The sequence below is a fragment of the Pseudomonas saliphila genome (genome assembly GCF_008638345.1).
Classification (GTDB): Bacteria; Pseudomonadota; Gammaproteobacteria; order Pseudomonadales; family Pseudomonadaceae; genus Halopseudomonas; species Halopseudomonas saliphila.
The window spans coordinates 1-57,671 of the sequence record NZ_VTVA01000013.1 but is presented as its reverse complement, the minus strand read 5'-3'; the positions used below and the strand labels follow the sequence as shown (position 1 = coordinate 57,671).

At 59.1% G+C, this 57,671-nt stretch carries 45 protein-coding genes, 1 pseudogene and 1 riboswitch (1 of these 47 running past the window's edge); of the genes and pseudogenes, 16 read left to right on the top strand and 30 right to left on the bottom strand.

All coding sequences use genetic code 11. The features are described from left to right. A protein-coding gene (locus FHK95_RS14190) for a hybrid sensor histidine kinase/response regulator (protein WP_150305286.1) crosses the window boundary here: on the bottom strand, positions 1-1,355 show its 5' portion. 625 nt of this gene lie to the left of the window's left edge; only the first 1,355 of its 1,980 coding nucleotides appear in the window; its start codon is at positions 1,353-1,355; its stop codon lies off the left edge, out of view. A gap of 361 nt (positions 1,356-1,716) precedes the next feature. Continuing rightward, on the bottom strand, positions 1,717-4,341 hold the full coding sequence (ligD, locus tag FHK95_RS14185; protein ID WP_150305285.1) for a DNA ligase D: 2,625 nt from the start codon (positions 4,339-4,341) through the stop codon (positions 1,717-1,719). Between the two features lie 94 nt (positions 4,342-4,435). On the opposite strand from ligD, the gene FHK95_RS14180 reads away from it, so the two are divergent. Continuing rightward, positions 4,436-5,332: an alpha/beta fold hydrolase gene (locus FHK95_RS14180; RefSeq protein ID WP_150305284.1), complete on the top strand. Its 897-nt coding sequence runs from the start codon at positions 4,436-4,438 to the stop codon at positions 5,330-5,332. 197 nt (positions 5,333-5,529) lie between these two features. Here FHK95_RS14180 and FHK95_RS14175 read toward each other — a convergent pair whose 3' ends face one another. Then, a complete protein-coding gene (locus FHK95_RS14175) occupies positions 5,530-7,986 on the bottom strand; it encodes a mechanosensitive ion channel family protein (protein ID WP_150305283.1) in 2,457 nt (818 codons plus the stop codon). A 218-nt stretch (positions 7,987-8,204) separates the two neighbouring features. Between FHK95_RS14175 and FHK95_RS14170 the strand changes: the two genes are divergently transcribed. From FHK95_RS14170 to FHK95_RS14145, 6 genes are all read left to right on the top strand, one after another. Then, complete coding sequence (locus tag FHK95_RS14170; RefSeq protein ID WP_150305282.1) at positions 8,205-9,047, top strand: acyl-CoA thioesterase family protein; 843 nt, start codon at positions 8,205-8,207, stop codon at positions 9,045-9,047. A 299-nt stretch (positions 9,048-9,346) separates the two neighbouring features. Continuing rightward, positions 9,347-11,230, top strand: a complete 1,884-nt coding sequence (locus FHK95_RS14165; protein ID WP_150305281.1) for a cellulose biosynthesis cyclic di-GMP-binding regulatory protein BcsB — start codon at positions 9,347-9,349, stop codon at positions 11,228-11,230. Continuing rightward, positions 11,227-12,117, top strand: a complete 891-nt coding sequence (locus FHK95_RS14160) for a transporter (protein ID WP_150305280.1) — start codon at positions 11,227-11,229, stop codon at positions 12,115-12,117. The genes FHK95_RS14165 and FHK95_RS14160 overlap by 4 nt, the downstream gene beginning before the upstream one ends. A gap of 2 nt (positions 12,118-12,119) precedes the next feature. Beyond that, entirely contained in the window at positions 12,120-14,024 is a 1,905-nt protein-coding gene (locus FHK95_RS14155; protein ID WP_150305279.1) for a glycosyltransferase family 2 protein, read from the top strand. Then, the gene (locus tag FHK95_RS14150) at positions 13,972-15,495 is read left to right on the top strand and encodes a hypothetical protein (protein ID WP_150305278.1); all 1,524 of its coding nucleotides are present in this window, start codon (positions 13,972-13,974) and stop codon (positions 15,493-15,495) included. The genes FHK95_RS14155 and FHK95_RS14150 overlap by 53 nt, the downstream gene beginning before the upstream one ends. Beyond that, complete coding sequence (locus FHK95_RS14145) at positions 15,462-16,427, top strand: glycoside hydrolase family 113 (protein WP_206668582.1); 966 nt, start codon at positions 15,462-15,464, stop codon at positions 16,425-16,427. Before FHK95_RS14150 ends, FHK95_RS14145 begins: the two co-directional genes overlap by 34 nt. Here the strand turns inward: FHK95_RS14145 and FHK95_RS14140 are convergent. Then, on the bottom strand, positions 16,417-18,543 hold the full coding sequence (locus FHK95_RS14140; RefSeq protein WP_150305277.1) for a putative bifunctional diguanylate cyclase/phosphodiesterase: 2,127 nt from the start codon (positions 18,541-18,543) through the stop codon (positions 16,417-16,419). The genes FHK95_RS14145 and FHK95_RS14140 overlap by 11 nt on opposite strands. A gap of 248 nt (positions 18,544-18,791) precedes the next feature. On the opposite strand from FHK95_RS14140, the gene FHK95_RS14135 reads away from it, so the two are divergent. Beyond that, on the top strand, positions 18,792-19,853 hold the full coding sequence (locus FHK95_RS14135; protein ID WP_150305276.1) for an NAD(P)H-dependent flavin oxidoreductase: 1,062 nt from the start codon (positions 18,792-18,794) through the stop codon (positions 19,851-19,853). 7 nt (positions 19,854-19,860) lie between these two features. On the opposite strand, the gene FHK95_RS14130 is transcribed toward FHK95_RS14135, so the two are convergent. The 15 genes from FHK95_RS14130 to puuE all read right to left on the bottom strand — a co-directional run bounded on the left by FHK95_RS14130 (position 19,861) and on the right by puuE (position 33,812). Beyond that, entirely contained in the window at positions 19,861-20,601 is a 741-nt protein-coding gene (locus FHK95_RS14130) for an adenosylcobinamide-GDP ribazoletransferase (protein ID WP_150305275.1), read from the bottom strand. Then, positions 20,598-21,170 carry a histidine phosphatase family protein gene (locus tag FHK95_RS14125; RefSeq protein ID WP_150305274.1) on the bottom strand — a complete coding sequence of 191 codons (573 nt, stop codon included), beginning with the start codon at positions 21,168-21,170 and terminating at the stop codon, positions 20,598-20,600. Before FHK95_RS14125 ends, FHK95_RS14130 begins: the two co-directional genes overlap by 4 nt. After that, the gene (cobT, locus tag FHK95_RS14120) at positions 21,167-22,228 is read right to left on the bottom strand and encodes a nicotinate-nucleotide--dimethylbenzimidazole phosphoribosyltransferase (protein WP_150305273.1); all 1,062 of its coding nucleotides are present in this window, start codon (positions 22,226-22,228) and stop codon (positions 21,167-21,169) included. The genes FHK95_RS14125 and cobT overlap by 4 nt, the downstream gene beginning before the upstream one ends. Then, a complete protein-coding gene (cobU, locus tag FHK95_RS14115) occupies positions 22,225-22,746 on the bottom strand; it encodes a bifunctional adenosylcobinamide kinase/adenosylcobinamide-phosphate guanylyltransferase (protein ID WP_150305272.1) in 522 nt (173 codons plus the stop codon). The genes cobT and cobU overlap by 4 nt, the downstream gene beginning before the upstream one ends. Beyond that, positions 22,743-24,200 (bottom strand): cobyric acid synthase, encoded by a 1,458-nt coding sequence (locus FHK95_RS14110; RefSeq protein WP_150305271.1) that lies wholly within the window; start codon positions 24,198-24,200, stop codon positions 22,743-22,745. The genes cobU and FHK95_RS14110 overlap by 4 nt, the downstream gene beginning before the upstream one ends. Continuing rightward, positions 24,188-25,189, bottom strand: coding sequence for a threonine-phosphate decarboxylase CobD (cobD, locus tag FHK95_RS14105; protein ID WP_150305270.1), 1,002 nt, complete (start codon positions 25,187-25,189; stop codon positions 24,188-24,190). The genes FHK95_RS14110 and cobD overlap by 13 nt, the downstream gene beginning before the upstream one ends. Then, positions 25,182-26,087, bottom strand: coding sequence for an adenosylcobinamide-phosphate synthase CbiB (gene cbiB / locus FHK95_RS14100; protein ID WP_150305269.1), 906 nt, complete (start codon positions 26,085-26,087; stop codon positions 25,182-25,184). Before cbiB ends, cobD begins: the two co-directional genes overlap by 8 nt. Positions 26,088-26,112: 25 nt before the next feature. Continuing rightward, positions 26,113-26,763, bottom strand: coding sequence for a 5,6-dimethylbenzimidazole synthase (gene bluB / locus FHK95_RS14095; protein ID WP_150305268.1), 651 nt, complete (start codon positions 26,761-26,763; stop codon positions 26,113-26,115). Beyond that, positions 26,760-28,052, bottom strand: coding sequence for a cobyrinate a,c-diamide synthase (locus FHK95_RS14090; protein ID WP_150305267.1), 1,293 nt, complete (start codon positions 28,050-28,052; stop codon positions 26,760-26,762). Before FHK95_RS14090 ends, bluB begins: the two co-directional genes overlap by 4 nt. Then, positions 28,049-28,660, bottom strand: a complete 612-nt coding sequence (cobO, locus tag FHK95_RS14085; protein WP_150305266.1) for a cob(I)yrinic acid a,c-diamide adenosyltransferase — start codon at positions 28,658-28,660, stop codon at positions 28,049-28,051. Before cobO ends, FHK95_RS14090 begins: the two co-directional genes overlap by 4 nt. Next, positions 28,657-29,232: a hypothetical protein gene (locus tag FHK95_RS14080; protein WP_150305265.1), complete on the bottom strand. Its 576-nt coding sequence runs from the start codon at positions 29,230-29,232 to the stop codon at positions 28,657-28,659. The genes cobO and FHK95_RS14080 overlap by 4 nt, the downstream gene beginning before the upstream one ends. Positions 29,233-29,294: 62 nt before the next feature. Then, positions 29,295-31,109: a TonB-dependent vitamin B12 receptor gene (btuB, locus tag FHK95_RS14075; protein ID WP_150305264.1), complete on the bottom strand. Its 1,815-nt coding sequence runs from the start codon at positions 31,107-31,109 to the stop codon at positions 29,295-29,297. A gap of 117 nt (positions 31,110-31,226) precedes the next feature. Next, positions 31,227-31,457: riboswitch (cobalamin riboswitch) on the bottom strand. A gap of 54 nt (positions 31,458-31,511) precedes the next feature. Beyond that, positions 31,512-32,000: an ureidoglycolate lyase gene (locus tag FHK95_RS14070; protein WP_150305337.1), complete on the bottom strand. Its 489-nt coding sequence runs from the start codon at positions 31,998-32,000 to the stop codon at positions 31,512-31,514. A 24-nt stretch (positions 32,001-32,024) separates the two neighbouring features. Then, positions 32,025-32,873: a bifunctional allantoicase/(S)-ureidoglycine aminohydrolase gene (locus FHK95_RS14065; protein WP_150305263.1), complete on the bottom strand. Its 849-nt coding sequence runs from the start codon at positions 32,871-32,873 to the stop codon at positions 32,025-32,027. A 9-nt stretch (positions 32,874-32,882) separates the two neighbouring features. After that, positions 32,883-33,812 carry an allantoinase PuuE gene (gene puuE, locus FHK95_RS14060; protein WP_235906791.1) on the bottom strand — a complete coding sequence of 310 codons (930 nt, stop codon included), beginning with the start codon at positions 33,810-33,812 and terminating at the stop codon, positions 32,883-32,885. A gap of 169 nt (positions 33,813-33,981) precedes the next feature. On the opposite strand from puuE, the gene FHK95_RS14055 reads away from it, so the two are divergent. Together FHK95_RS14055 and FHK95_RS14050 are read left to right on the top strand one after the other, a co-directional pair. Then, positions 33,982-34,725: an aspartate/glutamate racemase family protein gene (locus FHK95_RS14055; RefSeq protein WP_150305261.1), complete on the top strand. Its 744-nt coding sequence runs from the start codon at positions 33,982-33,984 to the stop codon at positions 34,723-34,725. Between the two features lie 72 nt (positions 34,726-34,797). Continuing rightward, positions 34,798-36,156, top strand: coding sequence for an NCS1 family transporter (locus tag FHK95_RS14050; protein WP_150305260.1), 1,359 nt, complete (start codon positions 34,798-34,800; stop codon positions 36,154-36,156). Positions 36,157-36,195: 39 nt separating this feature from the next. On the opposite strand, the gene FHK95_RS14045 is transcribed toward FHK95_RS14050, so the two are convergent. Beyond that, positions 36,196-36,939 carry a GntR family transcriptional regulator gene (locus FHK95_RS14045; RefSeq protein ID WP_408003624.1) on the bottom strand — a complete coding sequence of 248 codons (744 nt, stop codon included), beginning with the start codon at positions 36,937-36,939 and terminating at the stop codon, positions 36,196-36,198. Positions 36,940-37,033: 94 nt separating this feature from the next. Next, positions 37,034-37,660: a Crp/Fnr family transcriptional regulator gene (locus tag FHK95_RS14040; protein WP_206668580.1), complete on the bottom strand. Its 627-nt coding sequence runs from the start codon at positions 37,658-37,660 to the stop codon at positions 37,034-37,036. Positions 37,661-37,753: 93 nt separating this feature from the next. Here FHK95_RS14040 and FHK95_RS14035 point away from each other — a divergent pair, with 93 nt between their 5' ends. The 3 genes from FHK95_RS14035 to FHK95_RS14025 all read left to right on the top strand — a co-directional run bounded on the left by FHK95_RS14035 (position 37,754) and on the right by FHK95_RS14025 (position 41,013). Continuing rightward, positions 37,754-37,963: a YgaP family membrane protein gene (locus FHK95_RS14035; RefSeq protein WP_150305258.1), complete on the top strand. Its 210-nt coding sequence runs from the start codon at positions 37,754-37,756 to the stop codon at positions 37,961-37,963. 488 nt (positions 37,964-38,451) lie between these two features. Beyond that, positions 38,452-39,990, top strand: coding sequence for a sensor domain-containing diguanylate cyclase (locus tag FHK95_RS14030; protein ID WP_150305257.1), 1,539 nt, complete (start codon positions 38,452-38,454; stop codon positions 39,988-39,990). Between the two features lie 93 nt (positions 39,991-40,083). After that, positions 40,084-41,013: an SdiA-regulated domain-containing protein gene (locus FHK95_RS14025; RefSeq protein ID WP_150305256.1), complete on the top strand. Its 930-nt coding sequence runs from the start codon at positions 40,084-40,086 to the stop codon at positions 41,011-41,013. 43 nt (positions 41,014-41,056) lie between these two features. On the opposite strand, the gene FHK95_RS14020 is transcribed toward FHK95_RS14025, so the two are convergent. Then, positions 41,057-43,567 carry an AsmA family protein gene (locus FHK95_RS14020; RefSeq protein ID WP_178114799.1) on the bottom strand — a complete coding sequence of 837 codons (2,511 nt, stop codon included), beginning with the start codon at positions 43,565-43,567 and terminating at the stop codon, positions 41,057-41,059. Positions 43,568-43,800: 233 nt separating this feature from the next. On the opposite strand from FHK95_RS14020, the gene FHK95_RS20470 reads away from it, so the two are divergent. Beyond that, a complete protein-coding gene (locus FHK95_RS20470; RefSeq protein ID WP_150305254.1) occupies positions 43,801-43,905 on the top strand; it encodes an SdiA-regulated domain-containing protein in 105 nt (34 codons plus the stop codon). A 168-nt stretch (positions 43,906-44,073) separates the two neighbouring features. On the opposite strand, the gene FHK95_RS14010 is transcribed toward FHK95_RS20470, so the two are convergent. The 8 genes from FHK95_RS14010 to FHK95_RS13975 all read right to left on the bottom strand — a co-directional run bounded on the left by FHK95_RS14010 (position 44,074) and on the right by FHK95_RS13975 (position 54,452). Then, on the bottom strand, positions 44,074-45,453 hold the full coding sequence (locus FHK95_RS14010; protein WP_150305253.1) for a restriction endonuclease subunit S: 1,380 nt from the start codon (positions 45,451-45,453) through the stop codon (positions 44,074-44,076). Continuing rightward, positions 45,453-47,072, bottom strand: a complete 1,620-nt coding sequence (locus FHK95_RS14005) for a class I SAM-dependent DNA methyltransferase (RefSeq protein ID WP_150305252.1) — start codon at positions 47,070-47,072, stop codon at positions 45,453-45,455. The genes FHK95_RS14010 and FHK95_RS14005 overlap by 1 nt, the downstream gene beginning before the upstream one ends. Before the next feature lie 155 nt (positions 47,073-47,227). Next, positions 47,228-47,764, bottom strand: a complete 537-nt coding sequence (locus FHK95_RS14000; protein WP_150305251.1) for a hypothetical protein — start codon at positions 47,762-47,764, stop codon at positions 47,228-47,230. Positions 47,765-47,769: 5 nt separating this feature from the next. Continuing rightward, on the bottom strand, positions 47,770-48,954 hold the full coding sequence (locus tag FHK95_RS13995) for an AAA family ATPase (RefSeq protein ID WP_150305250.1): 1,185 nt from the start codon (positions 48,952-48,954) through the stop codon (positions 47,770-47,772). 65 nt (positions 48,955-49,019) lie between these two features. Next, entirely contained in the window at positions 49,020-52,529 is a 3,510-nt protein-coding gene (gene hsdR, locus FHK95_RS13990) for a type I restriction-modification system endonuclease (RefSeq protein ID WP_150305249.1), read from the bottom strand. A gap of 809 nt (positions 52,530-53,338) precedes the next feature. Next, the gene (locus tag FHK95_RS13985; protein WP_235906788.1) at positions 53,339-53,776 is read right to left on the bottom strand and encodes an SOS response-associated peptidase family protein; all 438 of its coding nucleotides are present in this window, start codon (positions 53,774-53,776) and stop codon (positions 53,339-53,341) included. A gap of 120 nt (positions 53,777-53,896) precedes the next feature. Further along, positions 53,897-54,202, bottom strand: coding sequence for a Txe/YoeB family addiction module toxin (locus tag FHK95_RS13980; RefSeq protein WP_150305248.1), 306 nt, complete (start codon positions 54,200-54,202; stop codon positions 53,897-53,899). Further along, complete coding sequence (locus tag FHK95_RS13975; RefSeq protein ID WP_150305247.1) at positions 54,174-54,452, bottom strand: type II toxin-antitoxin system Phd/YefM family antitoxin; 279 nt, start codon at positions 54,450-54,452, stop codon at positions 54,174-54,176. The genes FHK95_RS13980 and FHK95_RS13975 overlap by 29 nt, the downstream gene beginning before the upstream one ends. An 891-nt stretch (positions 54,453-55,343) precedes the next feature. On the opposite strand from FHK95_RS13975, the pseudogene FHK95_RS13970 reads away from it, so the two are divergent. Together FHK95_RS13970 and FHK95_RS20045 are read left to right on the top strand one after the other, a co-directional pair. After that, a pseudogene (locus FHK95_RS13970) lies at positions 55,344-56,270 on the top strand (IS3 family transposase); the annotation flags it as partial. A gap of 680 nt (positions 56,271-56,950) precedes the next feature. Next, positions 56,951-57,106, top strand: coding sequence for a hypothetical protein (locus FHK95_RS20045; protein ID WP_178114798.1), 156 nt, complete (start codon positions 56,951-56,953; stop codon positions 57,104-57,106). Positions 57,107-57,671 lie beyond the last annotated feature (565 nt).

The following is a 57,671-nucleotide window of genomic DNA, read 5'->3' as shown; positions in this document are numbered from 1 at the left end:
GTTGTCTCATCCATGCCCTCGCCGGTGTCGGTCACTTCAAGTCGAACGTACTCCCCGGGCTCCAGCTCACCTGTCTCGCCACCGCGGTAGTACTCGACGTTGGCAGAAATGGCGATGGTCCCACCGTCCGGCATGGCGTCGCGCGCGTTAACCACGAGATTGAGCAGACTGGTTTCGAGATGATGGGCATCCGCTTTGACTGCGGGTAGCGCGGAGGCAAATCGCGTCTCTATGGAAAACGAAGGCCCGATCGAACTGGTCAGCAGACGAGACATACCGCCTACCAGCTCGGGTACCGAGACGGCCTCAATGTGCAGCTCCTGTTTGCGGGCGAAGGCGAGCATACGTTGCGTCAGGGTCGCGCCGCGTTTCGCGCCTTCTATTGCGTTATCAATGAAATGCATCACCCGCGTATCAGCTGGAATCCGCTTGCGCGCCATTTCGAGGCTCATCAGCACCACGGTCAGAAGGTTATTAAAATCGTGGGCGATACCCCCGGTTAACTGGCCTACCGCTTCCATCTTCTGCGCCTGGAACAGCGCTCCACGGGCTTGCTCGAGTTCCTTTTCCCGCTCAACGCGTTCAGTGATATCCCGGGTGACCTTGGCAAAGCCAGTCAGTGTGCCATCAGGATCATAGATCGCATCGATGATCACATGGGCCACGAACCGGCTGCCGTCCTTGCGCATTCGCCAGCCTTCACTCTCAAAGCGGCCAACACGCGCGGCAGTTTCCAGACTGGCTGCGGGCATACCAGCGGCGCGATCCTCGGGTGTGTAGAAACGAGAGAAATGCTCACCGACTATCTCCTCGCGCTTATAGCCCTTGATATGCTCGGCGCCAGCATTCCAGTTGCTGACCAGGCCATCCGCGCTGAGCAGGTAAATCGCGTAGTCGGTCACCCCTTCAATCAGCAGTCGGAACTGCTGCTCACTTTCGCGCAGCGCCTCTTCGGCCAGCTTTCGTTCGGTAAGATCACGCGTGACCTTGGCGTACCCTAATATCCCGCCTGCGGAATCTCTGATTGGATCAATGATGACGTGTGCCCAGAAACGCGTGCCGTCCTTACGGATGCGCCACCCTTCTGTTTCGAAGCGTCCTTCGCGAGCGGCCGTGTCGAGACCGAGTTGCGGTCGTCCAGCGCGCTGATCACTCTCGGAATAAAAACGTGAGAAATGACACCCCATGATTTCGTCAGCGGTGTAACCCTTGAAGCGCTCAGCTCCAGGGTTCCAGCTGGAAACGATGCCATCTGGGTCCAACATGTAAATGGCGTAATCCGTTACCGCATCGATAAGCAAACGGTATCGCTGTTCATCGCCCAGTGACGCTTCCAGCCGCTCAACCTTATCCATTGCGTTCCCTTTTACGAACTCTATCCGTTAGTCATTTTATGATACAGATTGAAAGATTGTATACCGAACCAAAGCCGCAAGAATGCCGACATGCCAGCTTCACTACAGCGGTTCAGAAAAATACGCAGGGCGCGTCATTACTGGGCGGGCGATCCTGGCGACACGGATCGGGAACTCAAGAACATCAACCAACAACGATTCCAGCGAGGTGCGATTGTAGCAACTAATATTGTCGCGCTGGTTCCGGAATACGGGACGCTAACACTGGGGTTCCGGTACGGAATACGCCGCGCGGGACGGCTTATCCACCTGTTCGCTTGTCAATCAGACTGACTGTGTGACGCCCAGTTCAACTCCCGATCTATTTGATCCCAAGTCGCTTGCGCATGTCAGCGGTAATCGTCTGTTTCGTCTTCGCATAGTCCGCCCAGGGGTCCGCATCCAGCTCGCCCAGCCGCTCGTGCAGGTTATGGATAGTCCATAGGTTGGCGCCCTTGAGCTCACTGAGTTCATCGCGGTAGATCGGTACAGATACTGGCATGCCTTCCCGCGTGCGAGCGGCATAGGCGCAGATGGTGGTCGCGCCCTGACTGTTACGCAGATAATCAATAAAGATTCGCCCGATGCGATTCTTCGGGCCGGATACCGCCGAGAACCGATCAGGCAGCAGCTTGGCCATATGTTTGACGATGGCATGGCTAAAGGCTTTGACCTGCGCCCAATCGTCCTTCGGCTTCAATGGCACTACCAGGTGAATACCCTTGCCACCGCTGGTTTTGAGGAAGGCCGTCAGCCCCAACTCATCGAGTACCGTTAACGTGAGTTGGGTCGCCTCGATCATGGCTTTCCAGGGCAGCGCTGGATCGGGATCAAGGTCGAGAATGAAGCGGTCTGGCCGTTCAAGATCGGCCGATGTCGCATTCCAGGTATGGAATTCGATGGTGCTCATCTGCACCGCCCCGACCAGCGCTTCCACGCTGTTGATCATCATCACCGGTTGCCCGGAATATTCCTTGTCCATGGTTTGCAGGTCAGGGATCGACAACCGGTCCGGATTTTTCTGGAAAAACAGCTCGCCGGACAAGCCGTCCGGCGCGCGCACCAGCGCCACAGGCCGATTGGCCAGCTGCGGCAGAATCCAGTCCGCCGTGCGGGCGTAGTACTCAGCCAGCTGTCCCTTGGTTGTGCCGCTCGACGCATCAATCACGCGCTTGGGATGGGTAATGCGGAATTTGCCGCTGGCCGAGGATTTGCCGCTTTTAGCCGGCGCCGGCTTTTCCCTGGTTCCGGCCTTTGCCTTGGGGCCGGGCTTGTCCGCCGCGCTCTTCTCCGCCTTAGCCGGCAGTTCGCGGGTGATGTCCTCGGCCGGCTTGTCGCTGCGCAGCCCGTGGAACACCGCATGCCGCACACTGCCGTCCTTGGTCATTTCAGCGTAGGCGACTTCGGCCAGCAGTTGTGGTTTCAGCCAATGCACACCGCGGGCATCGGCGCCGGTTGGCGGGTTCACCACTGCCGTTTTCTTCACTTCCAGCGGTTTGAGTGCTTCGTGCACCCGGCGCAGGGTTGCTTCATTGAAACCGGTACCCACCTTACCGGCGTAACGCAGCTCACCGCTGTCTTCGTCATGCAAGCCGAGGAGCAACGCACCAAAGGCACTGCGGCTGCCCTTGGGATCGGTGAAACCGACAATCACGAACTCCTGACGATGACTGCATTTGAGCTTGATCCAGTCGTTGCTGCGTCGCGACACATAATGGCTGCCGGTACGCTTACCGATCAGCCCCTCCATCTTCATCTGGCAGGCGCTATTGAGCATCGCCTCGGGCGATTCCTCGAAGTCTTCAGAAAATCGCAGCATGTCATCTTCACTGCGCTCCAGCACCTGAGCCAATGCCGCGCGGCGCTCTTCAAGCGGTACCTTGCGCAGATCCATACCGTTGAGATAGGGCATGTCGAACAGGTAATAGACGATGGCGCCGCTCTTGTTGGTCTCGAACGCATTCTGCAGGGCCTGGAAATCCGGCAGGCCCTCCTCATTGGCAACAATGACTTCGCCGTCCAGCCAGGCCGATTCCAGCCCGAGTGCAGCCAAAGCCTCGGCCTGACGCGGCATCTTGCGCGTCCAGTCGTGGCCATTGCGGGTGAACAGGCGCACGTCGCCGTCGGCGATACGCGCCATGATGCGGTAACCATCGAATTTGAGTTCATAGCGCCAGTCGCCCTCCGGCACGCTGTCAACCAGAGTAGCCAGCTCGGGCTTCAGCGTGTCGGGCAGTGCTGTCTTTTTCGCCCCGTCAAGCTGGGCCGACGACTGCGTGCGCGCTGTCCTGGCTGGCTGCTTTTCCACCGGCCGAGGCTCCGCAGCCTTGCCGCCGCGTTTTTTTGGCGCATTTTTCGGGACAGTTTTTGGGACAATGGTGCGGTCACTGAGCACGCTGTGAGGCTGATCTTCAGCAATGTCGTACTCGGCTGCTGGGCGCGCCGCCGCATCCCTGGATTTGATCAGGAACCACTGTTCCTTCTTGCCATCCATGTTGGTACGCACCAGATTCCAGCTGCCGGCAAGCTTCTCGCCCTGCAGCTCAAACTTGAGTTTGCCCTTCTCATAACCCTCGCGTGGATCGCCCTCGGGAATCCACACGCCGCGATCCCAGACAATCACATCACCGGCGCCGTAGTGTCCCTGGGGAATGCTGCCTTCGAAGGTGGCGTAGTCCAGCGGGTGATCCTCAACATGCACGGCCAGACGGCGCGATGTCGGGTCCAGGCTTGGCCCCTTAGGCACGGCCCAGCTTTTCAGCGTACCGTCCAGCTCCAGGCGGAAGTCGTAATGCAGGCGGGTCGCGTCGTGCTTCTGGATGCAGAACTGCAGCGCCTGTTTGGCCTTGCCACGCTTGCCCTGCCGCTTCGATTTACGCGCACCGGAGGGCTCGGGCGTTGCAGCAAAATCCCGTTTGCGGTTGTATTCCTCGAGTGCCTCGGTCATGAATACACCTTTGCTTCGCTCTTTCCAATAAAGAACAGCGCCGGTCTGGAAGGTTCAGTAGCGACCCCGGCTGCCCCAACCTGGAACCCTGAGAATGCCCGATCCGAACAGCTCCGATTTCCCCGTAAGCCGGTTTTATTCCTCACGCGGCTTGCGTCTGCATTATCTGGATTGGGGCAACTCCGATGCCCCGTTGCTGGTCCTTTTGCATGGTGGGCTGGAACATGCGCACGTCTGGGATCAGGTCGCGCAGCAGCTGCGCGAGCACTGGCACGTCGTGGCTCCGGATCTGCGCGGGCATGGCGACAGCGACTGGAGCAGCGGGTGCGCCTACTCCATCCCGGATTACCTGCCGGACATTGCTGCGCTCATGGAGGAACTGGGAAATCCGCCGACCACGCTGGTCGCACACTCCCTGGGTGGCAACATCGCCATTCATTACACCGCAGCCTTCCCGGAGCTGGTCGAGCGGCTCTGCGTGATTGAAGGGCTGGGATCATCGCCCAAGGTACGCGCCGAGCGGGATCTGACCCCGCGCCACGGCCAGCTGCGCGCCTGGGTAGAAAAGGTTCGGAAAATGGATACGCGAAAAACCAGCCGCTACGCCAGCATCGAGGCCGCAGCTGACCGGCTGATGAGCCACGATCCCCACGTCGAGCGCGCCACAGCGCTGCACATCTGTAGCCACGGGCTCACGCCAGCTGAAGACGGTCAACTGCGCTGGAAGTACGACGCCAGGATTCGCGGCGGAGGCGCAGCCGATGTCGCATCGCCTGAAGCCAATGATCTCTGGCAGGCCATCAACTGCCCGGTGCTATTGATATACGGCGAGGAAAGCTGGGCATCGAATCCAGAACAGGATGGACGCTTTCGGCACTTCCGTAATGCCAGCATCATCAGCATCAAGGGCGCCGGGCATAATGTGCACCATCATCGGCCTGCGGCATTTATGGAGTGTCTGAGGGAGTTCCTGGGGCAGCGGAATGTATGACTCCATGGGTGTGCGCTCTGTGGAGGGCCGGGTTCCATCCCGGCCATGGTCCTCGCCGGCTATACCGCTGGTCGAGATGGAACTCGACCCTCCATCGGACTGCACTCTCTGTTCAGAGCACACCGTGGTCGGTTTGAGACACCCCCTCTTTCCAGGCTACGCAGTTCAATGTGGGAGGCCCGACTCGGGGCGATCCCTCACCGCGTCTTGATAGCCCCCACCAACCGCTCACGCGGATCAGCCACATGAATGCCCAGCTCGCGGAAGCGCTCCAGAATGCGCCGGTTCATTTCGCGCTGTACGCCCCAACGGCCCTTGTCCACGCAGCGCATTTGTCCGGCCAGAGTCACCATCGCGCCGTCCACCGCATCGACACCCCAGACTTCCAGATCGGCAATGATCAGCTTCTCGAACGCCGGATCCTTCCTTAGCGCCGCACCAATCGCCTTGAGTTCGGCAAGCGCCTGATTGATGTCGGTGTCGTAGCGAACGCTGATGCGCATAGCGGCATTGCCCAGGCCACGGGTGGTGTTGTTCACCGTTGAGACTGAACTGAAGGGCACGATATGCAGCGAACCATCACCGGCACGCAGGCGCACCGTGCGGATCGAGAGGTTTTCCACCGTGCCCGACACGCCTGCGACCGTGACCCAGTCGCCGACCTGCATGGCGTTTTCCATCAGCAGGAAAATCCCGGTGATAAAGTCCTGGACCAGTTTCTGCGAGCCAAAGCCGACGGCCACGCCGATGATGCTCGCGCCTGCGAGCAGCGGCGTGGTGTTGATACCGATTTGACTAAGCGCTGTGAACCCGACCACCAGCACGATGAGGATCATCAGCCCAGAGCGCAGCATCGGCAATAAGGTGCGCAAGCGCGCGGCCCGCACCGTATCGCCCTGCTGCCGCCACAGGTGGATGCGCCTGTCGACGGCCGCATTAGTCGCCTGCCAGACAATAATGGCGAGCGTCACTGCCACCAGAATGGTCAGCGCGGCGGAGGCAAGGCTGCCGCCAATGGTGCCCGGTGCAAACCAGGCGATCGCGTTCAAACCCCAGGCTTGCAGCAGTGCCAGCAGTGTCCCGGCCACGATGACCATCACCAGCAACGAGCGCAGCAGCGGGTAGTAATCCTCGGCCAAACGGTGGCGCAGCCCGGAGGCCTGCTCCGCGTCGACCTCATCGCTGTCAACCAGTCGGCCCAGCCCGCCCAGAGCAAGAACTGCGATCAATCGCCCGAGCACGATGATCGCGCCTGATACGCCGACAAATTCGATCAATCGGGGAAAGCCGTCCTCGATATGCATCGTCCGGATCAGCCAGGAGCCCATGACCAACACACTCGCCAGATAGGGCCAGATCCGCGCCAGCCAGCGCCGCAGGATGGCCCAGGTACCAAGCCGGTCCGCAGGCCCGGCGACCAGCCCGCCAACAAGATGGCGAATCCGGAACACCAGAATCACCACCGCTATGTGCGCCAGCAGAGAAACACTTTTGATAATCAACAGCCGCGCAGACGGGCCGGTCCCGAGAATGTCCACGGCGTTGGCAATGGCGACGCCAAAGGTGGCCAGGATCACCAGTCCCCGCGCCCAGCGGTGCAAAAGCTGCGACGCGCCATCGCTGAGGCGGGCAATCCGCAGGCTGAAGCGTGTGGGCGAAGCCAGCAAACGCACTACTGCCATGGTGACGCGGGTGATGACGTAAGCCATGACGAATTCACTGGTCACTTCATGCGTGCGCGAGTCGAGCCCCGGCAAAAAATGCAGAGTCAAGGCAGCTATGCCGAAGAACAGGCCCAGAGGCAGGAGATCCAGCACGAAACTGGCGAGGGCAAACGGTAAATGGCGCAGCGCAGTGAGCTCCGGCTCGGCTTTACTGGTCTTGCCGGCGGCACCTGACCCGTCTGGCTGCAGTGACGGCTCAAGCGGTGGCGCCGGATCCGCACCGGAATTGACTACCCCAACGGAAACCGACTCGATCTGCTCCACGCCGTCGCGTTGTACCTGCACCAGCGCGGTGCCGTCCTGGATAGGTCGCAGCCCGGCGACCGCCTGGTCCACACGCTCTGAATCAGTGATCGGCGCGGCTGACCTGCGCGCCGCGGGCGGTCGTGCCTCTGCTTCATCGGCAGAATCGATGAGTCGTTGCGCGCCCCTGCGCAGCAGCCGGCGCAGCAACCATTCGAGGCATAGCCCAATGCCGAAGACGATGGCCAGATCGGTCAGCGCCTGTAACAACAGGGTCCGGCCGACCTCGCTGACGAAGGTCGCCTCGAACCAGGCAGGGAGTTCGGTAATGGCGTTGCCCAGGCGCGCTAGCTGCTCGGTCAGGCTATCGGCCCATTGCCCCACCTGCTCGAGCGTCCGGGCGATCAGGCCACCTTCTTCCAGCGGCACGATATTGGCGATCGGCGACTCTTCGTCCGCCGTCTCAGCCTCTGCATCGTCTTCACCGGTGGCCGCCTCAGCACCGGCGGCTATGCTCTCCAGCGTACGCACCACCTCCTCGCGCCGCGTTTCGTCCTGCAGCGTATCCAGTGCATGACGCGCCTCGGAGGCGGTTATCCCGCCGCCATCCTCCGACTGAGCCCAACCAGCGTTCGCCAGCAGCGCCAACATCAGCACACATAATCCGTTACGCATCGTTCTAACCATAAGCTCCTGCCGACTTTTCGCACATAGACAACCGCCGTCTGCGCCCTGAACCCTGATTGGTGGCATCGACAGACCAAACGGCATTGCTGTATTGGAGCCTTGCCGGGCCTTCGCGTTCATAACCTGATATACGGGCCGTCTATACGGGGCTGTGCTGCTTGCCCTGAATGGGTGATGACTTCATGCTTTCGCGCTGCACTCAAGGAATCACCTAGCCCATGACTACTGACAGCGTCTTCGAATGTTCACTTTCACCCCGTTTTACCGACCTGGACACCTGGCGTCACGTCAACAATTCCCGAGTCTACCAGCTGCATCAGGAGGCGCGGCTGCGCGCCCATCTTGCGCAGTTCGGCGCCGATGCCTGGTTTTCCGATGATGTGCGCCTGCGGCCGCTGCGCAGCATAACCAATTACCGCCTGGTCACCTGGTACGGCAGCGATGTGCAGGCCCGCGTGCAGGTATTGGCGTGCGATGCCGGCAGCTATCGGGTGCGCAGCGAGCTGTTTCAGAATGGCGATCATGTCGGCAGCCAGGATTGCCTGATTGGCGCTTTCAGCCAGCATGAACGGGTCGCGTTGCCGACGGCTGTACGCCAGGTGTTGCAGACCAGAGTTCTGGGTGAGCCCGAGCCCATGCCAGCCGCAAACCACCACGACTTTCTGCAGCACGCTGCGGCATTTCCGGTGACCTGCCAACTGACGCCCCGCTACGGCGATCTGGATGTCGATACCCAGCGCAGCGAAGCGGCCCTGGCCCAATATATGGAACAGGCCCGTTATAACGGCGTCAGGCAACTGGATTTCGGCGGCCTGGGGGTGCTGGTCGCGTCCGTGGATATCATCTTCGAGCACTACCGGCCCGACATCGCCACCATGAACCTTGCGGCTGCCATCAATCGCATCGGCAACAGCTCCTTCGTGTTCACCGGCTATGCGGCCAACCAGCTCGGTATTCAGGCAGCCGCCAACAGCGTGATGGTCGTCATCGATATCGCATCCAACCGCCCGGTGCCTATTACCCCGGCAATACGCCAGCAGCTGGAAAACATGATGCTCTGAGCTGTGACGTGGATCTCATTTCGATTAGTTGACAGTTGAACGGAACCAAGTGCCCGCGCTGTCATCAGATTGCTGGCAATCGTTGTACAGGTCACTAAATCCCGACTATTTTCCTATTGTGGCAGCAAGCATGTTGCCACTGTATTCCTGAATGTCTGCCCATTGGACGGGCTTCCTGTGAGGGCAAGCTAACAATGAGACCGACGCTCGGCTGGATGCCGAATTGGCTATTATGTTGCGTGTTTTTTTTGTCGGTTCCGACTCATGCTCAACAATCACCAGAAAACCAGCCCGACGATTTGCCTGTCAGTGAGGCACCCGCTGCGCAATATATAACCCGCACGCTGGGGTCGCTGGGGCACTATCAGGGTCTGCAACAAATCACTGCCGAAGGCAGCGTTGCCTTCAAACTGCCCATGCCCCTTGACGCGCAGGTTAGCGAGCCCAGGCTCGAGCTCCACTACTCCCCCGCTGACTGGCTAGGTCCGGATGCTTCTTTGCAGGTGTTGCTGAACGGCACGCCGCGGGAAAATATCGGCGTGGCCGACATGGCCCTCAGGGAGGATGGCAATCTCTTGCCCGCCGACGAGGGGGAAGCCTCAGCCAGAACCCGAATACTGTCAGTCCCGCTCCAGGAAGAAGATCTGCGCCTGCCCTATCTGCAGGTTCGCGTACGCGCCAGATCCAGCGTTCCCATGGACCGTTGCACATCGCCACGCGCGCAGCAGACCTATCTGACCATCGAACCCGAAACCGCCGTGGCCTACCAGCTTGACCAGGGCCCGGCGCCGAGTGTGCGCGGCTACATAAGTACCCTGCCGCATCAGGTGCGCATTGCCATTTCCCAGCCTGCGCCCGATCCGGAAGCTCTGCGCGCCGCCTGGCTGTTGACCCACGAGTTGCAGGAACGCGGCCATGATGTCGAGCACACCGGACTGGATGATGGCGCCGACATTGTTATCGCCACGCGTAGAGAACTCGCACAAACCGGCGTGCGACTCTCCGCCGGTCACAACATCGACGTCGTAGCGCCCGACCCGCAGCAGCCCACTGCACGCGTGCTCGCGGTAACCGAACCTTTCTTCATTGATGCCCTTGCCGATCCCTGGGGCGCGCTGCTGACCAGCTCCGGCTATCCTGAAAGCATCAGCTCACCAGCACCGACCGCCAGCGGCAAATCGGTCCCGGTCTGGCAACTTGGCGTGGACAGTGATGCGCGCCCCTTTGCTGACCGCGCCGAATGGGCCATAGATACCAAAGCACTGCCGGCCGGTCGCCGGCCAACCGCGCTGGACCTTAATCTGATCGTGCCGCCCAGCTCCGCCGAGCAACCGCTGACGCTGTATGTGATGCAGGACAATATGTTGCGCGCCGTGCAGGCCCTGTCGACCGATGGTGGCCCGCAGACGGTGCGGGTCAGCTTGAACGAGGTCAATCCGGCCGCCTCCGAGCCAATTCGCGTCTTGCTGATCCGCCCAGGCGCCGAGTGCACCGCCGCACCGCCCTCGGGTTACGCACAGCTGCTTGATTCCTCTGCGGTGGAAACCAGACCCGCCGGCGGCCAGTCACAGAGTGTAGCGGCCTTCGGGTATGAGCTGGCCGACCGTTACTTCGTGCACTTGCCGCCCGATGCACTGGGCCGGCCTCACGAATGGGTCAGCGTGCTGGCGTCCCTGGGCCGCAGCCTGGAGCTGGACCCGCGCATGGCAGAGTTTGTCAGCACCTCGATGGCCCCCGGCGGCGATCGTCCGTTCATCTGGCTGGGCTCACAGCCGCCGGAGGGTTTCGATGCCTCCATTGCCGTCGATCAGGGCCGCGTGCGGGTACGCGACAATGAAGGCAAAATTCTGCTGGATTCCGGCGAGTTGCCGGGCACCAGTTTCGCCAGCCTGCTGCGCAGTGGCTCCCAACGGGGCATCTGGTTGCGCGCGCTGGACGACGGATTGCCAAGGGTGCCGCCAGGGCTGGAACAAAGTACCGGCGACCTGGTGTTTGGTGATGAACGGGGCGTGCTGGTATCGCTGGATACCAGAGACTATGCCCTGATGAAGGTGGAATATCCGGACTACTCGACCTGGTGGGAACGTGTCGCGCGCTATCGCGGTTGGCTGTTCGTCATTGGCTGGGTGGTATTGACTCTGGTGACCATTGTGGTCTCCCGAAGAATAAGGAAAAAATCATGAAGACCCTCCCCTTTCTCAGACCTGCCCTGTGCAGAGTTGTCGCCGCCTCGCTGTTGTCGCTGCCGGTTACCACGCCGGTGCTGGCAAACGCCTGGGTACAGGAAGAAGGCAAGACGCTAGCGATCCTCAAGCTTAGCCATACTGACGATACCGACGTGTTCGACAGCAGTGGCGACCACACGCATTTCGACTTCGATGGCCGCAGTCGCCAGGACCAGATCAACCTCTATATTGAGCATGGCCTGACGCCGGACCTGACGCTGGTCGGCAACTTCTACTTTAATGAAGTGCGCTTTCGCAGCAACAACCTGCCCGCCGACTTTGACGACACCACACGGGGCTTCGGCGACCAGGAATTCGGCGTCCGCTATCGCCTGAATCCGGGTTTCAGTGAGGACTGGGTCGGCTCCCTTCAGGCCCTCGTCAGCGTGCCTACCTACAGCGAAAATGCTGACGTAGCGCTGGGCGAAGGCGGCTATCACTTCGAGCTGCGCTACAGCGTTGGCCGAGGCTTCATGCTCGGTGAGCGTTCCGGCTATATCGACGCCGGCATCGCCGGGCGCAAGCGCACCGGTAATCCGGCAGATGAAATCCGCGCCGATGCGACCGTTGGTCTGGCACTGACACCGAAGCTCATGATCATCGGCGAGTTCAATCATATTGAAGGCCTGGGCAACGACAGTGGTAATAACGAACCGGAGCCGGGGGCCAATGAAGACCTCGTCTACATCAACAGCACCGACTACGACCTGACCAAGCTGTCGCTGTCTGGCCTCTACTCATTGTCCGATGGCATGCAGTTGCAGGCAGGGTATATGCAGCCGGTAGACGGCCGTAACACCGGCGCCGCAGGCGGGCCCTTTGTCGCTGCATGGTGGAGATTCTAAAGATGGTTTCTGGCAGTAACGCTTTTGCCGTCGGACGCGTGCCGGATTCCGGCGCGCTGCATACGCCGATCGGGCAAAGCATGCTGGACGCCGGCCTGCTGCAGCCCGAGCAGCTGGAGACAGCGCTGCGTCTTCAGAAACGCTGGAACTCGCGGCTGGGCGATATCGTGCTCGCGCACCGCTGGGTGAGCGCATTCTCGTTCTATCGTTTGCTGTCCGCGCAGTTTGGTCTGAGCTTTGTGAATCTGCTGGAAAAACCCGTGGAAGTAACCGTGGACCGCGCGTTATTCCCTGAATTTGCGCAGCGACTGGCCATGCCGTGGCGCCGCCAATATGGCCATCTTGTAATAGCGGTGGCCGATCCGACGCCTGAAGTATTTGAATGGGCACGCAAAACCTTTGGCGAGGATGTGCTGTTCGTCGGCACCTCGAAATTCGACATCCTCTGGAGCCTGCAACAGGGCGCCGAGCACCAGCTGACCAGTGATGCGCGGAACCTGCTGGCCGAGCGCACACCTGAGCATTCCGCGCGCCAGGTCATCACCCAGCCGCAACTGCTGGTGCTTTATCTGCTGCTGAGCGTGACCTTGCTGGGCCTGGCCTTCTTCCCGATCAACACCATCATCGCCCTCAATGCGCTGATCACCGTGGCCTTCCTGAGCACCTTTGGCTTGCGCTTCATGCTGGTATGGTTCGGTGCCAAGCGAAATATTGATATCAAGATCACCGACGAGGAGGTGGCGGAACTGCCCGAGGATGATCTGCCGGTTTATACAGTGCTGGTGCCGATGTACAAGGAACCGGAGGTGCTGCCGATCATCACCAGCGCGCTGCGCAACCTGGACTATCCCACCTCCAAACTGGACATCAAGCTGGTGCTGGAGGAAGACGACAACGACACCATCGATGCGGCCAAGGACCTGGGGCTGGAAGCGATTTTCGAGATCATCCGCGTACCGCCGTCACACCCCAAGACCAAGCCCAAGGCCTGCAATTACGCGCTGCAGTTTGCCCGCGGCGAGCTGATCACCATTTACGATGCCGAAGACAAGCCCGATCCCGACCAGTTGAAACGCGCCGTGCTGGCGTTCCGCAAGGCGGACCCGAACGTCGCCTGCATCCAGGCGCGACTGAATTATTACAATGCGCACGAGAACTGGCTGACCCGCATGTTCGCACTGGAGTACACGCTCTGGTTCGACTTCTATCTGCCGGCGCTGGAGCATCTGCGCATCCCTATTCCACTGGGCGGCACCTCCAACCACTTTCGCCTGGAAGTGTTGCGCGGCGTGAACGCCTGGGATCCCTACAACGTTACCGAGGATGCCGATCTCGGGGTGCGCATGACCCAGCGCGGGTATCGGGTCAGCGTGGTCAACTCGACCACCTATGAAGAGGCCAACGTCAGCGTACCCAACTGGATCCGCCAGCGCTCACGCTGGTTCAAGGGCTACATGCAGACCTGGCTGGTGCACATGCGTGATCCGGTACACCTCTACAAATCCACCGGGTTTCGCGGTTTCTGGGGCTTCCAGTTCTTCATCGGCGGTAACTTTCTCACCGCGCTGGCGGCGCCCTTGTTGTGGGCGATCTACTTTGTCTGGCTGTTCGCCGGGATTCGCCTGTTCGACGTCGCCTTTCCGCCGGTGCTGCTCTATCTCAGCGTATTGAACCTGCTGTTGGGCAACGGCTTTTTCATCTACATGACGCTGGTGGCGGGTTTCAAACATGACTATTTCCGGCTAACCCCCTATGCGCTGACCGTTCCGGCGTACTGGTTGCTGCAATCGATCGCCGCCTACAAGGGCCTCTGGCAGCTCATTCGCAAACCCTTCTACTGGGAAAAGACTACCCATGGCATCAGTAAGTACATGGCTGCCGAACGCAAGGCCGCACTGGAGAAGTAACGCGGCACTTCCGAGCGGCCTGCTGGTCTTTCTGCTCGCCTTGCTGGCGCTGGCGGCGCTCTGCGCGCACCTGCTGGATAATGGTTTCCAGGGCAGCGAGGCACTGGCCCGCTACGCCCGGGTGCTGATCATGCGTGACGCCTCGAAGCTGTATATCGAGGATGTCGGCTTTCTATCGCCGCAGGTATCGCCCTATCTGACCCTGCTGCTGAGCAGCATTCCCGGTATCACCCTGGCCCGCGTGCCCTATCTGATCGATATCGTGCTGGCGTCGTTGTTTGTCACCCTGGTCTGGCGCGATCTTCACAAAGCCCATGGTCTGTTGCTGGCGACGCTGTGGACAGTGCTGCTGGCGGCACACCCGTTCTTTCTCTGGACCGCGCTGTCCGGTCAGGATCTGGTCCTCGGGCTGTTGTGCTTTTACGGGCTCAGCCGTTCCCTGCGGCGCTTTCGCAATGATCCTGAAGTGTTCAGCTATCTGCGGTTTGCCGGCTGGCTGTGCCTGTTGTTCTTTGTCGATACCCGCGCCATGTTCATTGCGGTGGCCCTGGCCCCCTGGCTGGTGCTGATCGCCCCGCCTTCGTTGTTGAAGCGCGCACCCTTGGCTTTCTACCTGGTCTGCTATGTGCCCTTTGTATTCGCGGTGCTGGGCTGGGTGTATCTCAACTGGCTGTTTTTCAGCGACGCGCTGATCTTTCTCAAACAGACCGGCTCGGCATTCCGTGGCGGGTTCGAATCAACCCCTTATCTGCCGTGGCTGCTCGAATTTGGTGGCCAATGGTGGGTGCCGCTGATCTGGCTCACCGCAGCAGGGGCGATGGCCTTTCCTTCGCTGTTGCTGGCCCCCTGGAATGTGCGCGCGCGCGCCTGGATCGGCCCACTGGTCACCGCCGGTGTGGCCATCTGCGCTGGCGCCATGGCGACACTGGTATGGTACACCTCCGAGCCGGTGGAATTTCTCGCGCTGTTGCTCGCCGCCGCAGCGCTGGCCCTGCGCGAAATGCACCACCAGAGAATGGTCGTCACGGCTTTGCTGCTGGCAGGCCTGCCCCTTGGCTGGCTGGTCATGCAACAGATGCCATCACCAGAGATGCAGCCCTGGAGCCAGGCATTGCGTGAGCGGGTGCCCGCCCCTATCACTGACGAAGCGCTGGTCGGCGTATGGCTGGCGGACTCTTCTCTACCGACGCTCATCGACGATCAGACCGGTTACGCGGTGATCGCAGCGCGCGGCAATGGTCGCAATTTGATACTACCCTTCAGCGATCGCTACAAGATGGCGATGGCAACGCCGAGCCGTATGCCGCCGCAAATCGTCGTCGCCGAGCCGGGCAGTCAGCAGGCGATGGAAGATGCAACCAATTTACATTTCCCCGGGATATGGGCCAACGGCCGCCCGGGATATCAACTAGCGTATGAACGAGGGGCATGGCGGGTATGGCAAAAAGAAGATTTATCGCGCTTGCGTTGATGTTGCTCCCCGCATTGGGTTTCGCGCAGGAGACCGACATGTGGATGGGCGCCAACGTAAAATTATCCGATAATGCCCCGTGGGGCAGCGATGCAGCGCAGGAATCAATGGAACGCCTGGCCGCCAGCGGAGCAGAGAAGGCCCTGCTGGTCGCCTTCATGTGGCAAGCGAAGACCGATTCCAATGATCCAGTGATCGGCGGCGACAGCAGCCCGGAACTGGTTGCGGCAGGGTTGCAGCAAATGCGCGAAGCCGGGCTGGCTCCGATTCTCAAGGTCCACTTGTGGATTCCCGAGAGCTGGGCTGGCGAAGCTGACCCAACGGATCGCTTGGCCTGGTTCAACGCCTATCGGGACGGGTTGCTGAAGCTGGCCAAGGTCGCCGAGGATGAAGGCGCTGAAGCGCTGGTCGTCGGCAGCGAGCTGCGCCACCTGCAAAACTCCGGGTACTGGCAACCGGTAGTCACAGCGGTGCGCAAGGTGTATTCCGGCCCCATCGTCTACGTGACGCACAGCCTGGAAAGCGCCGAGGAGTTCCGTTACTGGACGCTGTTTGACGTGGTAGCAACCAGCCTTTACGCGGAGCTGCCGACCGATGAGGAAACCCGCGACGACGAAATGCGCGAAATCTCTGACCGTCTGCATTCGCTGGGCCAGCGCGCACAACGCCGGGTCTGGGTCGCCGAACTGGGTCTGCGATCTGCCACCGGCAGCCTGTCAGCGCCCTGGGAGAGTCCCGAAGAACGGGAGTTGCCGGTCAACCTCGGCCTGCAGAATGAGGTACTGACCAGCTGGCGCGACGCCCTGGACCAGACCGGCAAGATTGACGGCCTGGCCATCTGGGCCTGGTACACCGACCCGAACGCCGGTGGCGTCAACGACACCGACTTCACCATCCAGAACAAACCCGCGCAGGAGATATTCAAGCGGTGACCGGCTCAGAACACGCTGGCTTGTCAACCAGCTTCGCCACGGTGGCAGCCCAGCGCAGAAATGCGTCCTGCGGCACTGGCCGGCTGATCAGGAAACCTTGAATATGATCGCAACGTCGCTCCCGGAGAAAGTTCTCCTGGGAGGCTGTCTCCACTCCTTCGGCCGTAACGGTGATACCCAAGGTATGCGCAAGTCCGATCACCGCTGAAGCAATAGCGTCATCGTCCTCATCAAGGGTCAGATCGCTGACAAAGGTTCGATCCAGCTTCAGTATGTCGACGTCGAAACGCTTCAGGTAGGCCAGGGACGAGTAACCGGTGCCGAAGTCATCAATGGCCACCCGAACACCGAGGTCGTTCAGTTCAAGCAGCGCCTCGGCGCTGCCGCGATCATCGAGCAGCACGCTTTCAGTCACTTCTATTTCCAGTAGATCGGGTGCCAGCCCGGTCACCGACAAGGTTTCCTTCACCGTTGCCACGAAATCGGTCTGACGCAACTGGTGAACCGATAAATTCACAGCCACGCGCACCCCGGGCAAGCCATTGACTTGCCAGATAGCGGCCGCAGCACAAGCCTGCTCGAGCACCCAGCGGCCAACGGGGACGATCAGACGTAGATCTTCAAGCAGCGGAACGAACTCAACTGGACTGACCTCTTCACCCTGCGGAAACCAGCGCAGCAGTGCTTCGGCGCTACTCAGCGTTCCGGATTCGGTATGCAGCTGAGGCTGGAAATACAGCTCGAATTCGCCGAACTCCAGCGCCCTGCGCAGACCATGTTCCAGCTGGAAGCGTCGATCAGCCTGACGATTGAGCTCTTCCGTGTAAAAACAATAGCCATTGCGGCCATGTTCCTTGGCTCGATACATGGCGGCATCGGCACTCTTGAGCAGCGTATCAACATCCTGGGCGTCGCCTGGATACAAGGCGATACCAACGCTGGTCGAGACCGAAACATCCCGGACAGCGAGGCTGAACTTGTCATCAAAGACCTTGAGCAACTGTTCTACGACGTGAATTATCTGGTGAGTAGACTTGATGTCTTCAAGAATGATGGTGAATTCATCACCCCCCAGCCGCGCAACTGTATCCGAGGAGCGCAGCAGGCTGGTTAACCGTTGCGCTACCTGAACCAGCAGATCATCCCCGGCGGCATGGCCCAGGGCATCGTTGATCCACTTGAAGCGATCCAGATCCAGAAACAGCAGAGCCACCGAGTGCCCGCTACGATTGGCATGGCTGATCGCATGTTGCAGACGGTCCTGAAACAGATAGCGGTTCGGCAGTTTGGTCAGATAATCGTAGTTGGCCAGATAGGCCAGTCGCTCCTCAGTCAATCGCCGCTCGGTAATATCGCGAATGGTGCCGACTGCGCGATGATCTCGGGTCTCGGGGTCCTGGAAATGCTCGCCCTGAAATTCAATCAGTCGTTTCTCGCTCCCCACGCCGTTCGTTCGCAGCTCCAGGGTTTGCGGGACATCTGCATAATCCGCGCTGAAAAAGGTCCTCAACCGCGCCTGGGAATCTGGATCGAAGACTTTCACCAGGCTAGCCAGGGGCGCTTCGCTTAGCGCGTGCTTGACCTCCAGGATGCGGTTGAGCTGGTGTGACCATAGCAAGCTGTCGTCCTGCGCGTTCCATTCCCAACTGGCCAGCCCCGCGATCTGCTGGGCGCGAAGCAGGGCTCGGCGATTCCTGCTCAGATCCTTCGACATGGCGTCCAGCAGGTCCAGCACTATGCCCAGCCCCTGATACGCACCCTGTTCGTCGACAAAAATGAAATCTTCAGTAACGGGATATTGAACGTGGGTGGTCACGGAGCCTGCAGCCTCCTCGATGGTCATAGACAAGGGAATCAACAGCGGCGAGCTGTTCATGACATCAATCACTGGTCTGCGACCCCAGAGCTCCCTGCCGTAACGCTGCAAGAAAATATCCTGCAGCCGATAACGACTCACAGTACCGAGCGGGCGATTAGCACCGTCGACAACCGCAAGGGAGAGAAACCGCTGGTTACTCAGAACCAGTATGCGTTCTGCAACCTCGCTTATCTTCATCTCGGGATGAAGGGTGTCGGCTTGTTTGAGCAAGCGCGACAGATCTTTGATAGCCGACACGTATCGCCCCTAGTGATGACAAGTCGAGCATTAAAGCAGTGGCCAATTGCAATTACATGACACTCGGAGTTGCCATCTTAGAGGTGTAGTGCGCCTGCGCTACGTCAGGCCCGTGGAAAGCACCCTCTTGCGGGATGAACCCGGCGCAGTAGCGGTGTCTTTTCACCCCTACCCACTTCGCGCTGTGTGTGTTCATGGCGAATCTTTTCTACAATCGATCCCAACTCCACGCAGCCAATCGGTGACGCATGACTCAACGCACAAGCATCCTCAATCTGCTGAACATTCAGCACCCGATCATCCAGGCGCCGATGGTTGGCGTGTCGACGCCGAAACTGGCGGCTGAGGTGTCCAACGCCGGCGCGCTGGGCTCGATCGGTCTGGGGGGCAGTACGCCGGAACAGGCCCGGGAGCTGATACAGACAACCCGTGCGCTGACAACTGCGCCCTTTAACGTGAACCTGTTCTGCCACCAGCCGGCGCAAGCCAAACCGGGCGTCGAACAGGCCTGGCTGGGGCATATGGCGTCGCTGTTCCGAGCTTACAAAACCGAGCCGCCCGCCTCGCTCAGCCTGGGTTACGTCAGCTTTCTGGAATCTGAAGCCATGCTGCAGGTGTTGCTCGATGAGCGTCCGGCGGTGGTCAGCTTCCACTTCGGTCTGCCACCCAACGAATGGATCAAGCAACTACAAGCTGCCGGCATCACCATTCTGGCCTGCGTCACCACACCTGCTGAAGCCAGGCTGGCCCAGGCCGCACAGGTCAACGCACTGATTGCCCAGGGCATGGAAGCGGGCGGTCACCGCGGCGTGTTCGATCCTGCCGACGACCAGTTGATTGGCACCTTTGCGCTGGTGTCGGTGTTGGCCGAGATGACTGAGCTGCCGATCATCGCGGCTGGCGGCATCATGAACGGCAGCGGTATTGTCGCGTCGCAGAAGCTCGGCGCAGCGGCCGTTCAGATGGGTACCGCATTCGTCTGCTGCCCGGAATCCTCCGCCAACGAGCAGTACCGACAGGCCCTGCAAAGCGAACGTAGCGAGCGCACGGCAATCAGCGCTGACATCTCAGGGCGGCCCGCACGGGGCATGGTCAATCGTCTGTTCACCGATATCGGCGGAGCCCACGCTCCCACGCGCCCCGATTACCCGATTACCTACGACGCGACCAAGGCCTTGAGTGCAGCAGCCATCAGCCAGGGCGACTATGACTTTGCGGTGCAATGGGCCGGCCAGGGCGCGCCGCTATCGCGGGCCATGCCTGCGGCAGAGCTGATCGCGGTGCTGGTGCAGGAAATGCAGACGGCCTGAGGGGCCTTCAGAATCCGAAGGGACCGTTGCTCCACACCAGCGCCACCAGCGCCAGCGTCTCTCCCAGCTCCACCAGCGCACCGGCGGTATCGCCGGTGGTGCCACCCAGACGGTGCTTGAGCAAGGCGCGGTAGACCACCGCGCACAACAGCACTATCACCAGCCAGGCAAGGCCGCCAATAATCATCATGGCGAAGCCGTGTACGAAGAGCACTGCCGGCAACCAGCCGCGCGGCATATGCTCGTAGATGGCTTCGCCCAAACCGCCGGGCCGTACATAGGGCGTGGTCTGCAACAACGCCGGTAATAGCCAGCGGCCAGCCCATGGCGCGACCAGCAGTACCCACCAGAGATTGGATTCGATGATCGTGAGCAGCGCTGCGTACTTCACCAGCAGGGTGAGCAATAGCGCCAACACCCCCATCGGGCCGCAGTTCGGATCCTTCATGATTGCCAGAGTGCGCTCGCGATCGCCGCGCCCGCCGACCCAGGCGTCCACCGTGTCCGCCAGGCCGTCGAGATGCAGGCCGCCGGTAATCAAAACCCAGAAGCCCAGCACCAATGCCGCCTGCAGGGTAATCGGCAAGTCGGCGAGCAACCACTGCACCAGAATCAACAACAAGCCGATAACCAGACCCACCACCGGATACCAGAGCAGCGACGCCCCCGACTCTTCCCCGCGCGGCGGATGTCGCAACCTAATCGGCAGAATGGTCAGGAATTGCAGGGCTATCATCATTGGGGTCATGCAGAACTCTCCGTAAGGCCGCCGTTCTCCGACAGGTGCAACGAAATCAACTGGCCGTGACTGACCTCAACCTGCAACAGATCACGATCGGGCCAGCACCGCGCCCGGGCCAGCAACAAACGCATGACGCCGGCATGGCTGATGATCAGGATACGCCGACCGGCATGCCTACGTTGCAAATCCGCCATGACGGCCAGTACCCGCTGCCGAAATGCGGCAACCGGCTCAGCGCCTGGGGGTGTAAAGGCGTAGGGATCATCCCAGAAACGCGCCAGCAAAGCAGCCTGATCTTGCATCAGATCCCGCGGGTGCCACCCTTCCCACTCGCCGAAGTGCAACTCGCGCAAATCAGCTTGAATCTCCAGGGGAGCGCCGTGCAATTGCGCCAGCTCAGCGGCGAACGTGGCGCAACGCTGCAAGGGTGACGTGACGATCAGATCCCAGCCGGCATGCTGGTGCACCGCCTGGCGCATCTGCTGCCATCCGGTTTGGGTAAGGGCATCATCCAGACTGCCGCGGAAGCCGCCGCCGCGCTCGGTTTCACCGTGGCGCAGCAGTTCAGCGATCATGGTCCGGCTCCGGCGGAAACCGCTGCCTCGTCAAAGGTTGCCATCTCATTGTGAAGATTACAGGCCAACCGCAGCAACGGTAACGCAATTGCCGCGCCGCTGGCCTCCCCAAGACGCATACCGAGGTCAAGCAACGGCCGCGCAGCGAGCGCCGCCAGCACTGCGTCATGCCCTGGCTCAGCACTGCGATGGGCAAACAACAACCAGGGCCGGCAGGAGGGATTGAGTCGCACCGCGCAGAGCGCAGCAACCGAGCAGATGTAGCCGTCAACCAGCACCGGCACGCCGTACTGGGCCGCGGCGATATAGGCACCGATCAACGCGGCGACTTCCAGGCCACCGAGACAGGCCAGGGCATCGAACGGATCGGCCAGTCGCGGCGCATGCAGATTCAACCCCCGCTCAATAACCTTGAGCTTGTGTGCCACGCCCGCGGCATTCAAGCCGGTGCCGGGGCCAACCAGTTGTTGCGGATCCACGCCTAGCAGGGCGCTGGCCAGGGCGCTGGCACTGGTGGTGTTGCCGATGCCCATCTCCCCGGCGATATACAGATCACAACAGCCGTCAATCGCCGCTTCCACCAGCGCATCTCTGCCGGCGTTTAATGCCTGCTGACACTGCACAACCGTCATCGCCGGTCGTTGACTGAAGTTAGCCGTGCCGGGGGCGATATGACGTTGCGTTACCCCGGACGGAGGCGTAATCGGCTGAGCGAGGCCGAGATCGTATACCCGCAGCTGCGCATCCAGTGCACGCGCGAGTACGGCGATTGCTGCGCCACCTCCTGCGAAGTTGTGCAACATCTGGCCGGTAACGGCCTGTGGGAAAGCCGATACGCCCTCTTCTACCACGCCGTGGTCACCCGCAAAGATATCGATACACAGGTAATCAATCACCGGGCGCGAACGTCCCTGCAAGGCCGCCAAGGTAACGGCCAGGTCTTCGAGCATGCCCAGCGAACCGGGCGGCTTGGTCAACTGGCTCTGGCGCGCCAGGCTCTGTTGCTGAATCTGCATATTCGCGTCCTGGGCAATACGCTGCCACCACGCTTCGGTCATGACTTTTCTCCCTTTAATGTCATAGGCAACCCGGCCACACAGAAAGTTACCCGATCGCTGATTTGCGCCAGGCTCTGATGCAGCCAGCCGGCGGCATCGACGTATTGGCGAGTAAGTTCGCCCAGGGGCACCACGCCGAGCCCGGTCTCGTTACTCACCAGAATGATCTCGCCCTTAAGGTGTGGCAGCAGATCGAGCAACTGCTGTTGTTCTTTCTCCATGCGCTGCGGGGCTGGATCCAGCAACAGGTTGGTCAGCCACAGGGTCAGGCAGTCGACCAGCACGCACTGATCGACTTCACACACCCGCTGCAGCGCATCGGCCAATGCCAGTGGTTCCTCAATCAGAGACCATTGCGCAGGGCGCTGCTGCTGATGCATGGCGATGCGCTCGGCCATGGCGGCATCCAGCGCCTGGCTGGTGGCAATGTAGGTCACGGGCAGGTTGGACGCACGGGCGCGCTGCTCAGCCAGCCGGCTTTTGCCCGAACGGGCGCCGCCAAGTATCAGCTCGATCACGTTTTTATTCCTAACAAGGCATCAAGTTTCTGGGTGTCGAGATGGTTTTGCACCAGATCAGCGAGACGGTCGATGTCACGCCCGCGCAGGGCGGCGTAGTCCTGCGTGGCCGGCACAGCGAGGCCTGCCCAGCTCAAGAGTGTGCGGGTGGCCTCGGGCGATTCGAACAGGCCGTGCAGATAGGTGCCGGCAATCTGTCGATCAGCACTGAGCGCGCCGTCCAGTTTTCCACCCTCAAGCCTGACCATGGGCGAGGCCAGCGCCGGACCGCTGCTCACGCCGGCATGTATTTCGTATCCCTGCACCGGCGCTGCATCCATCTCCAGCCAACCCGACACCCGCGCCAGATGCTTGTGCTGGTTGAGGGTCGTGGTGAATCCAAGCAAGCCGAAGCCTTCGGCGCTGCCGGGCGGTCCTTCCAGACCCAGCGGGTCATCGATCTGCGTGCCGAGCATCTGAAATCCACCACAAATGCCCAACAGTCGCCCGCCATAACGCAGATGCCGATTGATCGCGCTGTCCCAGCCCTGTTCCCGGAGAAAGGCCAGGTCAGCCCTGACGCTTTTGGAGCCAGGCAGGATAATCAGATCCGCGGGCGGAATCGGCTCTCCGATACGCACCCACTGCAGATCGACCTGCGGATGCAGACGAAGCGGATCAAAATCGGTGTGATTGCTGATACGCGGCAGCACCGGCACCACCACCCTGAGCACATCGCCGCGCTTGGCAGGCTGCTTGGCATTGATCGCGTCTTCTGCTTCCAGATGCAGGTCATGCAGGTAGGGCAATACGCCCAGCACCGCAATGCCGGTGCGCTGCTCCAGCCAGTCGATGCCCGGCTGCAACAGGCTGATATCCCCCCGAAACCTGTTGATCACAAAACCTTTCACCCGCGCCCGCTCGCTCGACGACAACAGCTCGAGCGTGCCGACCAGATGGGCGAACACACCGCCCTTGTCGATATCGGCAATCAACAGCACCGGGCAGTCCACCGCTTCGGCAAAGCCCATATTGGCGATATCGCCCTCGCGCAGATTGATCTCCGCGGGTGAGCCTGCACCTTCGACCACCACCAGCTGATACTGGCTGGCGAGCCGGTCATGCGAGCCAAGCACCGCCTGCATGGCGATGGTTTTATAGGCGTGGTATTCAACTGCATCCATGCAGCCGACCGCCTGACCCTGAATAATCACCTGGGCGCCGACATCGGTGTTGGGCTTGAGCAGCACCGGGTTCATATCAGTGTGGGGCGCCAGCCCCGCGGCCTCCGCCTGCACCGCCTGGGCGCGGCCGATCTCGCCGCCATCCACCGTAACCGCTGAGTTGAGCGCCATATTCTGTGGTTTGAACGGCACCACACCCATGTCACGCCGCGCCAGCCAGCGGCACAACGCCGTTACCAGCGTGCTTTTGCCGGCATCCGAAGTCGTGCCCTGGACCATTAATGTGGGCATAACACCTCCGGAGAAAGTCCTGCGAGCGCTGATTCCAGGCGTGCCCAGCCGGTTTCACTACCCGGCAGGCCAATGCGCAGCGCTGACAGTTGATCGAACAGCCGCGTCAGTATTCCTTGCTCAGCGAGGGTTCGATGCAGTGCGGTCGCACTGGCATGAGGAATCCACTGAAACAGCGCGCAGCCGCTCTGCGGTGCCAATCCATACGCAGTGAGCAAACTCGCAAGGCGCTGGCTATCGGTATGCATACGCTTGCGCCAGATTTGCTGGGTGGGTTGGTCTGCCAGCGCATGGCGGCCCACATGCCGAGCCGGCCCGCTGATGGTCCAGGGTCCGAGTGTGTCGGCCAGCAGATCAAGCATCCGTTGTTCGGCAAGCACAAAGCCCAGCCGTGCGCCGCCCAGCCCGAAGAACTTGCCCAGCGAGCGCAGCACTATCAGGCCGGGCGTGCCGGTATAGGGCGCCAGACTGTGCGCGGGTGTGGGGTCAACAAAGGCTTCGTCGACAATCAGACAACCGCCACGGCTGGCCAGGCGTAGGTGCCAGTCCAACAACACGGCCGGTGGAAACACCCGGCCGGTCGGATTGTTCGGGTTGACCATCACCAGCACGTCGATAGCGTCGAGCATGTCTTCAATCTCGTCGCCGGACAGCGATACCGGGGCGCTCCCAGCACGCTCCCAGGCATGGCGATGTTCGGCATAACAGGGCTCGATCAGACCCACCCGTCGCCTGGGAAATAACGCCGGTAGCGCCTGGATAGCCGCCTGTGAACCGGCGACAGGCAGCACGTTCTCAGCTTGATAATACTCCCGGGCAGCCTGCTCCAGACCGTCATCGCTCTCCGGCAGACGCTGCCATGCCTGCGCTGGGATCGCAGGGAGTGGCCAGCTGTAAGGCGCAAGACCGGTGGACAGGTCGAGCCAGCCCGCGATTGGAATGTTGTAGGTGATAGCCGCCTGACGTAGACGCCCGCCGTGATCAAGCAAGGTTCAGCCCCCATAATGCCAGTGCAACCAGCAGCCATGAAACGACGCCGCAGCGCACCAGCCGCAGTGCCCGAAAGACATCCGCCGCGCCGGGTGCCGGCCCGGCACCAAGGATCTGGCGCTCATGCATGACGCCGTGGTACATCGCGGGGCCGCCCAGTTGTACGCCCAGTGCGCCGGCACCAGCCGCCATCACCGGGCCGGCGTTAGGACTGTCCCAGCCAGGTGCCTGCTCGCGCCAACAGCGCAGCGCCAGCCGCGACTTGCCACACAGTGCATAGGTCAGCGCGACCAGCCGCGCCGGCATGTAATTGAGCACATCATCGATACGCGCCGCCGCCCAGCCGAACTGCTGGAAGCGTGCAGTGCGATAGCCCCACATCGCATCGAGGGTATTGGCCAGCCGATACAGCACCACACCCGGCGCCCCCAGCAGCGCAAACCAGAACAGGGCGGCAAAGACGGCATCGCTGCCATTTTCCAGAACCGATTCGGTGGCGGCTGCGGCGATGGCAGTCTCATCGAGATCGGCGGTGTTGCGGCTAACGATGCGGCCAACGCTGTCACGCGCAGCAGGCAAATCGCCCGCCGCCAATGCGCGGGCGACGGGCATCGCATGCTCGGCGAGACTGCGATGCCCGATCGCCAGATACAACAGAATCAGTTCGACCAGCCAGCCGATACCCGGCAGCGCGCTGAGTAACCAAGCCAGGCATGTCAGCGGCAATACCGCCAACATCCATGCGTAAAGCCCGGCCCGGCGTTTTGCTGCGCCCCGGTTGAAGCGCGACTCCAGCCCGGAGGCGAGCGCGCCGAACCCCACCAGCGGGTGCCAGCGCCGTGGCTCGCCGAGTAATTGATCCAGCAACACTGCAAGGAGCATGATCAGTGCTGTCAAGGGTGATGCTCCACGCGCAACCCAGTCACGCGCCTTGCCCCCAGCTGTCGGTAAACACCATTTCTTCCAGCGGCCGAGCCTGCGTCCACCCCCGCTGCTCCAACATGGGACGCGCGTAGAACGCCTCGACCGGGCCCAGGCAAAGCACTGCCACGGGCCGCGCAACGCCAGGCATATTCAACAGTTTGGCCAGCGCCTGCGGATCGAACAATGACACCCAGCCCATGCCCAGCCCCTCGGCGCGGGCAGCCAGCCACATGTTCTGGATGGCGCAGGACAGCGAGGCCAGATCCATTTCCGGCAAGGTGCGGCGGCCAAACACATGGGCGTCACGGCCGTCCGGCAATGCCGCAACCAATAGCTCGGCGCACTCGAGAATGCCCTCCACCTTGAGCTGCATGAATTCATCGCTGCGTTCACCCAGGGCTTCCGCGGTGAGTCGGCGTTCGACCTCCACCAGTTGCTGGATACCGCGCCGCAGGGCCGGATTCAGGATACGGATGAACCGCCAGGGCTGCATCAGGCCCACGCTCGGTGCCTGATGCGCGGCCTGCAGCAGGCGCGTCAGCTGCGGCGGCGACACACTGCCACCGCAGAAATGCCGCATGTCCCGTCGCTCGGCAATCGCGCGATAAACCGCTGCCCGCTCCGCTTCTGAAAATGCCTGCGCGCTCATGGTCGCAACAGCGCAGCCGCAGCGTACGGATCGCCCGGCAGATACAGATGGATATAGGAGGCGGTGAGCCGATCAATGCGGTAAACCGCTTCGGCCGTGCGCCGGTAGTTCGGGCACTCGCCACGTACCGCCGGCTCCAGCGCGCAGTGCAGGGATGAATGATGGAAGGTATGCCCGCGCAAGGCCCCTTCGGCGAACACCACCTCCTGCAACGCCAGCGCGGTGAGTCGCTTTTGCATCACGGCCTGTGCCGGCAGTAATCCGACCAGCTCGGCTGACTGGCCTTCGGCATCCGTCAGCGTCTCGCAGAGATAGAGCATGCCGCCACACTCGGCCAGGATCGGCTTACCCGCGCGGTGGTGAGCGCGAATCGCCGCGGCCATATCGGTATTGGCCGACAGCTGCTGCAGGTGCAACTCTGGATAACCACCCGGCAGATACAGGCTGTCGACGTCGGGCAGCACGCTGTCGATCAGCGGCGAGAAGAACTTGAGCTCGGCGCCCATGCGCGTCAGCAATTCGAGGTTGGCCTGATACAAAAACGCAAAGGCCGCATCGCGCGCGACACCAATACGCACGCCCGCCAGCCACGGCTCCACATCCAGGCCCTGCTCGCCTTTGAAGCGAACCGCCTCGGGCAAACGGACGCCGGCGCTGGCTTCCAATGCATCCGCTGCTGCGTCGAGGCGAGCATCGATATCATCCACTTCATCTGCCTGCACCAGACCCAGATGCCGGCTGGGCAAGGCCAGCGCCGGATCACGCGGCAAGGCGCCGTACCAGTGCATGCCGTCAGGCAGACAATCGCGCAGGATTTCGCCGTGGCGAGTACTACCAAGCTTGTTGCCAAGCACCCCGGCAAACGGTAGATCCGGCTGGTAATGCGCCAGTCCATAGGCCATCGCGCCAAAGGTTTGCGCCATGCCGGAGCCGTCAATCACCCCGAGAATCGGCACGCCAAAATGCCGCGCCAGATCTGCCGCTGATGGCGTGCCGTCGAACAGGCCCATTACACCCTCAATCAGAATCAGGTCCGCATCGCCTGCGGCCTGCCACAACAGCTGTCGGCTCTGCGCCTCGCCTACCATCCACAAATCAAGCTGATACACCGGGCGGCCGCTGGCGCGCTGCAGGATCATTGGATCAAGGAAATCCGGCCCGCATTTGAACACCTGCACCTTTCGGCCCTGGCGCGCATGCAGCCGCGCCAGGGCCGCGGTAACGGTGGTCTTGCCCTGCCCGGAGGCCGGTGCGGCAATCAGCAGGGCGGGACAGGAGCGAGTACTCAAAATTCGACCCCCTGCTGCGCCTTGATGCCGGATTTGAACGCATGCTTGACCACGCCCATTTCGGTAACGGTGTCCGCTGCTTCGATCAACGCAGCGGGCGCGCCCCGACCGGTGACCACTACGTGCTGATGCATGGGCCGCGAGTCGATATCACGCAGCACCTGATCGAGATCCAGATACTGGTATTTCAGCGCAATATTCAGCTCGTCCAGCACCACCAGACCTATCGCCGGATCACTCATCAACTCGACGCTTACCTGCCAGGCGGCCTGCGCCTTGGCGATATCGTCCTGGCGGTCCTGGGTCTCCCAGGTAAAGCCGGAACCCATCACGTGGTAGCGCACCTCATCAGGAAAACGCCGGAAGAAGGTCTCCTCGCCGGTACTGCGCGCACCCTTGATGAACTGCACAATGCCGACCTGCATGCCATGGCCCAGCGCCCGCGCCGCCATGCCGAAGGCGGAGCTGCTCTTGCCCTTGCCGTTACCGGTCAGTACCAGCAGCAGGCCGTGTTCGTCCTGCGCCTGGGCGATTTTTTCGTCCATCAGCGCCTTCTTGCGCTGCATGCGCAGGCGATGGCGCTCGTCGCGGCCGGAAATGTCGTTCATATCCGACGATCGTCACTGGCAACTGGCTGACTCGACAGCAGGCGCAGCGCAACGTACACCAGCGCCGCCAGGCCGACGTAAAGCGCCAGGGTGCTCAGGTATTGGGGATAGTAAATGGCGATGCGTTCGAACATCCCGGTCACCGTCTGCGCGCTATGCCGACCCGACAGCCAATAGAAACCACCGCTGGAAAACAACTGACACACCAGCGCACTCACCGCCACCGTAGGCACCAGAATCAGCAGGCTGGAGACATGCTCGCGGTGCCAGCTGGCATACAGGCGGCCACCGAACCAGAGCGCGCCATAGGCCGGCACCAGCGTCCAGTACGCCACCGTCATGCAATGGCTATCGCTGGACCAGCCAGTGGCCTGAAGGTCCATGAACAGCGCCTGAAGAAACAGCAGGGGGAATGCCCAGCGCGGACGCAGCAGCGCCCCTGCCAGAAAAAACACCGCCCAGGACGCACTGGGCAGATTCACAACGCTGAAGTGACTACCACGCGTCATCGCCATCAACAGTACCAGTACAACACCAACAGCCAGCTGGCTGCGTTTGGATAGTGCCAACATACATTTTCCCCTTTTCGTTTCATGGTTAGGGGAGCCTCTGAAGTAGGTATTCAGAGCCTCCTTTAGAGTGGTTGGTAGCGCATGGTCAGATAACCCGCCCGCCCCGGTTGCTGATAGCTGGCGGCGGTTTCGTAGTCGGTATCGAACAGATTGCTGACTCGCGCCTGCAGCCGCCATGCATGGCTGAACCAGTAGGTGGCGCGCAGATCGACGGTGTTGTAGCCGGGCAGCTCAGTGGTGTTGGAGGCGTTATCCCAGCGGTGGCCTTCGGCATGCAGGCTGGCACCCACACCGATGCGTCCGAAGCGTCGATCGATATCCAGATTGAAAAGCTGCTCCGCGCGGCGCGCCAGCAGATCACCCTGCCCCGGACGCGACGAGCGGTTTGCAGGGTCCTGCAAGGTCAGGTTGGTGCGCCAGTCCCAACCCAGCCACCGGCTGTCCAGCTCGAACTCGATGCCCTTGATCACCGCCTTGTCGACGTTCTCCGCCAGGTAGATACCGCCACCCACATTCACGCTGGCGATCAGATCCTCGACCTCGTTGCGAAACAGATTGACCGCCCAGTTGCCCCAGTCATGGTCGCCGCGTAGCCCCGTCTCGAGATTGCGGGAGGTTTCTTCACTGATGTCGGGATTGCCAAAGCCGGGAAAGTACAGCTGGTTGAAGGTTGGCGCCTTGAACGCGGTGCCGTAGCTGGCCACCCATCGCAGGTTTTCGGACAGGGTCAGGCCATAGCCTAGATTGCCGGTGGTGTGCTCACCGTGCTGCTGATTGTCATCGTGGCGCAGGCTCACCTGCCATTCGTGCACACCGCGCTGACCGAGGTACTGGGCGTAGTAACCATCGTTGGTCCGGCGGGACTCGCGGTATTGCGTGGTGCTGCTTACCTCATCGGCCAGGTAGTCATAGCCCACTGTGAGCAGATGACCGGGCGCCAGATCAATATCGTTCTGCCAGCCGAGCGTGTCACGGCGGGTATCGAACCGACTGAAAAACTGATTACCGTTGAAATTGTCGCTCTTGTCTTCGCTGCGTGCGGCCTGCAGCGACACGCGCCATGGCTTGAGCGGCGCAAAGCGTGCATTGACCCCGTGGGTGGTGAGCACTGAATCGGAGTTGGCCTTGTAACCCGAGTCGAAGTCGTTGCTCGAATGGGATTCGAGCACATGCCCCTCCAGCTCCAGGCCGTTATCGAAACGGTAGCCGGCGCGAACATTGCCAGACAGCTCGCGATACCCATCATGATCCGGCTCGCCACGGCTCGGACGCGCATTAATCCCCCGGGTCGACAGGCTGGTTGCACTCAGACTGTACCAGCCATTCCCTACGCCACCGGATACCCCAGCGCTGCCCGCATGATGGCTACGACTGCCCGCAGTCAATGACATCCACGGCTTGACCTCTCCGCCCTTGCCCCGGCGGGTAAAGATCTGGATAACCCCACCGATGGCTTCGGAGCCATACAGACTGGAACGCGGCCCGCGGACAATCTCGATGCGCTCGATCTGTTCCACCGGCAGATTCTGCAAGGCTGCATCACCACTGGTAACCGAACCGATACGCACGCCATCGATCAGCACCAGCACATGCCCTGCGCCACTACCCCGGATGCCAATACCGCCGGCTTTGCCCGGACCGCCATTATTGACCATGCTTACCGATGGGGTACGGCGCAGCAGATCCGGCAGATCGGTGGGTTGAAGACGCTCGATGTCGGCGCGATCAATGCGAGTAACGGCACCCAGACTGGCACCAAGGGACTGGCCGGTCCGCGTTGCGGTAACGACCTGATGCTTCAGGGAAAGGGATTCGGCATGAGACAGGCAGGCAGCGGCCATGAGGGCCAGCGCCAGGGTTGTGTGTGCAAATTTCATCGGTGCTCCGTCACCGTACTCACCCGTACGGCATGGCTGGTAAAAAGCAGCCGCGACGGACAGGGGCAAACGGTTTCGACACAGATGAAATCGCTCCACCCGCAGTGCCCGCCGCACTACTGTGACATGCGACAGGCCGGTCTCCGGACTCATGAGTGGATAACTCCGATGATCCGACCTTCCCATGCGAAGCACAGTGGTCTTGCTGGATCATCCGCCTGGCACACCGAAGTGGCCGGCACTCATTTACCGTTGCGGGGGCAGCGCCGGAATTGTCTGAAGCAGACGCACCGGCTTCCCAGTTTCACCCACCTGTTATCGGCGGGAACCTGAAGCAGGCGGAAGATTAGGAGTTTTGCAACAGGATGTAAAGGGCGAGCTGGGTCGCTCGCCCTGAAGTCGTCACGCCAAGGTCACCCGTACCGCGAGCGGATGTTCGTCGCAGTTGTGCCCTGCGCCGCCGCGATCCACCACCAGGAATTCGCCCTCGGACTCGAGCACCGACTGAATCGCGTGCCAGGTGCCTGCGTGATAGTTCACGCCCTGTCGGCCATCGGTGACGAAGGCGCGCACCTGGGTTGGGTCTATCACATCGCCCGGCGGCGCCACCACAACCACAAAGCGTTCACCATGCAGCGGCACAAAGGCCTGACTGCCCAGCGGGTGGCATTCGAGGAACGTAAGTTCCAGCGGCATCTGCACCGGTTGGCTGACGAAGATGCTGATCAGCGTTCGGGCTTCCTCGCCGAGCGTCTCGACCTTGGCCAGATCATGATACCGGCGGGTACGCCCGCTGTTGATCATGAAAAACTCGGCGCGGCGATGATCGATCACATCGCCAAAAGCCGCGAAGGCCTCCGGCGTCAGCGGCTCGGCGGTCAGCTGTAACAGTTGTTCGTTCATCTGCATGCTCACTCAGGCGCCATAGGTCGGCAGCTTCATGTGGCGGTTAACGTCCTTGTACAGCAAATAGCGGAACGGACCTGGGCCACCGGCATAGCAAGCCTGTGGGCAGAAGGCGCGCAGCCACATGTAATCGCCGGCCTCGACTTCCACCCAGTCCTTGTTCAGCAGGTACACGGCCTTGCCTTCGAGTACATACAGGCCGTGCTCCATCACGTGGGTTTCGGCAAAGGGGATCACGCCGCCGGGCAGGAAGTTGACGATGTTCACATGCATATCGTGGCGCATATCCTGGGGATCGACGAAGCGCGTCGTGCTCCAGCAGCCGTTGGTGTCGGGCATGACCCGCGGCTCGACCAGATTATCATTGGTGACGAAAGCCTCCGGCACATCGACGCCCTCGACCTTCTCATAGGCCTTGCGAATCCAGTGAAAACGCACGGTCGCGTCGGCAGCGTTGCGTACGGTCCAGTCACTGCCCGGCGGAATGAACGCATAGCCACCCGGCTGCATAGTGTGCAGCTCGCCGTTCAGAGTCAGCGCCAATTCGCCTTCGACGATGAACAGCACAGCTTCAGCCTGCGGATCAGTTTCCGGTTTATCGCTGCCGCCGCCTGGCTGCACTTCCATGATGTACTGTGAAAAGGTTTCGGCAAAGCCGGTCAACGGCCGCGACAGCACCCACAAACGGGTACCGGTCCAGAACGGCAGATGGCTGGTGACGATGTCACGCATCACACCCTTGGGAATGACAGCATAGGCTTCGGTGAACACCGCGCGGTCAGTCAGTAACTGCGTCTGCGGCGGATGCCCGCCGGTAGGGGCGAAATAGGTTCTGGGTTCGTTCGGACGCTGGGCCATGATGGTTCCTTATGCGAAATGCTTGGCGGGATGAGTTTCGGCCCAGTGACGGGCAATATCGATACGACGAGTCACCCAGACCCGGTCATGGGCCTCGATGTAATCGAGAAAACGCTGCAACGCGCGAAAGCGTCCAGGCCGCCCGATCACGCGGCAATGCAGCCCGACCGAAAGCATCTTCGGCTGCTCGCTGCCTTCTTCATAGAGCACATCAAATGCATCCTTCAAATAGCTGAAGAAGTGATCCCCGGTGTTGAACCCCTGGGGCGAGGCGAAGCGCATGTCGTTGGTATCCAGAGTGTAGGGCACGACCAGATGGGTATGCGGTTCGCCCTGACTGTCGGCCGCGCGGGTCCAGAACGGCAGATCGTCGCCGTAATAATCGCTGTCATACAGAAAACTGCCCTCATCCAGCAACAGACGACGGGTGTTGGGACTGTCGCGCCCGGTATACCAGCCCTGCGGCTTTTCGCCGTACAGACGCTCGAATATCTCGATCGCGCGTTGCATATGCTCGCGCTCGACGGCTTCGGGAACATCCTGATAATGAATCCAGCGCCAGCCGTGGCAGGCAATCTCGTGCCCCAGCTCCTTGAACGCCATGGCCACCTCGGGGTGCCGTTCCAGCGCCATAGCCACGCCGAACACGGTCAACGGCAGGCCACGCTTCTCGAATTCCCTGAGAATCCGCCATACACCGGTGCGTGAGCCATATTCATAAATGGACTCCATGCTCAGGTGTCGCGCGGGGAAGGCTTCAGCGCCAACGATTTCCGACAGAAACCTCTCCGAATGGGTGTCGCCATGCAGGACGCAGTTCTCCCCACCCTCTTCGTAATTGAGCACGAACTGGACGGCAATTCGGGCCTGACCCGGCCATTTTGCATGCGGAGGATTTCTGCCGTAGCCGACCAGATCCCGAGGGTAATTGGCGCTTATGCTCATGACTGCATAACCTTTTCAGACGTGATGGAAAAAGAGGTCGTGGCGCCCGACATCCGCCACTTATTGATCGCGATAACCAGAGTGTATTTTAAGTTTTTGACCCGATCGATTGTATACAATTAAACTCCATCTTTGTGTACAAATCCAAATACAGGCCAAAGCCATGCATATCCGCGTCATCAACCCGAACACCACCCAAGCCATGACGGATACCATCGGAGAAGCGGCAAGGGCTGTCGCTTCACCCGGCACACGCATTACCGCCTCCCAACCCGACAGCGGTCCGGTATCGATTGAAAGCCATTTTGATGAAGCTGTCAGCGTCATGGGCGTGATCGAAGAAGTGCTGGCCGGCGAGCGCGAAGGCACCGATGCCTATGTCATCGCCTGTTTCGGCGACCCGGGCATCTACGCGGCCAGGGAACTGACGCGCGCGCCGGTTATCGGCATTGCCGAGGCCGCCTTTCACATGGCCAGCCTGATCAGCACGCGCTTTTCCATCGTCACTACCCTGCCCCGCACCATGATCATTGCTGAACACCTGCTGGAAAGTTATGGCTTCAGCCACAACTGCCGGCGTATTCGCGCGGCCGATATTCCGGTGCTGGATCTGGAAGAGAATCCCGACCGGGCGCTGGAGCTCATCATCGAGGAATGCCTGCGCGCCAAGCACGAGGACAACATCGGCGCCATCGTGCTCGGCTGTGGCGGCATGGCGGATCTGACGCCACAGATTACCGAGGCCGTCGGCCTGCCCGTGGTGGAGGGCGTGACCGCTGCCATCAAACTGGCCGAGGCGATAGTCGGGCTTGGGCTGCACACCAGCAAGTACGGCGATCTGGCGTTTCCCCGGCCAAAACCCTTTGTCGGTCGTTTCGAGCGGTATTCCAACCTGAAGCTGGAATAAACATTGCTATAAAAATCAAAACACAGCCATGGAGATAAAAATGAACAATAAAAACCTAAGCGAGACGACCTCATGAGCAACGTAACCAGCAGCACCCACGCCGCATCAGCCGATCAGCACGTAACCAAGGCCCCGGGCGAGGAATCACTGGCGCCCCAGCAAACCCGCATCATGGGGCGCGTCTCCTATCTGCTGGCCTGGTTCGGCGGCTGCGTTTCGATTGGTACCTTCACCATGGGCTCCAGCGTCGTTGGCAGCCTCAACCTGATTCAGGCGACCCTGGCCATCGCCATCGGCTGCTTCGTCATCGGCGTAGCCTTGGCTCTAAATGGTGCAGCGGGTTACAAATACGGCATTCCGTTCATGGTGCAGGCGCGCGGTGCATTCGGCTTTGCCGGTACCCGCCTACCTGGGCTGGTTCGTGCGGTACCTGCGATCGTCTGGTATGGCTTTCAGAGCTGGATCGGTGCCGGCGCGCTGAACATGGTTTCCACCACACTGTTCGGCTTCGACAACCTGGTGTTCTTCTTCATTGCCTTCCAGTTCCTGCAGATCGGCCTGTCAGTCATGGGCTTTCAGGGCATCAAATGGCTGGAGAACATCGGCAGCGCCTTCATCCTCGCGTCGCTGGTGTACATGTTCTACAGCACGGTGCAGCGCTACGGTGACGAACTCTCGACCAACCTGCTGTCCATGGAAGGCTCCTGGGGCCTGCCCTTCTGGAGTGCAACCATGTTGTTCCTGGGCATTTACAGCACCATGATCCTCAACGTCAGCGACTACTCGCGCGAGCACAAGCACGGCTCCAGCCCATCGCTGCTGACCACGCTTTATTCGATGTCGATCCTGCCCTGCACGCTGTTCATGGGTTTGATCGGTTACATGGTCTCGGAAGCAACCGGCGTTGCTGATCCGATTCAGGTGTTTGCCAACGCGGTGGACAACACGCCACTGCTGATGACCACACTGTTGTTCATCGCCTTTGCCCAGGTGACAACCAACGTGCTGAACAATGTCGTGCCACCGACCTATATCCTGATGGATGTATTCAAGCTGAAGTTTCGCCCGGCGACCATCATCGTCGGCCTGCTGGCCTTCGCCACCTTCCCGTGGAAACTGGTTACCGAAGAATCCGCCGCGGGCCTGCAGCTGTTCGTGCAGACCTACTCGGCGTTCCTCGGCCCGATCTTTGCCATTCTGGTGGTGGACTACTATGTCATCCGCAAACGTACGCTGAACCTGGAGTATCTGTACGACGCCCAGGGGCCTTATAGCGGTATGAATTACGCTGCGCTGATCGCGACGGCAGTGGGTGCGGTGGTGGCGCTGACGTTCTCGTCCGTTTCCTGGTATGCCAGTCTGATACCTGCGGGCGTGACCTACTATCTGCTGATGAAACACTGGGCACCTTGCCAGCGCTTCTCCCGGTAACAGGTTAATGAAGCCGGCTGGCCTCGTCTGATCCCGAGGTCAGCTCTGATAGACCGCAAACACATCATGCAGATCCGGCGTTTCGTCTTCAGCCTCATCGATCGATAGCGACGATTCGATCGCGTGCAGATGCGTCTGCATGAACGCCGCCGCACCGTCCTTATCCCCCGCGCCGAGCAGATCAACCAACCGGTTATGGTCATTGCAATCGCACCCCAGATCGCCTGATCGACCGTAAACCGCGAGAATCAATGAGGAGCGCGAACACAGCTGAGCGACGAACTGTGCCAGCGTCTGGTTGCCAGCCAACTCGGCCAGACGTCCATGAAAGGCCGCAGATGCCTTGATCGCTGCGCTCTGCTCCTGCCCCTGCAATGCCTGCTGCTCCTGCTGGGCCATGGCGCGCAACTCCTTCAGCTGGACCGCCGTAACGCGGGCCGCCAAGCGTGCCATGAGCGCACCCTCAATCATTCGCCTGGCCTCGAAAATCTCCCGCGCTTCTTCGGCCGACGGCCGGGCCACAGTCGCTCCCTTTCCCGGCGTCAGGGTGATCAACTGCTCCAGCGCCAACCGCTGCAACACTTTGCGAATGCCGGTCCGGCTGATGCCGAACACCTCAGCCAACGCGTCCTCACGCAAGCGCGCACCGGGTTTCAGGCGATGCTCAATCACCGCGTCGCTGATAGCCTCATAGATCGACTCATGGAGACTGGACGCTTTGCGATCAACCTTCTTTGGGGCCGTCGTGAGAGATTCGCGGTCGGGCTTTTCAACAGAGGTCAATGACCGGTATTCCTTCATGTTCGGGTGTCTCGATGTGCAGGGCAAGTACAAGTGATAGCAAGCCTTGCAGTGTGCATAGCAGAACCCTCTGTGATCAGAGGCATTGAATGCGCCCTCTGGCGAGCACCACGCGGCCCTGTCTTTCCAGCTCTTTCAGCAGACGGCTGACCACTTCTCTGGCTGTGCCCAGCTCATCCGCGAGTTCCTGATGGGTAATGGCTATCATCCCGGTACTCGCCCTTGCCGCAAGCCACTGCTCCAGACGCTCATCCATACGGCGAAAGGCGACCTCTTCGACCAGCAGCATGAGGTCGTCCAGCCGGCGACCGTAGGACGCCATGATCCCCGCCCGGAATTCAGCCGAATCGGCCATCATCTGATCAAACAGCCGGCGCGGCACCATGAGTGCCTCGGCTGACTCTTCAATCACCGCCTCGGCCCGGTAACCGTGTCCTGACATCAGGCAGCCAATCGACAGGGTACAAATATCGTCGGCCCCCATGCGATACAGAACGATGCGGTTACCGGATACGCCGGTCATCTGCACTTTTACTGAGCCGCTTACCACCAGGGGCAAGCCCTTGCAGGAATCGCCCGGGCTGAAAATGATCTTGCCCACGGGTAATGCCATGAGCGGTAGCGCGGTGTCTGCCTCGCGCTTCAAGCGCGGCGGCAGCACTTCAAGAATCGGGTGTTTCATCGCTGGAACACGTCCAAACATATTGATCTCCTCTGTGACTTAGTCACAGAGCTTTGTGCTTCACGGCCTTAGAGTGATAGTCACCCAACTCGCTTTCATACAAGAGGCAGGACCATGAACACTAATATGGGAAAAGCAGACAGAATCATCCGCGCTATCGTCGGGGTGGTACTTATCGCCCTTGTATTCGTCGGCCCGCAAACAGCCTGGGGCTGGGTCGGACTCGTCCCGCTCGCCACGGCCCTGATGGGCAACTGCGCGGTCTACTCATTGTTTGGCATCAAGACCTGCAAAACCTGCGATACCAAATCTGCCCGTCCCTGAGCGGGAACTCAGAGCATGTCTGTGTCAGCCGATTGTATACACGCAGCGGCATTACGACGAGACTGAATCCACTGGCCATTCGCCCGGGACGGCTCTGGCGTCCCGAGCAACCAGCGATAAACACTCAGCGGTGCCGGCCGTTCAGGCGTGAACCTGTTCCCGGTCGCGATCACCCCAGACCAGAGTAGCTTGGGGTGATCGTTCCCGCAGGCGCAATGAGCGCGGAGTTCCATCAGGACTCCGCATTGTGCTTGACCCAAGCGCCCTGAGACGGGAAGCTCACAGCCAGGCGCCAGCACAGCAATCACCTTCGCTCCCCCGCCATGCCATCCGCGCAAACATGCGCGAAGTCAATTTGGGCGGTGTGTCCAAGTGGCATCATTAAGCGTCGAAGCTGCCTGCAATCGGAGTTTCTTCGGTCGCATCCGTGGCGACTCATCCGCGGTAGCGGGCAAGGACTGCATCCACATCGCGCGACGGAGCGACACATGAAGATCAAGGCAGGATTACTGGCCTGTTCCACCCTACTGCTGGCGATGGTTCCCATGTGGCTCTTCGTGGTGGGCGAAATCAGACATGATCGAAGCACAGCTCACGCTGCGGCCCGCGCCGACTCGATGAATCTGGCCACCGCATTCGAGGCGCATGTTCGCAGCGTTATCCAGCTGATGGATGCGGTTCTGCTGAATACCCGCGAAGACGTGTTCGAGCAACCGGAGTACCTGAGCGAGCATGTTGCCGACGAGATCAAGGCTTACGGCAACTTCGTTTCCCAGCTGGCAATCATCGACAAGAATGGCCTGTTGACCTTTTCCAATCTGACGGCTCATGCCGAACCGGTTGATCTGAGTGACCGGGAACACTTCCGCGTGCACCGTGACAACCCGCTGCGAGACAGTCTTTATATCAGCAAGCCTGTGCTCGGCAGGATCTCCAAGCAATGGACTATTCAGTTCACCCGCCCGATTCACCACAACGGAGAATTCGCCGGAGTGATAGTGCTCTCGGTGCCTACCAGCTTTTTCTCTGATTATTATCAGCAGATTGATGTCGGCCCGAACGGCAGTATTGTCCTGCTCGGCGTCGACCGTACTGTGCGGGCTATCGCCTCGGGCGCCCCTGGGGCCTCAAATATAGAGTTATACGACCAGCCCGAACTCCTTGAAAACAACGTGTATTTTGATCCGGAAGGCCCCATGCATGGCTATTTCGAGGGCGTTACGTTTATCGATGGCCAGTACCGCCTGGCTGCTTACCGACGTCTTGAAGAAGAAGGTGCGGTGGTCGTGGTGCTGTTGTCACCTGAGGATTTCATGGCACCCTTCGAAGAGCGCCGGCAGCTGCTGATCGCATCGGCCGGGGTGATTTCCATGCTGCTATTGGCAGTAGCGCTCCTTGTGTTCGTATTGGCCGGCCGCCACCTGCGCGCCACTGCAGAGCTGCGGGTAGCGCATAAACAGATGAAAGAGCTGGTCAACACCGACACCCTGACGGGCGTGAGCAGCCGCCGTTACTTTCTCGACAGGGTGACCGCCGAACTCGACCGTGTGCGCCGCCACGGTGGCCGCGTGAGCCTGCTGATGCTCGACATCGATCACTTCAAGCAGGTGAACGATCAATACGGTCATCCGGGCGGCGATATCGTGCTCAAACACTTCGCCGCAGTCTGTAAGCGCACGCTACGCTCACATGATCTGATCGGTCGCCTGGGTGGGGAAGAATTCGTCGTCGCTCTGCCCGAGACCGAGCTGGAAGGTGCACATTGCGTCGCCGAAAAACTGCGCCTAGCTGTCGCCAGCACACCCATCGATCTAGAGAACGGCCCTGTAGCCATCACCGTCAGCATCGGTCTCACGACTTCCAGCTCCGATCCAGAAGAGTCATTGCAATCACTGATGAGCAGAGCCGACGCCGCGCTGTATGCAGCGAAACAGAGTGGGCGCAACAAGGTGTGCGTGGCTGGGGGTGGGCAGAGCGCTCTGAATGTTAGCCAGGATGTCGGCGTCGGGAACGAGCGTGTTCGGTAATCTTTTGTGTTCAGAATAGTTTTGGTGCGTTTAATCTGGTCACGTTGCATGCTGTAGGCTATCCCCTCCGAACACGGCGACATCTTAAGAACTATGACCTCATCCAGAAAGGCTCTGCTCACGATCGTCGCACTCGTCGTCATCGTTGTGACGGTGTTGTTAATACGTCATTTTCACTGGGACGACCGCGTCTATTACTTTTTCAGCACCCGCGACCATGCCGAGGCGTGGCAGGACAAGTCGGTCTGGCTCGACGATTATGAGGCTGTCATCCAGGCCCGGCCGGTTTCCGGCGTACCGGATAACCTCTCCGGCCTGACCTTCGATCCTGACCGGCGCCAACTCTGGGCGGTCATCAACAGGCCGAATGAACTGGTCGGCATGAGCCTGGAAGGAGAGGTGCTAAGCCGTCACCCACTGCATGGCTTTGACGATGTGGAAGGCGTGGTCCATCTGGGAAATGGGCAACTGGCCGTGGTGGAAGAAAGGCGGCAGACGGTGGTAGTGATGCCGGTTCCCGAGGATTCTGGTGTGCTGGAGCTCAAGGACTTCGTTCAACTGCAGGTTGAGCTGTACGCCGAGGATAACAAGGAATATGAGGGCCTCGCCTATGACCGCGCGAATGACCGACTGTACATTGCCAAAGAAAGCGACCCGATGCGGCTATACCAGATCAAGGATTTCGCCAAAGATCTGTCGCAGCGTCTCCCGCAGGACATGCAAAACATCACCCCCAGCCTTGGTCGGAATCTGTTTCTGAATGATTTCTCCGGCTTGGCTTTTGACGAAGCCTCGGGCCACCTGCTGGCCCTTAGCGACGAATCCAAGTTGCTGATCGAGCTCGGCACCACCGGGAAGGTCATCAGTTATATGTCCCTTTCCGGCGGCCTCTCGGGCCTGGAGTCGGGGATCCCACAAGCCGAAGGCGTAACATTGGATGATCAGGGAAGGCTATATATCGTCAGTGAACCGAATCTTTTTTATCGCTTCGAGAAACCCAGCGCAACGCCGCCGCAGCCTTGAGTGATGGCGGTTGACCGGGGCAGCATTCACCATGAAGACCGCGTCAGCCCTGCTCCGGGCTCTCGAATTCTTGCAGCACCTGCCGACAGCCGGGGCCGGCGTCCTCCCCCAACCCCAGCTCCACCCAGGGCAATATCGCCAGCGGCGGCGCGACAACGGCTCCCAAGACAGTCGCTACGCCACGCGCAAGCAACCCAGTGGATACGACGCTCACTTGCAGGTTGCTGAACGGACCCTGCACCTGAACAGGCGAGTCGAGCGACAGCAGGCTGAAGTCCTTTGCGTGCGCTTCCAATACAAGATCCAGCTGTTCGGCGCTCAGATTGATGGTCCCGGCACCTGTAAAGTTACTGTCGGCAGTACTCACAAAAAACTGCTCAATCTCGGCAACGCCCTCCTCAGCTCCAATCCTCACATACGCACAGCGCATGGGCACCTGATTCCTATCGGCTAGCGCCACCATCACGGATTCAGCGATATCCAGACCTAGTACCTCCACGGCCAAGCGGTCGAGCTCGCCTCCAGATATCGCCGCCTCGACGTTACCGTCCACGCTACCCATCAGCTCAGCCATGGAGCTGCCCCGGAATCTCAAGTCAGCTTGCCCACCGATTATTCCCGCGGAGTCTTCAGCCGCATCCTGCAAATCGGCACGACGCAGTAATGCTGAGAGCGTCACTCGCTTGATGCTCAGATCCAGCTCACCATCGAGCGGCGAATCGCCGGAGTCCAGTTTCAACCGTCCGCTTACTTCGCCACCGCCAACCCCTATTTGCAGAGGCTCCAACCTCATCACACCTCGATTCAACTCCAACTCCAACGACACGTCGTTCAGCGGCACACCGGGGCCGTTGAGCGCCTCGGCCTGATAGCGCAGCCGCGCGTCCATGCTTTGCAGCGGATCAAGGTTAAAAGGGTCGTCGGAAAAAATCTTCTCTGCCTCAGGCTCGTCTTGCTTAATCTCTGTTTTTACCCACAAGGGCTCCAGGTCTTCAATATCCAGGCGAGTCGAGTGCAAGGTCGCATAGAGCATCCGCCTATCGCCCAGCTGCAGCCGAACGTCGCCGTCAAAATCACTCTGCCCTAACTGGGCTTGCAGTCCATTAAATCTCAGCAACGAGTTATCCCAACGGAGCCGGCCCTCCAGTTCATAGGCAGGCAGGCCAGGCAGCTCAAACCCTGTAAGTCGATTGAGGCTGGCCGGGCCGGGGCCGTTCATCTGGATCTGAACATCAATGGCACCGGGTTCCATGGGCTGCACGACAGTGCCGTCTAACTCCAAACGGGTTTCCTCAGAAACGAACGTGCCTGAGACAGGATAGGGTTGCTCGGCTGCGGTGAGATCGAGCAGCGGCCCCACTGCAAAATCAAAACTGAACGGCTGGCCATTGCGCGAGCCAGTACCCTCAAGCTGCGCGCCCGGCTGTTCAGCATCCGCGATATCACGGGACTGGGCGTTAAGCTTCAGTTGCAGCTGCTGATCGGGCGCATCGTAGTTCAGATTCGAGTCGTTGATTGTCAGGGCGCCGTCCGCGTAACCGCCATCCAGCTCGCCCGTTACGACGCCCAGTTGAGGATAGCCCTGCGGCGTGAGCAACTCTCCCAGGTCAACGCGTTCCAGCTGCAGATCCATCTCGATACTTGGAAGGCCTGGATCGAAGCTGAGTGAACCGGCCAGGCGGCTCTCTCCCAGCCGGGCGTCCAGCTCGCTCAAGGACCAGGCTTGCTCGTCGTGGCTGACGTGCGCATCAAGGTTGAATGCGGGAATTGACAGGTCTGGCTGGCCCAGCATCGCGGTGACATCGGCACCTGCCGGGGCGGATGCCTGCAGCTGTCCTTGCAAAGCCTCAAACTGCAGCAAGTCCCTTGCAGTTCCGTCGAAGGATATTTCCAGTTCACCTAGCTGGCCTTGCAATGCAATCGAGTAGTCGACGTCCTCCTGCAACACCCGCGACGGAGCTCCACCTTCGGCATTCAGCTGAACGGGCCGGCCCTGGAACCGACCCTCGGCCGATATTTCAAGGCGGTGATCGCCTGGCGGTTCGCCGCGGGTCTGAAACTCCGCTCGCAAATCAGCGTCGAGCGTGGCATCCCGGTAGGTCAGCACACCATCACTCAGGTTGACCAGATCAGGCACAACAGGAGGCTCGTCCCTCTCCTCATCTGATTGCAAGGCTTCCCAGTTGCTGGTGCCGTCCTCACGCCGCGCGAGGTGTACAACAGGTTGCTCCAGATCAAGACGTCCCAGACCTATACGGCCCCGAAGAAGCTCGCCAGTCTTGATGGTCACCTCCATCGCGGCCAGCTCCAGCATGTGCTCGTGCTCGGCCCATTCGGGATTGGCAATGCTGACGTTTTTCATCTGGATACCGAGCGGGAAACCCCACTCTATATCCAGATCGCCAATTACGACCTCCCGATCATCCAGTCGCTGACTGACCTGATCTTCCAGCAAGCCCTTCGCCCACTCAGAGTCCAACAGCGCCAGCGCTACAACGAGGAGCAGGACACATGCTGAGACGCTGAATAGAGTCACTTTCGCCGGTTTTGTCACGAGGGTGCTCCCGTGCACGGAGTTTCGAAAGCTGCTTCTTAAACTGACAACCACATCGCGACAATGCTCACGGGATTATCAATGCCGGGGAATGCGACGGCGAGGTCGCGCCCCAGGCCGAACGTGTCGCCAGAAGCCCTGACGAAGCGAATGATGCAATACAAGAGGTATTGGATCAGGCGCGCCTGCGGTCTGGGCACGCCGTGTTCTGACTGAGGGTGGTAACAAACTCGATGAGGGATGATCAGGAAGCGCTTTATATCGTCAGTGAACCGAATCGTTTCTATTGCTTCGAAAACCCCAACGCCTTGTCGCCGCACCTTGAGAACTGCGGCTGACTATCGGACTCCGTCCGGCCACTATCTGTGGTCCGACATACCGGACCGCGACTTCCTATGCGTACGGAAACGCATAGAACCGTATAGAAAACTGCATAGCCCCGCTTTCCGCAGCTTGGCGCGGGGCCACCGTTGTTGACCCAACACCTTTAAGGTTAGCTATGTTTATCAGACTGAAACCTTACGGCCACGCTTACCCTTGGGCGCTGCCGCCCGCTCTGCCTTTATTCTCTCCAACAACGCTCCAGCGCTGTGCTCTCCGCTGATCAGCTCCGGGTTGTCCTTGCGCCATTGCTCGGTGAGCTCGCCTCGGAAGGCTTTGGCCAGGATGGACTGGGTGAGGTTGTTGACGCGGGCCAGGGCGTTGTTGGCCTGTTGTTCGATGCGGTCGGCGTGGGCGAAGAGTTGGTCTACTCGGCGGACGATTTCGGTCTGTTCTGGCAGAGACGGACAGGGGATCTTTGCTTCTCGGCATTGAGTCAGAGAAATATTCACTTGCCCAACGATACCTTTCAAATCATGGGTCACCTCGCGCACCATAGAGCCTTCACATAAGACGTAGTACAAAAATTTTGGCTGCAGTTCCTTCGGGTCAGGCCGGAATAAAGTTATTGCCTGATTAAGATTCCACTCTGGATAGCTGTCAGGAAGAATGGCAACTTTTCCGAGAGGTGGCCCCACGATATTCATCAGAACGTCCCCCGGATAGCCAATTGATCGTTTCAATTTCGTGCTATGAACTTCCTCGGTGATGAACTGCGGTCGGTATTCAAAGTCGATTTCTTGGTTAACGATGTTATAAACCTTCAGGAAAGGGATAGTGCCGTTTTGGTCGAACGGGTTGTTTTTAGGGGTTGAACCGCTTTGTACCTGTTTGCAGAGATCGAGTGCCGCCTGAACGGCCCAAGAGCCGTCCTCAATTCTGTGTTGTTTCCGCCACTCCTCTGTCAACCGCCCACTCACCGCCGCAGCCAGCACGGACTGGCGGAAGCGTTTGAGGGTTTGTGGGATGCGTTCGAGGCGGGCGTTGGTGTTTTCCACCTGGGCCAGCAGGGTGTCGAGTTTGTCGGCGATGATTTTTTGTTCGGCGAGGGGTGCCAGCATAAACGGCGCAGCAACCCCATCCTTGGTGCCCAGCCGAGGCATATTTACGCCATAACTGACTTCGTTGACGTAATTGAGGAAATCACGGGTTCTAAGCCAGTGGAACAGATACCGATTGAGAACGAATGGCTCAGCATCCAGAGGAATAATTTCAGTGGTGCAGACGCCGGAACTATCAGCTACGACGACTTTGTTGAGGTAGGGGCGCAGCTTGCCGTAGAGGACATTTCCCTTATCGAAGCGGTTTTTCGCGCTTTTGAATGGCCGGTCTTTGGCTGTTTTTCGGCTCAATATTCTGGAGCGTTTTTTCTCAACGTCTTCCAGTTCAAGCACCCAAGTATCATCGGTGACATCTGCGAGCACACATTTCCGGGTTTTGCCGTAGGGCACAATATCGCCAAGCTGGGTTTGAAGCCATTCCGGGGATAATTCACGTTGAGCCATTACTGAACCTCACCCAGCACTTCCCGCAAAAGCACCCGAGCCCCATCAGCCTCATCCTCTGCCCCCAGCTCCCGCATCAACCCATCCAGCTCGCCCAGCGCTTGCACCAGCTCAGCCATGGCCTCAGCAGCCAGCACACTCGGCTCCGGCAAATTGGCCGCATCCACACTGTCGCTGTCCTTCAGCCAGGATATATCCAGTGAGTCGCCCTTGTGCTCGGCAATCCACTGGCGGCTGAAGCTGCGCCAGCGGCTATGTGCCAGGCGGGGGTCAATGCCTTCGTTTTCCTCGCTGTGTTCGGGCAGTTCGATGGATTCGGCGTGGAAGCTGTATTCGCCTTCTTTACGTTCGCTGTCACCAATGGGGCTGTCGCCATACACGGCTTCAAACGGCTTCAGATGCTGGTTGCCAAACGGGGTGCGTTTGCCGAAGTTGGACATATTGGTGCGCAGGTCGTAGACCCAGACATTGTCGGTGCAGTTTTCTTCCTGGTATTTGTCCGAGGCGCTGCCCTTGGTAAAGAACAGCACGTTGGTCTTCACGCCCTGGGCGTAGAAGATACCAGTGGGCAGGCGCAGGATGGTGTGCAGGTTGCACTTGTTCATCAGGTCCCGACGCACATCGGTGCCAACGCCGGCTTCGAACAGAACGTTGTCCGGCAGCACCACGGCGGCGCGGCCACCCGGTTTGAGGTTGCGGTAGATGTGCTGCAGGAAGGCCAGCTGTTTGTTGCTGGTTTTATAAGTGAGGTCGTCACGGGTGATGCTGGCGTCGCCGCCCTTACTGGTGCCGAAGGGCGGATTGGCTAGAATCACATCGGCCTTCTCCAACCCCGCGCCGGTCTGGCCCAGAGCGTTGCCCAGTTGCACGACGCCTTCCTCTCCCCCTTCCATGCCGTGCAGCAGACAGTTCATCAGCGCCAGCCGGCGGGTGCCGGGCACCAGTTCGATGCCCACATAGGCCTCGGTGGTCTGGAAAGCTTTCTGTGCAGTGGCCAGGTCGTACAGGTCGTCGGTCTGACTTTTGATGAATTCGTGAGCGGCAATCAAAAAGCCCGCTGTACCCGCCGCCGGGTCCTGGATGCGCTCGCCCGGCTGGGGCTGCAGACAACGCACCATGGTGTTGATCAGGGCACGGGGGGTGAAGTACTGGCCGGCGCCGGATTTGGTTTCGTTGGCGTTCTTTTCCAACAGGCCTTCGTAAAGGTCCCCGAGGCCGTCTTTCTGGGCGCTGAACCAGTCGATCTGATCCAGGGTTTTGATCATCTGCTCCAGGTGGCGGGGCTCGCGCAGGCGGGTCTGAGCGTCGGCGTAGATGGCGCTGACCAGCGCGTCGTCGTGAACCCGCTCACCGTCGCCGTCCTTGCCGGTGGACAGGCTAAGCAGGATGCGTTTGTAATCGTTCAGCAGGTTGATGCCGGATTTGCCATTCAGGTCTGTCCAGCGACAGCCTTCGGGCAGCGGATGCTTTTTCAGGGTGCCGGCTTCAGTGTTCTCGTGAACCATCTTGATGAACAGCAGCAGCACCAGTTCGGTGACGTAGTCCGAGTAGTTGATGCCGTCGTCGCGCAGCACGTCGCAGAGATTCCAGAGCTTCTGGACGATGTCGTTATTGGTCATGGGTGGTCCTGTATAGAAAAAACGGGGAATATTTGTATGTTGCGGTGACGTATAGAAAAGTCGTTTTTCTTTATACGTCGTTTGGGCTATGTCGAAAAAACGCCGAAAAATCGACACAGCTTGCATCTATGTCGATGCCATAAACATGGCCGGATTCAGGCGGGCTCCTGTAAGAGGGCGTTCTTCACAGAAACAACGGACTCGTTCGTGGCTTGCTCGAGTACGACCTTAGGAAAAACATTTCGGTAGGCTGCGCTTTCTGTGTGCGTCCCGTCCAGAAGTGGATGGAGTCGTCTTTTCAACGATGCAGCTGCATCATCGTCGTCGACTTTTTCACCCAGCACGTCCAGTAACGCACCCTCCAGGCAAACCGGCGCCCATAGAATGATGCGATAGCCGTGCTTCCTGGCTTTATCGTAATCCTGCTGGGTGATCGGGATGTCGGAATCCAGCACCAACAATCTCTGGTCAAAGGGCAAGTGCCCATACTTTCTGGCGGCGTTGGTGATGATGTTGCCTGGCGAGCCACCCGACTGCTTTTCTATTGTTGGTTTAACGCTGGGATTTTCCACCCGGAACTGCTGATTCATGTGTTTGATAAACGCCTGATCGTCAGGCCCTTCACCCACGATCAGCAGCGTTGTTTTGCTGGCTTGTCGACCCGGAATCCGTTGTGTGTGTTTCCTTGCCATGGTGCTTACAACTCCGGGGTGGCGCCAAGGGCTCCGGCCATGTACTTGGCATAGAGGTTGTCGTCAGCTCGCAGGCCGGTCATGTCGTCCAAGCGCCATGTTTCACTGCTCTGGTTGCGCTTTTCGACCAGGTACACCTGATGCTTTTGCAGCAGGTTCAATACCTCCGGGGTATGACAGGTGAAGATGAGCTGTGCCTGATGCGGGTTGCTGTGGTCAAACTCAAACCATTCCAGCAGCTGCGGCACCAGGTGTGGATGCAGGTCATTATCCAGTTCATCGATTACGGCAATTCCGCCGTGTTGCAGGGTTTTCAATATGGGGTCGAGCAACACAAAGGCGGATTGAGTGCCGCTGGATTCTTCGAAGAAGGGCAGCTCGAAGGTTCGCCCATCGTCTGTGATATGCACTCCAAAGGGAATGTATACCTGTTCCTCTTTGCCGGTTTCATCACGGTGGGTTAGCTCGCGTATCTCCACGCCATTCAGACCGAGGTCAAACTCGCTCATGGCAACCGACATCTGCTTGAGCAAATCGGGCGCTTGATGGAATTGTTCCGCAGCCCCCATGACGGCGCCATGCTGAAAGTGCAGGCGCCCTGAACTGATGACATTCGATTCAATGCGGTTGAAAAACTCGATGAAAGGCCGCGCCTCGGCTACGTCATAGCTGTGCGCTGCCGCCAGCAGGGAGGCATTACCGCGCAGCTTTTCAGCCTGGGGTTTGGAAAAAGGAAAGCCCTTCTGCTTAAAACTGTAGCCATGTTCCGTTTTTTCCCGCTTGAACAGATAACTGAACTGGGAGCTGGTTTTTTCATAAAGCGCTTCAGAAATGATCGCTTGGGGGGTCAGTTCCAGTTGGTAACGGTAGTCGACACCCTTGAGCATGAATTCCAGCTCAAAATAACTGCTTTCCTCGCCGTGTAGCCGGTGCGGAACGATAGGAATAGTATGATCCGGGACAGCTCCCAGGAAGGATTCTGTAACGAACCAGCGCAGAAAGGCCAGCGGCTTCAGGAACTGGGTTTTGCCTGAGCCATTCGCTCCCACCACAGCAATCACCTTGTTATAGCGCTCGCCATCGACCTCTATGTCATAGCCAGAGGGCGTGGGCTTCTTGCCCAGCCCAAAGTCGATGACGGCTTCGCCAGCAAAGCTGTAGAAGTTTCTAAAGCTCAGATTATTTATCATATTCTCACTGATTCAACATGATTTTGTTGATTCTGCACCTTTAGTAGCATCTCATCAAGCGCGCGTCATCCAACAGCTGGCCACATCAGTTCATTCAGCTGATCCAGAACTGCAGTCAGCTGCGCTCCAAGTACCTTGTCCATCTGCTTCGCTCCGCCATCGTCCGCAAAGCGGTGGTTCACAAATTCTCGGTCGATGATGACTTCGTGCACCAGTTGTTTGGCCAGGCGCTCAAGCCAGCGGCGCTGGTTGGGGTTCCAACTGTGCTGGCTATAGATGCGGTCCATGGCTTCGGCTACGCGCTGCTCGAAGGAAATCAGCGACTCGCCCAGGGCGGCACGCCGGATGTGGCCAATGATGCTGGCGGCAATATCCTTGTTGGTCTGGTTACGCGTGGCGCTTTGCAGACGTGCTTCGGAGTAGCCGTGGTTGTCCAGCAACAGCTTCACCTCCCGCAGTTGTTCGCGCGTCAGATCGCGGGGCTTGTTGACCACGACGGCCAGCGCCGCCGACTGGTTGAGCTGTTGTTTGATGAAGTCGTTGAAGGCATCCAGATAGTCCTCGGGCCGCTTGTGCACGCCGTAACTCTGACTGCGCTCACGGATCTCGTCTTCGTGATTAGAGATCACCGGCATATGCTCACTGCCGACCAGCGCTTTCACTTCGGCCAGCTGGCTGAGTAGGCCGCTGTGCTGTTTGATGAATTCCGCGGCCTGCCGGGGGCCGAGCTGGTGAAGGTGCTGATGCAGAGATTTGGGTTCCACGCCCCAGCTTTCCTGCAGCTCATCCAGTTTCTGCTTCAGGGCTGGCCGGGTGTCGGCCTTGTTGTCGGCCTTGCGCAGCACACGCATGAGTTTCTGGCTTAATTGGCTGAGTACAACGTCGGCCTGGCTCTCACCAGGCAGTTCACCGGGGCTATTGAGAGCCTTTTCCAGCTGCTCGTCGTCGCTGAGTTCGTCTACCAGTTGCTCCAGGGTGATGTTCGGATCTTTCACCAGAGGCTTCATGGTATTCACATCCTGCAGCGCGGCGTAGATATCCACCGGGTCGTAGATGCGGAACACGGTCTTGCCGATCTCATCGCAGCGGCGGGTGGCGCGGCCAATCATCTGCTCATAAAGGATGCGTGAGCGTATCCGGCGCATGAACACCAGGTTGCAGATTGGCGGTACGTCGATACCCGTGGTGAGCAGATCCACGGTGATGGCGATGTTGGGGTAGCGCTCGTTCTTGTACCGGCGAATAAGCTGGTTCACCTTGTCGCTCTGACCGGTAATCTTGGCTACGGCGGCTTCGTTGTACTGACCGTTATAGAGGTCCTTGAAGGCATCGTCGAGCAGGCGCTTGACCATATCGGCGTGCAGGTCAGTGGCGCAGAAAATCAAGGTTTTCTCATCGCCGAACGGGTCCAGCTCATGGACCAATTGTTCACAGATCACCCGGTTGAAGTTCTCGTTTATCACCCGGCGGTTGAACGCATCCACCTCGAAGTTCAGCTCATCCTCCAGCTCGGTGGTGTCTATTACACCGGTGCGGGTATTGATCACTTCCACCGGCTTGCCCTTCTCGAAGGTGATGCCGTTCTGGGTGAGCAGAGTCTCGTAGCGAATAGGTGGTTCGTGGTCGATCAGCCAGTCGTCCGCCACGGCTTCCCGGTAGGAATAGATGTAAACGGGTTTGCCGAAAATCTCACTGGTGTGTTTGGCCGGGGTGGCGGTGAGGCCAATTTTCACCGCATCGAAGTAATCCAGTACCCGGCGGTAGCTGGACAGGTACTGGCTGGCGTCTCGCAGGGCGAGTTCGCCGTCGGTCATTTCCTGATCCAACGTGTAACCCCGGTGAGCTTCGTCCACGATAATGCAGTCGAAACGGTCAATGGGCGGCGCGTCGTCGCTCATGAAGATGCGTTTGACCATGGCCTGAACGGTGGCGACCTGAATGCGGGTTTCGGCCTCGGCAGCCATGTCGCCCAGCTCTGCCACGTTATAGATGGTGCTGAGCGTGTGGTTCTGCTCCAGCGGCGCTTCATTGAAGGCATCGATGGCCTGCTGGCCCAGCGCGGTACGGTCCACCAGAAACAGAATGCGACGGAAGCGTTCGGCTTTCAGAAATCGGTACATCAAGCCGATGATGGTGCGGGTTTTACCCGTGCCGGTGGCCATCGCGAGCAGCGCGGTGCGCACGCCGCGGGCCAGAGCATGTTCGGTGGCGATAATGGCTTGCTGTTGATAATCGCGAAGTTTGAGGTAGCCAAAGGGCTCCTGCGTTAACAACTTCTCGGCGCTTGCCTTATCCCGCTCCAATAAATCCAGCAGACCTGCGGGAGTATGAAACTGCGGCAGCGCACGGCGCAGGTTGCTTGCTTCGCGCACATCCCGAAACCAGGTACCGGATTGCTCCGCCAGTTGCGGCACATAGGGGCGACCATTGCAGGAATACACGAATGGCACGTGGTAGTGGTCGCTCTCATCGGCGGCCCAGGCGATGGTACGGCCCGTCAGCTCCCAGGCACCAAGCACGGGCGCAGCGACCTTGAAGCCTCTGCTGTAGCGCTCGGCTTGGCTGATCTTCCCCGCTACGTTGGTATTTTCTTTCTTGGCTTCCACGACAGCTATAGGAGTCAGGCCGGCAAACAACACATAGTCGGCTCTGCCTTTCTCGCCGTTGTGGTTGGTGGGCCATTCGGCAATGGCGCGGTAAGCGCCCTTCTCCGGGCGCGCCCCTTTCTGAAAAGTGATTTCCTGGCTGTCCGCTTCCCAACCGGCTTCGTGCAACTGCTGGTCTATGAGGATGCGGGTGAGCTCTTCGTTCAGTACCAGCGTATCGGTGGCGGCCTTGGTCTGTTTGGCTACGTGCTGGCGCTGCTCTTTAACGGTTTGTTCGCCCTGCTCAGTAAGCTGCTGTTGCAGGGCTTTTATTTTGTGTTCGTAGGCCTGTTGCTGCTGGGTCAGTGCCTGTTCGTGCTGGCGGGCCTGCTCGGCGAGGGCGCGGGATTCTTCATCCATGGCCACGGCCAGCGCTTCGTATTCGGACTTTTCCTTTTCGATCAGTTGGCTGAGCTGCTGGCTGCTATCCAGCTCCATGTTTGCTTGCTGCAGATCGTGGCGGAGCTTTTCAATATCACTATGGAGCTGACGCAACTGGGCGCTGGGGTCAGCAGGTGCGGCAAAGGGCCCGGGCGAGAAGGCGGTGCCGGCCTTGCCTAACGTTCGGTGAAACCAGATGGCCAACGCCCGCGCTACCTTCAGGCCGTCCATTGCTTCTTTATGCTGGGTACGGAACTGGTGCGTGGCCTTGTTACCTTCAACCCGCAGGATATGGAACAGCTCTTTTATCTGCGGCTCCAACCGCAACTCGCGATTGAGCCGGTACAGCAAATCTGCCTGGCTGGTCTGGTCGTCAAACTCGACGCCAGAAACGGCGGCCAGATGTTGAGCGAGCGCCTCACCCAGCTGGCGGAGTTTGATCAGGGTTGTGTTGGGATCACTAGCAAACGCCTGCTCTGCCACGCTGGCGAGCTGATAGAAAACGGGGTCGTGCTCCGAGAGAAAGGCGAAATTACTGTTTACTGCCATGTCGGTTCCTTCGACACCCCGCCGATCAAGGGTGGATATGCATTTACCAGAGATCATGCCAGACCAGGTTGATCGGGGGAACTGAAGAACAGCTTTGGGAATATCAAGGAAAGAACGGTTGGCCACGGAGGGCTGCGTTGAGCATATGTACACCCGGTGTAGCCCAGGTTCAGACAACAAAAAAGGCCTGCATTTCTGCAGGCCTTTCTGTGTGTGGTGCCGGCACCAAGAGTCGAACTCGGGACCTACTGATTACAAGGCATCATTTTAGCTGTACCTTCCCGTAACATAGAGTACCAGCTCGTATATAATCTACATATATTTCAAACAGTTAACGTTTCTCTACGTTCTCAACTGTTCCACGTTGTTTCCTATTTTCATTTTAGAAGTGGTACCCAAAGTGGTACCCAGACAACCGAAAGTCGTCTCGATATGGCATCAAATTTATCACGCTTGGTAAGACCTGAGGACCTGAAGTCGCTCAAGGCTGGCGAAACGGTCCCTGCCCAATACTCGAATAAGTCTCGAGCATCGGGCCGCAGCAATCAAATTGGGTTCTGCTGAGGGGATGCCATCATAGGTTTATGCTGATCAAGGAGAAACGGCTATAACTAAATTCACAACGTTGCAGTGTGCATTTGCGGTAGCAATATAACCCCTCGAACCATCTTTCGCAGAAGTGTCTTTTATGGTTCGCGGTCTAACAAAGTGGCCGGGAGCTGCTGCCCTATCTGCCAATCGACAAGCTGGCAGGGATTTACAGCATAGCCGAGCTCGTGGACGATGATTCCTATAAGCTAATCCTCGCCTCAGCGGCATTGCCCGGCGATCGCCATCATGCCCTTATCGGTTCGCTCAATCCTGGTGGCTACCGCCTTCCCCGATCTCCAGTCTGGCTCAGAGATTGCCGTCGCCGGAATAATGCAATACTGACCTTTCGCCCAGGCAGATCTAAACGAGGCCTTAGAAGAAGCTGTTTCAGATCTCGCATTGTAGGTTCGGCGCCCGAATTTCTCGTCCTTGGCCCAGAAAGGAAATAACCCTAATCTGCCGACATTGAGCGTATAGGCTGGCTTGTCTTCATCACTATCGGCCGATGAACCCAGGCGCACAAACGGCCCGCCGTAGGTAGGCCACAGATCCTCCTGGTACCCCTCCCCCGGTTCAGCACCGAATGCCTCGATCAGGCGGTGGGCCTTGGGCGCTTCATAGTGGCTGCACACGTTCGTACCTCCGATTAGCTGCATTAAAGCTACCGGATAGCTCCATCGCTCCAAGGTCTACGAACTTGAATACTTAAATGTCGAGCGACAGGCTAGGGGGTAGGAGGGGCAAAGGTGCCCCTACAGAAAGGCTTCGGTAGAAGATCAGTTGTCGTAGTGATACCGACATTGGACGACGTGAAGCGTGCCATCCTTCAGCTGATACACAAACCGGTGTTCTCTATTGATGCGCCGTGACCAGAATCCTGAATAATCGCCTTTCAGTGGTTCCGGCTTACCAAGCCCCTCGAAAGGGTGGCGAAGACAGTCCTTTATGAGGGTATCTATTTTTTCTGAAACCGCCGTATCCTCGACCTTCCAGTAAAGGTAGTCTTCCCACGCCAGTAAAGAATATTTGATGGCGTTAGCGGGAACGGCAAGCTTAGTGGCTTGTTTCTTCTTGTTGCTCATTGATCAAAATTTCCTGGGTTACGGTCTGGCCGTCCTGGAGCTGATCAATGGATTGACGGAGGCGCTTTGCATTTGCTGAAGACTGTGTGAGATACAGAGTCTCCATCATGCCGTTGTAGTCATGCAGAGAAAGCAAAACCACAGGCTCTCCGCGCTGCCGTGTGATGACTGCTGGCTCGTGGTCCCGGCATACATCATCCATTGTCTGCTTTAGATCGGCACGGGCCTGACTAAAGTTGAGTACGTGCATTTTTCGGCTCCATCCCGAGGCATAGCCTCAGTGGTTATCTCACCTCGTGGCAACACTAACTTAGTGCCACATTCATTCCGGCTCTGTACAGCAACCGGACGGCGCTTAGCGGCACAACCGCATCGCTCCGACAAACTGGAAGGTCATCCTCACGCTGTCCAGATCGGCAATAACATACCGACCCGCAAATAGTACGACGTTCTGTACCATCTTTCAAGCATGCGTTTGACTTATGCTATCGAATGACTCTCTTGGGGAGGCGCTTCAGAGTGGTTCGCAAAGGGGCGATGACGCCCATCGAATCGTCACCTGGGCAGCTTCACACCACTGGCGAACCAGTACGATCGTCCAAGGGGTAAAGTTTTTTTCGTTTTCTTCGTAAAACAGCCCAAGAAAGGGACCCCGCCTTCGCACTATTAGGTTGAAAGCAAATTCCCGCTTCAACTGAAGGAGTGACCCCTAAATGCTGATTGACCCCATCGTTTTGAACAACCTGCTAATTTTTATCTTAATGCTTGGCCTGTATTGGGGTTGGATTCGACACCCAGTGCTGATGTATTCAGGCCTCGTGCTATACCTCGTCTATTGCCCATAACCACTGGCACAGCCTAATCGGCTAAGACGGTGCGGGAAGCGTCACATTCCGCACCCCGCGCCGATTCGTGCCGAAGCTGAACATCCCACGATCCGAGCGTGCGGCCTAGCGCCCCCTTGCGTTATTCGCAGTAGGGTGATGCGCCCCATAGAGTCGAGGCCCGGGCAGCTCTTCTGCACCTGCTGCAGTACCAGGGCCATAACCCACACCACATCGGGCGCAAAAGCTGGCACTGCCTTGATCGTACCCTTGGCGAAAACGGAGATGAATATTTTTCCTCCATCTCGCCTTTCCTTCGTGACCGTTATGGAGTCGAGTCGATCTGTCGCGTGAGACAGATCGCTCCGTCCGGTTACTACAAGCATGCAGTCAGAGCCCGCCGACCAGAGCTACGAAGTGCACGTGCCAAACAGGACGAGCTGTTGAGCGATGAAGTGCAGCGTGTCTGGAATGACAATATGCAGTGCTACGGCGTCGTGAAGGTGTGGAAGCAACTCAAGCGTGAAGGCATTTACGTCGCACGATGCACCGTGCAACGGCTGATGAGCCGGCTTGGCTTGCAGGGTGTTCGCCGAGGCCAGGTAGTTCGTACCATCGTGCCTGATGCCAAAGCCGCCTGCCCGCTCGATGATGTCCAGCGTCAGTTCCATGCTGATCGACAAAATCAACTGTGGGTCTCAGACTTTACTTACGTTTCAACGTGGCAGGGCTGGCTTTACGTGGTCTTCGTTATTGATGTCCTTGCACGACGAATTGTCGGTTGGCGTTTGAACAACAGCATGAAAACAGACTTTGTCCTTGATGCCCTGGAGCAGACCCTCTACGCCAGGCAGCCTGGCCAAATGGATGGTTTGGTTCACCATAGCGACAGAGGCAGTCAGTACGTGTCCATCCGTTATACGGAACGTCTAGCTGAGGCCGGAATAGAGCCCTCCGTTGACAGCGAAGAAGATAGCTTCGACAACGCCTTGGCTGAAACCATCAGCGGCTTGTATAAAGCTGAGCTGATTTATCGTCAGTCCTGGCGCAGCCGAGAAGCGGTGGAAATCGCTACCTTGAAATGGGTTCACTGGTTCAACCACCAGCGCCTACTGGGTTCGATTGGATATATACCGCCTGCAGGAGCCGAGGCAACGGTCAGGCTAAGGCGGCCTGACTTAAACGAAATGGCCTCCATAAAACCCGATGTGATTCAATCGGTTGACCAGCCAGACAAAGGATGAATTTATGAATGAACTTGTGCCCAGGCTAGGGAAGGTCTTGAGCGCAGGGGATAAACTCTACGGAGCCTTTCGGCAGGAATCTTTGATCAAAGCCCTCGATAAGGGGGATATCTGCTGATGACTCGAATCTTCGACACGATTCAGTGATTGGTTTGTTTTGAGGACATGGGAGGCACTGTGCAAGGCTTCTGGACAGAAGAAGCTGAATACGCTCACCGAGCTTCTGACCATTGGCATCAACTCTCCTCATATTGCTGAATGTCCGGACGTACACCACGAGCTGATCTCGGCTGCAGATGAACTATCAGAAAGAAAACTCCTGGTTCTTGCGATCTGCGGTGGTAACCTCGCTTATGCAGAACATTCTCATGATGGCAAAGCGATCGTTGATAAGAGCAAGGCAGCATACAGGGCAGTCGCTAAGGAGCAGAAGGTAAGCGAAGCCGCTGCGATAGCGTTGGTTGTAGCCATTCAAAGAACGGGTTCATCATCCCTTTCAACCAGCCGCAGATCGTGCCACTTTGTATGTTGTCGCCACGCTATGAAGAGCTGAAAGCCAGAACGATGTTGCCAAGGGTTCTACTAACCCGCTCGGCCAAATGACAGAAACGTGTTTCAGCAGGAATGGACTGAGCCTATGAACAGGCTGAGAATCTGATTATTGAAAGGAGATATATGTAATGTTCAATTGGGGCGTTGATCATGAAGGCAAAACGCTGGGCTTTGTCTACGCAGCAGACGAGAAAGAGGCCCTGGAGGCCGCCGTTGCTCGGGCAGATGAATACGATCTGAATGATGACCAGCAGACCAATTTACGAGTCTTCTGCGTTGATTAGGCGCTGAGCTGTCCCTTTCAGCATCCTGAGTCTGCCGCAAACGAATTTCTCGCAAGATATTTAGAAAGCCTGCCAATTGGGTGGAAGGCTTTTACTGGACCTCAGTCAATCCAGGCGCCGGGCGCGCATATCTTCTGTCTGGTTCTCCAGCCATCTAAGCTGGTCGTACCATTCTGGAATATAAGGGCTTGGAGTTGTGCACGAACTAGAGGCGATTCAGCCGTCCAAAGCTGAGGTACCGGAATTAGCATCACTGGTGACGGCGGATTGCTTATGAACCGACGTCCCCCGACGTCCCCCCGCTTTTGGATTTGCGGCAGCGCGGTGAGCATACGGACAACTTGTTCGCCGAAGTGCAGCCTGAAAACTCCGGACGAGTGATGAGCGTTCTGGATCAGGTCAACCAACGCTGGGGTCGCGGCACGTGACGTCCGGCGAGAGACACACCTGCTCCTAGCTGGGGCATGCGCCCCGAAATGAAGCGTCTCAGCTTTACTACCCTCAGGGTGGACTTATGGCGGATTCGCTGTGGAACGCTGAAGTGTCAACGACGGTTCAAATCTGA

Bases quoted from the DNA above. Each gene is read 5' to 3' on its own strand.
- ligD (WP_150305285.1), bottom strand. From the start codon at position 4,341: ATGACCGAGGCACTCGAGGAATACAACCGCAAACGGGATTTTGCTGCA.
- FHK95_RS14180 (WP_150305284.1), top strand. From the start codon at position 4,436: ATGCCCGATCCGAACAGCTCCGATTTCCCCGTAAGCCGGTTTTATTCC.
- FHK95_RS14175 (WP_150305283.1), bottom strand. From the start codon at position 7,986: ATGGTTAGAACGATGCGTAACGGATTATGTGTGCTGATGTTGGCGCTG.
- FHK95_RS14170 (WP_150305282.1), top strand. From the start codon at position 8,205: ATGACTACTGACAGCGTCTTCGAATGTTCACTTTCACCCCGTTTTACC.
- FHK95_RS14160 (WP_150305280.1), top strand. From the start codon at position 11,227: ATGAAGACCCTCCCCTTTCTCAGACCTGCCCTGTGCAGAGTTGTCGCC.
- FHK95_RS14155 (WP_150305279.1), top strand. From the start codon at position 12,120: ATGGTTTCTGGCAGTAACGCTTTTGCCGTCGGACGCGTGCCGGATTCC.
- FHK95_RS14150 (WP_150305278.1), top strand. From the start codon at position 13,972: ATGGCATCAGTAAGTACATGGCTGCCGAACGCAAGGCCGCACTGGAGA.
- FHK95_RS14145 (WP_206668582.1), top strand. From the start codon at position 15,462: ATGGCAAAAAGAAGATTTATCGCGCTTGCGTTGATGTTGCTCCCCGCA.
- FHK95_RS14135 (WP_150305276.1), top strand. From the start codon at position 18,792: ATGACTCAACGCACAAGCATCCTCAATCTGCTGAACATTCAGCACCCG.
- FHK95_RS14130 (WP_150305275.1), bottom strand. From the start codon at position 20,601: ATGACCCCAATGATGATAGCCCTGCAATTCCTGACCATTCTGCCGATT.
- FHK95_RS14125 (WP_150305274.1), bottom strand. From the start codon at position 21,170: ATGATCGCTGAACTGCTGCGCCACGGTGAAACCGAGCGCGGCGGCGGC.
- cobT (WP_150305273.1), bottom strand. From the start codon at position 22,228: ATGACCGAAGCGTGGTGGCAGCGTATTGCCCAGGACGCGAATATGCAG.
- FHK95_RS14110 (WP_150305271.1), bottom strand. From the start codon at position 24,200: ATGCCCACATTAATGGTCCAGGGCACGACTTCGGATGCCGGCAAAAGC.
- bluB (WP_150305268.1), bottom strand. From the start codon at position 26,763: ATGAGCGCGCAGGCATTTTCAGAAGCGGAGCGGGCAGCGGTTTATCGC.
- cobO (WP_150305266.1), bottom strand. From the start codon at position 28,660: ATGAACGACATTTCCGGCCGCGACGAGCGCCATCGCCTGCGCATGCAG.
- FHK95_RS14080 (WP_150305265.1), bottom strand. From the start codon at position 29,232: ATGTTGGCACTATCCAAACGCAGCCAGCTGGCTGTTGGTGTTGTACTG.
- btuB (WP_150305264.1), bottom strand. From the start codon at position 31,109: ATGAAATTTGCACACACAACCCTGGCGCTGGCCCTCATGGCCGCTGCC.
- FHK95_RS14065 (WP_150305263.1), bottom strand. From the start codon at position 32,873: ATGGCCCAGCGTCCGAACGAACCCAGAACCTATTTCGCCCCTACCGGC.
- FHK95_RS14055 (WP_150305261.1), top strand. From the start codon at position 33,982: ATGCATATCCGCGTCATCAACCCGAACACCACCCAAGCCATGACGGAT.
- FHK95_RS14050 (WP_150305260.1), top strand. From the start codon at position 34,798: ATGAGCAACGTAACCAGCAGCACCCACGCCGCATCAGCCGATCAGCAC.
- FHK95_RS14040 (WP_206668580.1), bottom strand. From the start codon at position 37,660: ATGTTTGGACGTGTTCCAGCGATGAAACACCCGATTCTTGAAGTGCTG.
- FHK95_RS14035 (WP_150305258.1), top strand. From the start codon at position 37,754: ATGAACACTAATATGGGAAAAGCAGACAGAATCATCCGCGCTATCGTC.
- FHK95_RS14030 (WP_150305257.1), top strand. From the start codon at position 38,452: ATGAAGATCAAGGCAGGATTACTGGCCTGTTCCACCCTACTGCTGGCG.
- FHK95_RS14025 (WP_150305256.1), top strand. From the start codon at position 40,084: ATGACCTCATCCAGAAAGGCTCTGCTCACGATCGTCGCACTCGTCGTC.
- FHK95_RS20470 (WP_150305254.1), top strand. From the start codon at position 43,801: ATGAGGGATGATCAGGAAGCGCTTTATATCGTCAGTGAACCGAATCGT.
- FHK95_RS14010 (WP_150305253.1), bottom strand. From the start codon at position 45,453: ATGGCTCAACGTGAATTATCCCCGGAATGGCTTCAAACCCAGCTTGGC.
- FHK95_RS14005 (WP_150305252.1), bottom strand. From the start codon at position 47,072: ATGACCAATAACGACATCGTCCAGAAGCTCTGGAATCTCTGCGACGTG.
- FHK95_RS14000 (WP_150305251.1), bottom strand. From the start codon at position 47,764: ATGGCAAGGAAACACACACAACGGATTCCGGGTCGACAAGCCAGCAAA.
- FHK95_RS13995 (WP_150305250.1), bottom strand. From the start codon at position 48,954: ATGATAAATAATCTGAGCTTTAGAAACTTCTACAGCTTTGCTGGCGAA.
- hsdR (WP_150305249.1), bottom strand. From the start codon at position 52,529: ATGGCAGTAAACAGTAATTTCGCCTTTCTCTCGGAGCACGACCCCGTT.
- FHK95_RS13985 (WP_235906788.1), bottom strand. From the start codon at position 53,776: ATGCAGCTAATCGGAGGTACGAACGTGTGCAGCCACTATGAAGCGCCC.
- FHK95_RS13980 (WP_150305248.1), bottom strand. From the start codon at position 54,202: ATGAGCAACAAGAAGAAACAAGCCACTAAGCTTGCCGTTCCCGCTAAC.
- FHK95_RS13975 (WP_150305247.1), bottom strand. From the start codon at position 54,452: ATGCACGTACTCAACTTTAGTCAGGCCCGTGCCGATCTAAAGCAGACA.
- FHK95_RS20045 (WP_178114798.1), top strand. From the start codon at position 56,951: ATGTTCAATTGGGGCGTTGATCATGAAGGCAAAACGCTGGGCTTTGTC.